We start from the raw sequence: 57,671 nt of genomic DNA, 5'->3' as shown, positions 1-57,671 counted from the left end.
CAGCGCCATAGGCGAAAGCGTAGCGCATGTTGCGTAAGCTACCCGCAGGTGCAAGCAACTCTGGCGCGATTAACGTTTGGTTTGGCAATGTTGAAACTGAGTCTTCACGTAGGTTAGAAGAGCTGCGATTAGGTGATAATTTTGAAGTCATAGATAAAAACCGCTACTAGACGCTTTAAACAAGGCGGCGGATTTTATAAGCCGTAAAATACCTCTACAACTCAAACAAAGCTTGGTGTTGACCAAGATCAAATAATTTGTTGTCGCTCATGCTTTTGAATGTTTAAACGGCAATTGAGCAGAGTCAATGCCAGCTGTTTTCTTCCATATAGTTGCGTTTTTAGTGCATTACCTTCGGTAGGAAAAACCAAGCCTGTTCACAGCTAAATAACAAGCAAAAAGAGCGCATTAAACGATGAACTACCATGGGCAAAACCCACCACATAGGGTAGGCTAGAAATTCACAATAATAAGGACTAACTGCATGCTGCAATTGAACATTTTTCATAGAGCGGCACGACAAGTAAAAGCATCGGGCAAATCGGCCATTGCGATTACGGTATTATTTGTCGTGTCTACGTCTTCCGCATTGGCTGCGCTGCCAAGCATTGGTGAATTCACCAGCAATATGACCAAAAAAGATGGTTTAATTCCTGTTTACTATGACGATGAAAGTGACAAAGTTTACTTGGCGGTGCCAACAGCCCACGCCGAATACCTGTTTCAAAGCAGCTTGCCTTATGGCGTAGGGTCTAACGACATTGGCCTTGATCGCGGCCAGCTAGGCAATACGCGTTTAGTAAGCTTTGAAAAATTTGGAAACAAGGTTTTATTAAAGCAGCACAACACCAAATACCGAGCAGCCCATGGCAGCGACGCTGAGAAACAGAGCATTGATGAAGCCTTTGCTGATTCGGTTATCGCAGGTTTTACGCTGGTAGCAAAAAGCGACAGCGCCAGTCTAATAGATTACACACCGTTCTTATTAAGCGATATCCATGGCATTGGCAATCGCTTAGCGGGAACTAACCAAGGCAGTTTTAGCGTAGATAACATGCGAAGCGGCGTGTATTTACCTAAAACCAAAGGCTTTGAAAAGAATACTGAATTAGAGGCTTTAGTCACCTTTGCAGGTAAGAAGCCAGGCGAATACGTGCAGCAAGTTACGCCCGACCCAGAAAGCTTGTCGGTGCATTTGCATCACTCGTTTGTGGCACTGCCTGACGACAATTACACGCCCAGAGAGTACCACCCGTACTCGGGCTACTGGAAATTCAGTTACTTTGATTATTCAACGCCTATCAGCGAGCCTACTGAACAGCGTTTTATTACCCGCCATCGTTTAAACAAGAAAACCCCGCATGCTGCAATGAGCGAAGCAGTGGAGCCTATTGTGTATTACCTAGATCCTGGTACTCCAGAACCCGTAATGACCGCGCTTAAAGAAGGGGCGAGCTGGTGGAATCAAGCCTATGAAGCCGCAGGCTACAAAGATGCGTTTCAGGTGAAAGTATTGCCCGAAGGTGCCGACCCAATGGACGTGCGCTATAACGTAATCAACTGGGTACATCGCGCAACGCGCGGTTGGTCTTATGGTTCGTCGGTTGTCGACCCGCGCACTGGTGAAATTATCAAAGGTCACGTTACGCTCGGCTCATTGCGTGTAAGACAAGATTATTTAATTGCCCTTGGCCTAACCAGTCCTTTTAAGGACGGCAGCACCGACACCACTGCACAGCAAGAAATGGCTTTAGACCGCATTAGGCAGCTTTCAGCCCACGAAGTAGGGCACACATTGGGTATAGCCCACAACTTTGCGGCAAGTGAAAATAACCGTGCGTCGGTAATGGATTATCCTCATCCCAAAATTAGTATTAAAAACGGCAAAATTAGCTTGGAAGGCGCGTATGATAAAGGCATAGGCGCATGGGATATTCACGCCGTCGCGTATGGCTATCAAGATTTTGCCAGCGACGTAGAGGCAACGGAAGCCTTGGCAAAAATTATCGTAAAAGGCCGTAATGAGGGTTTAAGTTTTAAGTCAGACCCCGATACCCGCAGTAGTCGTCATGCATCAGCAAATGGTCATATGTGGGAAAACGGTAGCAATCCGCTAGATGCTTTCGATGAAATTTCACAAGTGCGCGAACTGGCGTTAGCCAATTTGGGTTTAGACACCTTAAGCCCAAATAGCAGTTTATCCTCGCTTGAAAATGCTTTAGTGCCTATTTACTTACTCCACCGTTATCAGTTAGAAGCCGTTGCAAAGCAAGTCGGCGGTTTAGTGTATGAATACGAGCGCAAAGGTGACTACACCCAAGCACAGGGCCAACAGTTTGTAGCACCTGCGGTGCAGCAGCGCGCAATGCAACAGTTAATTACTGCCACTACTGCTGATTACCTGACTATACCTGAATCGGTACTCGCCCTTATTCCACCTACAGCCTATGGCGACGATATTACTCGCGAGCACTTTAAGGGCAAAATGGGGTTAATGTTAGACCCTGTTTCTGCCGCTGCTTCAGCATCTAACTTTGCGTTTGAATTACTATTGCACCCAGAGCGCTTAAACCGCTTAGAGTGGCAAACAAGAAGTAGTAATGACAGACGCAAAAAAGTAGGCGTTTCTATGCTGGTGAAGCAAATACTTAACGTTCACTGGTATAAAAATAAGTCACAAAGCCCATTAGCAAAACGCTTACAGTTAGTGGCGTTGAATGCAGTGATGAAAGCAGTAACTAACGATAAGTTGGCGCCTGAAGTAAAAATGGAAGCCGAACTTGCTCTGCTTGAATTTAGCGAATGGTTAGACGACAAAGCAGACGACAATCAGTATGAAATACTGAAAGAACAGTTCGATACTTATTGGGCTAGTAAGGCATGGCCAAGTACCTTTGAAGTAGAGCCGCTGCCGCCAGGTTCGCCTATTTAAGGTAGCTGATAATTAATGTTAGAGACAACGCAATTAGAGCAAAACCATAGCCCGAGTAACCAGCAAGTGCCGCAAAGGACTTTTGCGGCCTTGATCGCTCCCTTACTCGCTGTGCTAATTCTGATATTAGTTCCATTAGTGGAAAGTCTTCATGGTGGTGTGCTGTGGGGCTTAAACTACCATTCCCCCAAGTTTATGTCACAGGTCGGCGACGCGTTAGCCTTAGTTAAGCTTATAGCGCTTTGCGCAGGTGTGTACCTGCTTTTCACGCAGCACGGTACATTTAGGTATCTTTTTAAAAGTAAATGGATGTCTATTGTTTTTAGCTGTGTTTTAGCAACAGTGGCGCTCATTCAGATTGCGATAGGTCTATTAGGTGTACTGATTGATGCAACACTAGGAACTAACCGAGATTACTTTCATAAAGAATTTGCAATAGAAAATAACACTATTTACGTGTTTACAGCGGACCCAGGTGCCATGGGTACGGCCTACCATTATTTCTATTTAAAATGTCCACTACCTTTAAACCGTTATGAATTAAAGTTTATTGAAAAAACAAATTGGGTATGGGAGCTTGAGCTTAAAACTTCTGATAATGGTTTTGACGTATTTAATCAGCGTGGTGAGTTTAAATATCGCGTTAGTTTGGGTGAAGTAGGGTGTGATTAGTTACCTTGCAACTCTGCTCAGAGTGAATGAAATCTTGTGTGGTTATCGTTAAGTGATACTATAGTGGTACATTTGAAAGCTGGAACCTGCATCGTGAAAGTAGAATTAGTTACTACATTAAAGAGACAAGCCACAAAAATTCTGCAAGACCTGCACACTTCAAAAGAGCCTGTTTTGATTACTGAGCATGGTCAGCCATCGGCTTACTTAGTTGATGTTGATGATTATGAGATGATGCAAAAGCGTATGTCGATTCTGGAAGGTATTGCAAAAGGTGAGCAGGCAATAAGAAATGATGATGTTTTAGCTAACCTGCATGCCAAAGAGAAAATGGATAAATGGCTGAAATAGTATGGACAGAACCTGCTCTAAATGACTTGGACAAGATTGCTGAATACATAGCGGTATCTAATTTAGTTGCGGCAAAGAAACTGGTTAAAGAAGTCTTCGCCAAAGTAGACATGCTTGAGGAATATCTTAAATCAGGAAAGTCAGTCCCCGAATTACCATCCCTCAATTACCGCGAGCTTTATGTAAAGCCCTGTCGAATTTTTTATAAATTTGAGGACAGCAAAGCCTTTATTTTGCACGTAATGCGGCACGAACAAGATCTTAGGCGCTTTTTATTAGATTAGCGTTGATTCATTTTAAATACATTTGGTGAACACAGCAGTTTTTTCCTTTAATTCCGGCTTGTGCCAGAAGCAGCCGTTCGAGTATTTGTAATTAAACGGCAGAAGAGTACGTAAAGCGGCCTTTGGATCATTGCATTTGTAGTGTCTCAACCAATGAGCAGCGACATGAGCGTATTAGTAAGCGAAGCTAATAAGTTGTCTAAATTGGCTGGTCGCTCCCATATTCAGGAAAGTGATCCAATCGCTCGCTTTTTCTCTTTAGCATTTTATCTAGATTGCCAGCTTTCCTTTATGTAGCAATGTGATAGCTAGTTTGATACTAATAGTAAAAGTATAAAAGTGAGCGATGTGTTGGCAAAAAGACACGCAAATCGCGCTATATTAAATTGTTAGGTTTTCCATGATACATCGTAGTAATTGGTGTAACATTTTCTGGTCACGTCCGCGCGAAACGAAAAAATATGGATATAAATCAAAGAAAAGAGTTGTTGAGTAGGGCTTATGTTAGCGCGATTGCGGCTCAGGTCGGATTTAGGTCAGCCATTCCAGATGTGGATGATGACAGCATTGATCTACTTTTGCGGGGGAGAGGATTTTCCTCGTCAGTCCGAAACCCACAGCTTGATGTTCAGCTAAAGTGTACTTCAAAAAACAGTGGCTGCTCTGAGTTTCTGTCATTTCAACTCCCTTTAAAAAACTATGATGATTTGCGCGGTGAGGATGTTCTCTGTCCACGTTATCTGTTCATATTAGTCGTCCCAAATGACGCTGCTGAATGGCTTTCTCACGATGTTGATCACATGAAACTGAGCCATTGTTGTTATTGGACTTCCCTACGAGGATTTGAAGCATCAACTAACGAAACGTCGGTCACTATTAGAGTTCCAAGGAAAAATGTTTTGACAGCTTCTAGCCTGCATTCTCTGATGGAGATGGCAAGTCAAAAGAGGGTGGCGGCATGAATACCACTAACCTGAATGCTTTATCCGTAAACATGCAACCCTCAACACTACAGAAGTACCTTCTATCAAAAGGCTGGGTAGCAGATGGAGAACTTTTTGGGCAAGCTATTATTTGGCACCGTCCAGAAGGCGATGCCTTCGACTATGAAGTGTTACAGCCCACTTCCGAAGACGTAAAAGGGTACAAGCAACGGATGATGGATGCCATTCATTCCATTGCAGAGTTTGAGGGTAGAGATTTCCGCAGCGTCCTCAATGATCTCGATAACTTCTTATCTGATAGCGTCAAAATTCGAGTGGTACATTCTGATGTTAACGAGGGAACGATCCCAATCGAAGACGGAGTGCTATTAATTGAAAAGTCTCGTGATTTATTGGCTGCGACAACAATGTCTACCTTTAAGAAGAAAGCTTATTTTACTGGGCAAAGGGGGGCAGAGGCTCAAGACTTTATTAAGAATCTTCGCCTCGGACAAACAGAGGTAGGCAGCTTTATTGTCAATTTAATTGCACCTGTTGAACAGTTATCAGATTCTCAGATGGATCAAGATGAAATGTCAGTGACTCGAGCGGTAACTAATAACTTATCTCGTAGTTTAATTGCCTTGGAGCTAGGCTTGCATTCGTACAAAGAAACTGCCAACGTTTTTGAGTTTGAATCCATAATCAAAAATGGCGTAAGTGCCAACCTTTGTGATGCTTTGATTGGTCTCAGTGGTATGGCTAAAAGTAGATCGTTTTCTATTACTATTGGCCGAGCAGGAGTTGAGTTTGATAGGCAGGATTTGCCTAATAAGTTCGATTTTTTACCAGAACAAGTTCCAGCTTTAGAAGTCGCTTCAGCTTTCTACAAAGGTAATTATGTTATTGAGTCGTATGAAGCCTTTGGGTTAGTTAGCAAAATGACTCATTTGGTTGATGACGAGTATGGTGAAATCACTATCCGTTCATTAGTGCGTGGTATAGAAAAAAATGTAGTAATCCAGCTTCCTTTAGAAAATTACTGGCAAGCAGTTCACGCACATGAAAGAGCTGAGTTTGTAAGTTGTAAAGGCACATTAAATGTCACAGCTAAATCAGCCAAATTGATTGACCCTGAGGCCTTTAGGGTTGTGGGTAAAGCAACCTAGAGAAAGGAAAACCTAACAAAACACTATTGTCACTCATTTCGTTCGCTGGGACGCAAACACGGGGCCGCTTCGCGATTATAGCCCCGTGCCTGCGCCCCAAAGCTTAGCGTTACTGAGCGTCTGTTGTTTGGGCATCGAGGTAGACGACGCGTTGGAAATATCCGAATCTATTGAAGTTTAAGCTGTATGAGGCTGCTTGTGCAGCCTCGTTGTACGTAAAACGGACCTTGGGGTAACAATAAATACGTCACCCCAGCACCACTTAATCCAGTGGGCTTCTCACTTCATGAGGCCCCTGTTTTACAACATGCGTGTATATCTGCGTAGTTTGTACAGATGTATGCCCCAGTAACTCCTGAATAGTTCTGATATCGTATCCAGCGCGTAAAAGCTCAGTTGCAAACGTATGGCGAAATGTGTGGCAACCGCCGTGTTTGTGCACTCCGGCAATCTGGATCGCTCTCTTTACCGCCTTTTGTGATGTGCGAGTTGACGTATACCAGCGACGTTCGACGTTAAAGGTTTTGTCCATTCTTACTATGGCTGAAGGGAAGAGGTATTGCCAGCCCAGTGCTTGTTCCGCGGCGGGGTATTTCTTCCTCAATGAATTAGGTAGCTCAACATATCCTTTGCCCAGACTTAAGTCATAGTCGTGCAGAGACTTCCGCCATTGTAATTGCTGAGACAATGGCCTGATAAGCTTCTCAGGAAATAGCGTGACACGGTCTTTCTTTCCTTTAGCGCACTTAACATGAAGAGTTCTCAGGGATAAATCCACGTCTTTCACTCTCAGTTGAACGCACTCACTTATCCGAAGACCTGAGCCGTAGAGTAAGGATGCCATAAGACGTTGTGTTCCGTGCATCGCACGCAGTATTTTCATCGCTTCCTGATGCGTGAACACAACAGGTAGATTTTTTGGTGCCTTGGGGCGATGAATCGGATCAAGCTGGCCCATCTCCCGTTCCAAAACATGCTTAAAGAAAAAGTTAATTGCATTGATGGCTGCATTTACCGACGTGGGTGACTTATTGCGGTTAGATATATGTTGGAGAAAGCGGTTTATATCTTCTGTACAGAGGCCTTGGGCAGGCTTAGTGCGATTGTAGTTCAGAAAATACTTTATCCAGTAGCTGTAGGTTTGCTCTGTCCTTTTGCTGTATCCCAGCCTGTTAACGGCAAAGGAAATACGGTTAAGCAGGTTCTGTCCCGACTCAGCGATTCGTATTTTTTTTGTGGTCCATGTTTTGCGAACTCCTAAGTGTATGACTTGGCGGCGTAAAGCTGTACTATTATGATAGTGATTCATTTATATGCGAACCGTGGTTCGCATATAAATAGGTTCGCAAAATATTAATAGCGATGCCAGCGCAACTACAGCAAGGGATGACGGGAGTTAGCCCAGTATGATAAAAATTATTATGCGGTTCTTAGGGTCCGTATCATTTAAATGTTAGATGCCAGGTTAAACACAGAGGATATTATGAACTCGCCAAAGGAATGCAAAAACATAGATTTTGAACCCGTTGATGGCTTCAAGAATGCTGAATCTATACGACAAGTTTTAAATTCTATAAATTGGATGGAAATAGAGTGGAGTAAGTGTGGAAATCGATCGCCAGAGTTTAATTTATCAGCGCTTCCCTCAAGACTAGTAATCGGTGCATTGCTTTGTGAAATATACCTTAAGACATTATGCAAGCTCACAAATAAACCCGTTAAAGACTCACACCAAATTCTTAAGCTTTTTCAAAGCTTGAATGGTAAAGACCAGAACGCAATAACGAAAAAACACGGTGAGCTACAAGACATTCTTATTGAAAGAATTAAAAACTCACCTGTTCCTAATGTTTTCATTAAGAAAACAGTACACCAAACATTAAAGTCACATAACAATTCATTTATCCACTGGCGCTATACTCACGAAAAGAAAAACAAATGGGAAGATATCGAGGGAAGTTTAGAGCTTGTTGCAGATGCTATCAGGGCTCAAATACTCTCGCACAAACCGGATTGGTCAGGGCTTATGCTACACGATGGTTGGCGCACGAAACTGGGTAATAAAGAAAAGCCATCTTTTCAACAAGAAACCGATTTCTTGTATTTTCCAACGATCTTTCAAAATATGAAACCAAGTGGCATCTAACAACCCAATCAACACACTCACTGCGTTCGCTGGGACGCATACACGCGGGGCGGCTTCGCCATTATGCCCCACATGTCTGCGCCCGTTATTGGAAAGTTATGTTTCAAGTGGATGTCAGATGAAATTCCTCTTTATTCTTGTTCTTTTAGGGAGTGTAGCCTGCACGTCGTTGGGCGCTAAAAAAAATGATGTAGAAAGCAATTTCTTTGTTGGCATCCAAAATGACGTTTTAGTATACGAAGGGTCAATAACTAAGTCTTCGAACTTAACGATTTTTCAAGCATTTGAAAAGTCGAAGGAAAAGCCAAAAAAACTTATTATTTCAAGTTCAGGTGGAGAAATTGGTGCAGGGATGGATCTCGGTGAGTGGATACACAGCAATAAACTAAATATCGAAATAAAAAATCTCTGTTTATCCTCGTGTGCAAACTATGTTTTACCCGCTGGTAATATTAAATACTTGCATAAAGACACAATTTTAATGTGGCACGGAAGTGCTTGGCAGAAACAGTGGGATACCACAGATTCTGACGAATCATTTTATTCTAGCTATTTACCCAAAATGAGAAAAAGAGAAGCTGCTTTTTATCATAGAATAGGAGTAGACAATCTAATTACTGTGTACGGACATAATGAAATGACCATGTGGGATAAATTAAAATCTCTTTTTGGCAAAGATTTAATAGGATGGGATTACAGCTTAGATGATTTAGAGCGATTTGGCATATCGAAAATTATTCTCATAGACAATCATTGGGATTGGCGCGAATATCAGCCTAAAGCTCGCAACGCGATAAAACGAATTACATTAAAAAAGAACTATTCATTTATGCTTCATAGGTTTGAAATATAACAAAAAAATTAAGTTCGCCCGCTACGCGGGCTGGGACGCAAACATGTGGGCTGCTCACTTCGCTCGGATTTTAGCCCACATGTTTACGCCACTTATAGTTGTTCCAAAAAATTCAAAGTTCAGCACTCCAGAACTTCAACAACAAATAACCAATACTTTAGGCTCTATTCCAATTGTCAAACGTGGTAACTTTAAAAACCATAAGTATTCGGGCGAACATATTGGTGTATATCTTCGGGGAAACAATGCCACCTAACAACTCAATAAACTCGCTCACTTCGTTCGCTGGGACGCTAACACGCAGGGCCGCTTCGCTATTATGCCCTACGTGCCAGCGCCCCTTATTTAAAAGTTAGTTGCCAAGGGCCATATGAGAAGCCTTCAATTACTTAGTTTATTATCTTTATTTATATCGGTCTGCTTTTCGTATTGGATCTTAGCTCCAATAGAACCTGACTCAAGCGGGGCATCTGCAGGTGCTGCTGGCCTCTTATTAATGTTTATAGTGCTTCCACTATTTTGTTGCTCAGCTTTGGGCTCTATCACTTCGACAGTTGCGCTACTAAGCCCTAAAATACGAAAGACTTTCAACTTTACAGGTTTGTTTTGGCACTTTATTTGGTTTCTCAACGCCATCATATCTTTAGGCTATATCGCGTTTGGGCTATATGTGACATATGCTAATATTTTCGGCTAGACAACTAACAAAACACTAAAGTCACTCGCTTCGCTCGCTGGGACGCAAACACATGGGCTGCGTCACTTCGTTTCTATTTTAGCCCACGTGTTTTTGCTCGTTATGCGAGTGTTAGGTGCTCAAACACATGTTCAATCTATTGTGTTTTTTCAAAAACGGATTTTAAATGACATCAATTTTCAATCAATTTTACCGTCTATATTTTAGACCCTCACAATTCTTTTCAGATACAAACTTACTTCAAAATCGTTGGCTCATCTTTTTGGCTACGGCTTTTTATAGTGTCATTGTCGTCTTTGAAAGGATAGAGCAAAAAGTAATTCGCTACGATATGGTTAATGTACCAGAATCTAAAGAGGCTCTATTAAACACAATAGTTACTAGCTGGTTTGTATTATGGTCTGTATCTTTGGTTATCGGTCTTCTCTTTGCATGGTTAATATGGTGGATCGGCGGTTGGTTTTATAACTTACGAATAAAGTGGTGTGGTGCTGGTCAGTTCAATCGAGAACTAGGACGCTCTATTTACGTTATTTCTAATATGGTATACGCCTTACCAGTTGCAATAGGAATGCTTATTGTAACTATTTGTTATAAAGATTATTTAAGCTTCTATAGTGAAGATTATATATTTTCACTTGTAGCTATGGTTTTTGTTGTTTGGTCTCTAATCGCAAGTTATAAAGCTGTAGCTACAAATTTTAAAGTTAAAAGATGGTTAGCTATATGGTGGTTTATAGCTGCTCCAATAATAGTAAATATACTTATCTTGTCTTTTTACGTTTTTGTTTCTTTGTACATAAAATAAAATCGCACCTAACAAGAAAATTAAGTCACTCACTTCGTTCGTTGGGACGCATACACGCAGGGCGGCTTCGCCATTATGCCCCACATGCCTGCGCCCCTTATTTAAAAGTTATACGCGCGAGTAACATTATGAATTTGGCAGATGAAATAGGACTCTCTGATTACAAGATCCTCAAGGATGAAGCTGCGTTAAAAGTCGCGCAAAATTGGCTCAGAGTTTTTTGTACCCACCGGACCTCTTTCAAAGGGATTATAGGTGGTAAGTCTTATCTATGGGATGGAATTCATAGCGACAACCAGAATGCGGATGCAACAGCAGAATTCGAGAAACATTTTGCATCTAGCTATTACCTCATGTCGGATAACTTTGGTGAAAATGAAAAAGAAATTTATGTCTCAACTCAAAAGCCTGCCGGAAATGCAGGGCTTAAAGACTTCCATGTTTTTCCTAAAAATTTAGCGTGGTCAATCGCATTCACCCACGAGGATGGATATATTGGCCCTAAGTTTTTCAAACACTCAAATTACGCTAAATTAAACAAAGAAAATGAAAGAGCGTTCAAGGAGTTATCAAAGTGGCGCGTATAACAAAAAAATTAAGTCGCCTGCTAGCGCAGGCTGGAACGCATACACGTGGGCTGCTTCGCATTATAGCCCACATGCCAGCGCCCCTTAGCTTAAAGTTGAATGTCCGCTCCTTGTCTAAAGCAGCACGTCAAATGATTTCTAAACCTACAAATGAGAGTCTCAGATCACAGGTAAGCAACAACAACCCGTATTAATACAATCCATCAATTCATAGACATAAAAACAGGCTAGCAAAATCTACAAGTTCTTTGAAGTTGCCTAGGAAGTACCTCTATCTCTCTTTTCCTTCTGGAACAATTTAAAAGCTAGTTTCTTCCTGTGCGCCTCTCTCTCTTCAGCTAGCTTGTTCTGATACTCATCCTTGGCGCTTTTCTCTTCTACCTCACTAGGTTCTGGGTTCTGTAAAATAATATCTTCTGTAGTTTGCTCAAACTCAGTTTCAACTGTATTCCCGTTACCTTCAAATTCTTCAATTAAGGCGTGTATTAATGTTGATTCATCTCTAAGTGAGTCAACTCTTAACTCAATATACTTACTTTTAGCTGCCTGCTCGTCACCACTAGATTGACTAAAGGCTTTAGCCCATAGCCCTTGCCTTATGTCTCCTTTCGCAATTTCACCTGCCACAATCTCGTAGAGTCGTTCTTCTATCAAACGATTTATAGCCGCTTTTATTCTAAATTTTTGAAACATAAATTGTCCTTAATAACACGAATCATTATTTGCACAAGCTTAATACCGCCCCTTATTTCCCCAAAAATAAAGAGCCAAGCAGTTCCCGTTTCTGGCACAGACAGAGTATAAGAAATACTAACGCTATGTACTACCCAATGTTCCAGCTCAAATTAAGGCTAATTGCACGTGAGTCAAAGGGGACTTTTTAGAAATCAGTAACGCAGTTGATGTCAAAATAGGTAATTGAATTGGTCTTTGGTACTGAAATTTACAATGAGATATTTACAAGCCCCTATCTGATCTTTTGTGTGTTCAAGTGCTCCTGTGTTTTAGTGCTTCACGCGCCAAAATGGAAGTAATGTTGAATGATATAGTCGCTGAAAAGGCCATCTCCTAGCGTTGCTTGAGTTGCCGTTAACAGTGATGATAATGCATAGTGTCGTGCAGTAGGTTCCGTTTCGGAGATTGTGTCATGAAAAATCACCCTCTAATCAAAATGACCGCATTTGACCAATGGCAGAAATCCAGCGCCATGAAACTGACCGTCTGCAAGTCGTCTGAAGCGGTCTCGCGAGTTAGAAATATCCAATGTCTGCTTTACGTTCATTGCAGTCATCGAAGTGCCTTTGTGCGATGGGCAGTTTAAGGCACTCTTCTGCCGTTAAATTTAATGTATTGAACGGCAGGAATTAATTAAAAAAATAAACCAGCAGCTTGTGTGAGCCGTATCTACATACCCTAATCAACCATGTTGTAATAAAGTTTTACTCCATCAACTTGCGTACAAAAATCTACAACTCCTTATAATTCGTAAACACCTTATACAACTGTGTACCACTTAACACCGAAGCCGACGGGAAGTGCAGAATAGGGATCAAATCGCAAGGCGCTTCTAAGGTCCTGCTGCCGTTGTCGGTATCCAGGTCGTCAATATTTAAAATTTGCGCCAGTGGTTCGCCTTTCTTCACCGTTTGGCCTGGTTTCGCCATGTACTCCACCATGCCGCCCCAGTTAGTAAACAGGGTTTTATAGTCTTTTAAATACACGCCTAAACGCTTCATTTCTGTCGGTTTAATATCGCATTCGTGCAATACGCCTTTGGCGTTTAAGTAGCTAAGAATACTGGTGGCGTCTATATTACCTTCGTTAAAGTCGATAACTTCTTGGCTACCCATTTCAAGCGTAAACGCTTCAACGTTAAAGCTTACCTCACGCGCTAAATTAGTTTTTATGCTTTCTTGCAGTGTCCACCATGGGCAGAACGTCGCTTCGTCCAACGCCCCCGCAAATACGTTTGGAATAAAAATACAGTGAGGAATGTTAAATAGCTTGGCGCTGTCTTTGGCGTATTCGGGAATATAAACGTGGCGGGTAGACACCGGGCCGTTGTGGAGATCTAACACGAAATCGGCGTTGACCGCCATTTGCTGTAGCTTTAGGTTTAACTGCTGTGCCAAGCCTAAACCCCATGGTTCAGCCAATTTGTTGTCTATAGCGTTAGACAAGTGAGCACGAAAACGTTGTTTTATGCCTTCAATTGACTCTTCGCGGGTGACTGTTTTGGCGAAATGTTCAACTGCATCTTTATCGAAGAAGTAGCCGCGGTTCCAGTTTGTACCGTTCACAGGATCGAACCGGCCTAATGTGTACTCACCGGCTTTAATGTTAGTACCAATGGGGTTACAGTTGGGCACTAGGATAATTTCGCCGCAAATATCCATGTCTTTTAAGCGCTGAATGAGATGGTAAATAACCACGTTGCCTTGCACTTCAGCGCCGTGAATAGAACTTTGAATATACACGGTGGGGCCAGGGCGCGCGCCCTTCATTCGATAAATTGGCACGTTCATGTTACGTCCAGACGCGTTTTGCGCCACTACCATGTGTTTTTTCACTACTTGGGTTGTCATTTAAATCAACCTATTTTCTGTCTTGTTCTTTGTTTTAGTCTGTTGCTTTTAACCACGTTTTTAGAATTCATGCCGCAAATGCACCTAAACTTAACAAGCACATAGCTCGCAATCTACGCCTTTAGGTAACTTCCAGTTTCGCCACTCGTGCGACAGAGCATCAAACGTCATTAACGTGTTTTTAGGAATATTATCGAAATCCATCAATACTTGCATAGCTAGCATTGCTTGGTAAGTACCAACAATATTTACTACTGGCGAGAATATACCTGCCTCAACACAGCTTAAATCGGATGATTCAAATAGCGTTCGTAAGCATGCATAGCAGCGGCTCTCACCGGGTATAGCAACGAAAAGCTGGCCTTCAAAGCGAATGGCTGCGCCCGATACTAGCGGAGTATTTAGTTTAAAACAAAATAGGTTTATTAAATCTCGTGAGTCTGTATTGTCGGTGCAATCTAGCACAACGTCAGCTCGCTCTATGGCTTGTTTTAATGCTGGTGAAAGCTGAGTAGAGCTGGGCGCCGAAAACGGTTCTGCCATTACGGTAATGTCGCAGTCACTGTTTATTGCAGTAAGCCGCGCTTTAGCCGCCTCTACTTTACTTATTCCTACATCTTGTTCGCTAAACAAGGTTTGCCTTGGCAGGTTGGTGGCCTCAACAGTGTCGTGGTCGATAAGTGTAAGAGAGCCCACGCCACTGGCGCAAAGGTTAGTGGCGGCCGCGGTGCCAAGCCCGCCAATACCAATGATACAAATATTGGCGTTTAGCAGCGCTTCTTGACCGTCTAGGTCCACTTTGGGAAGCACAATGTGGCGGTTATAACGCATAGCCTGCTGATTAGTTAGGCTTTTAGACATAGTTTATGCCAACTTAGTTGTTGAATTCATGGCATGCACCCTTATAAAGTGATTACCAAATAGTATTTTGGCTGGTACTTTATCAAAAACCGCCAAAATGTCGCATATCAAATTAGGATTTCATATGTCAGTTGTCAGCCAACCCCTTAATATTGCCGTACTCACTATTTCAGATACGCGCACCCTCGAAAACGACAAGTCGGGAGACTACTTGAAAGAGGCGCTTACCTCGGTTGGCCATAACCTTTATGATCGCGACTTGGTGAAAGACGATATTTATCAACAGCGCGCCGTGGTGTCGAAGTGGATTGCCGATAAAAACATTCACGCCGTATTAATTACCGGTGGTACAGGTTTCACCCACCGCGACTCAACGCCAGAGGCCATCAGTGTATTGTTCGACAAAGAAGTTGACGGCTTTGGCGAGCTATTTCGCCAAATTAGCTATGAAGAGATTGGTACATCAACCATTCAGTCTCGCGCAGTAGCGGGCTTTGCTAATAATACGGTTATTTTCTGCCTGCCAGGTTCAACAGGCGCGTGTCGTACGGCGTGGGAAAAAATTATTTCTAGCCAACTTGATGCCGACTTTAGACCGTGTAATTTCGTAAAGCATTTGGTAGAAGCATGAGTACCTTTAGCCATTTAAACGCTGGCGGTGAAGCCAATATGGTCGACGTTAGCGACAAAGACGTTACCAAGCGAGAAGCCACAGCAGAAGGTTTTTTATACGTAAGCGAAGACGTTATTCGCCAAATCTCTGAATCAAAAATTGCAAAAGGTGATGTATTTGCAGTTGCCCGTGTAGCGGGTATTCAAGGGGCGAAACGCTGCGCCGATCTTATTCCTCTTTGTCACCCATTGGCATTGTCAAAGGTGGATATAAACTTTGACATTCAGGCCGACCAAAACCGAATTCAAGCCATCTGCTATTGTAAGCTAAGCGGTAAAACCGGCGTTGAAATGGAAGCGCTCACGGGTGTAAATGTGGCGCTATTAACCTTGTTTGATATGTGCAAAGCCATCGACCCTGGCATGCATATGGAAGGGGTGCGGGTACTGGAGAAAAAAGGCGGTAAGACAGGCCACTGGCGGTCCGACACCTAGTTTTCACAAAGGCCAGTGAAAGGCCAGTGAGCTAGACAATGACGTGCATAAAGCGTACACGCACTCAAAAAGCAACGCATTTTAGGCTCAACGTATTTCCGAGGCTTGGAAAGATTAATTAGCGCGCACAAAGCAACCTTAACAACGTAGATAACAGGCAAAGCATGCAGGTAACGGTAAAAACATTCGCACAAACCCGAGAGATTACTGGAGAGGACAATATCGCGCTCCATATAAGCGAGAGCAGCACTATTGAGACCGTGATATCGCAGCTTAAAACGCGTAGTGACAAGTGGGCATTAGCCCTAGAGGGCAGTGTGCTTACTGCCTGTAATCAAGAGCTTTGCGATCTCCAAACAGTACTTAGCGACGGCGATGAGCTGGCGCTATTTCCACCTGTGACAGGGGGCTAGCTATGTTCGCGCTAGTTCAAGTTGAAGATTTCGACCAAGGCGAGCTGTACGCTAGGCTAAAGCAGTCGGCAGATGAGAAGGCCTGCGGCAACACCGGCGCGATTGTTACTTTTACTGGGCTAGTGCGAGACTTTAATAACGCTGGCGATATAGACGGCATCGAATTAGAGCATTACCCGGGCATGACTGAAAAAGCGTTAATGCTTCTGGTTGAACAAGCGAGCGAACGCTTTTCACTTAACAGTGCTGGCGCACTGCACAGAGTAGGGCGCATACACAACAACGAACAAATTGTATGGGTAGGTGCCGCCGCTCCCCACCGCCAGGCGGCGTTTGACGCTGCCTGCTACTTAATGGACATGCTTAAACAGTCGGTACCGCTTTGGAAAAAAGAATTTAAGGGCGATAAATCTGAATGGGTTGCGGCAAAAGCATCTGACGATAAAGCGGCACTTAAGTGGATGCGCAAAAAGTAATGGTTTGTTCTTTAGCAATGCGACTTTCAAGCTTTGTTAACTTGGCCATGCTTATTTTGGTAAGTGCAAGTGTAGCCCTAGGCGTTACAGCTTTTTCAAGTTCTGTGGCACATGCAAGCAGTTTTGAAGCGGCAAATAATAATGTAAATGAAGGGAGCGTTATTAGTGCCGAAAAACAAAACCAGTCAGTAAATTTCAAGCGCGACGAAAAAATTAACGTAGCCGTTGCGGCAAACTTTGCAAAACCGCTAAAGAGTATTGCCGAGCAGTTTACTGAGCTAACCGGCATAGAAGTCGCGGTAACGGTATCTTCTAGCGGTACTTTGTATGCGCAAATTCAACATGGTGCTAGCTTCGACGTTTTTCTATCTGCAGATCGCGCTCGGCCGCAAGCGTTGGTTGATAACAACGTAGTTCACCACGGCAATCTGGTGGATTACGCTAAAGGCAAGCTTGCGTTTGTCTATGCTGGCGACTTATCAAGTGAGGCATCACATGAAACATCCGGTAAAAGGAATTGCGAGCAAATCGCGCGCTCATCTACTGGAGACGTCACTGCACAAATAAACGTTCAGCTTACCGATTGCTTGTCGAAGCAGCTTGTACAATTAATGGAAAATCCACAAAACAAGGTAGCTATCGCAAATCCTAAACTGGCCCCCTATGGTGATGCTGCGCAACAGACGTTGCAAAACTTATCCTTATGGCAACAGTTTTTACCTCACAGAGTGATGGGTAAAAACGTGCTACAAACCTTGCAGTTTTATACCACCGGCAGCGTGAAAGGGGCGTTCGTTGCGTACTCATTGGCCTTAGATTTGCCCGCAGACTTATCCTCTAATTTGCCTTCTAATTTTAACAGTGTTGTGAATACCAAAAGCGCCGATGCTGTTACGGTTATCGTCCCAGTACCTGAAACCTTGTATCAACCCATCATTCAGTCGTTGGTGGTTAATAGTAAAACGGTAGCTACATTATCTCCGAATCTGTTCGAACCACTTCCAATTAAAAATGCGGCAGCGCCAGTTGATGAGCCTATTCACAACGACAACGTTGAGCCAACCAGAGCATTTCGTTTGAGTGACGCTAATGGAGTGTCATCACCCAGCCTGTTCGTACAGTATTTAATGTCGCAAGGGGTGCAGCACAGCTTAATTGAATGGGGCTATGAACCTACCATTGCATCGGGCGTAGGTAACTAAGTATGCTCACAGAATTCTTCGGGGCATCGACACTTGAAGCCATATTACTCACCTTAAAACTGGCCTTTATAACCAGTGGTTTGCTGTTGTTAATCGCATTGCCGCTAGCGTGGTTTTTAGCGAAATGGCAGAGCAAAGCTAAGCCTTTGGTGATGTCGATACTCGCGTTGCCTTTGGTGTTACCGCCAACTGTGCTGGGTTTTTATTTGCTTATTGCTTTTTCGCCGCAAAGTGCGTTGGGGCAGGGATGGCAAAGCCTAACCGGGAGCAATTTAGCATTTAGCTTTGAAGGTTTAGTATTGGGGTCTGTCATCTACTCCCTTCCTTTTGCTCTACAGCCTTTGTACAGCGGCTTTTCGCAATTAGATAATCGTTATTTGGATGTAGCAAAAACGCTGGGTTTTTCGGCCACCGAAGCTTTTATAAAAATAGTACTGCCTTTAAGCAAAGCGCCCATTGTAGTGGCATTAGGCTTAAGCTTTGCCCATACCATAGGCGAGTTTGGCGTAGTACTAATGATAGGAGGCAATATTCCTGGAGAAACTCAGGTGCTGTCTATCGCGCTATATGAACAGGTAGAAGCGTTGGAATATAACAGTGCACACAACCTTGCGTTGGCCCTTCTGGTTTTTTCATTCGTGATGCTCGCGGCGCTCTATCGCTTTAACGGTATCACACAAAGTGATGAGGCGCGTTAACATGCAAATATCTGCGCTACTACCAAATCGCATTAACGCACAAATCTCATTGCAGCCACAAAGCCGATTCATTGGGATTACCGGTCCATCAGGTGCGGGAAAAAGCAGCTTGTTTCGCGCCCTAGCTGGCGTAGAAAAAAGCGCAAGTGTGCAAACGCCGTGGACCTCTCAAAAGGTCGGCATCGTTTTTCAGCAGCCCATGCTATTTCCCCATACCGATGTGCGCGGTAATTTAGCCCTTGCGCAGCGTCACGCAAGCCCTAATGCAATGTCTATCGATGCGTGTTTGCGCGGCTGTTATTGCGAACATTTAATCGATAAGCCAGTTCAAGCGCTTTCTGGTGGTGAAGCGCAGCGGGTCGCGATTGCACGGGCGTTGGTCAATGGGCCAGATGTGTTATTGCTAGATGAATCGTTAAGCGCAATTGATATCTTCACCCGTCGCAAAATTTACCAGTTTTTGAACAATTTGTGTGTGTCGGGGAAGCTCACCTGCCTTGTTATTTCTCACGATTTAGATGACCTTACCTTGTTCAGCGATGAGTTGGTTTTTATTGACCAAGGCCGCACCAAGCTTTGTGGAAAAACGCGCGATGTTTTGACTCAAGTATTCGAAAAAGAAGGATTTGCGACACCGTCTAGCGTACTTGAGGGATTTAAAGTTACTGCGCAAAGCGACGCACACGACAGTAACCAGTCACAAAACGCCGTTGTCAGCTACAAACACGGTAGCCAAACGCAACAAGATCAAAATGTTCTAACCTTACAAGGCAATGAGCAGTGCCAGTCGGAAAACGGCATTGAGCGCGTTGAGGTAGCGGGGCACGAGATATTCGTCACTGCAGAATCAGTGTCCTATTTGCCTCAGCAAAGCGGTGAGCAAGTTTTTGTTCGTTTTGCAGTTAAAGCTTGTGATGTAAGTATCGATACTAATGTTGCTGACTTTGGCAATGCCAGCACAATCAGTATTTTAAATGCGCTGCCATGTGTTATATCTAGCATCGAACCCGTGGCGAATCCACTCAGCCCCTTGAACGAGCCTGAAAATAACGCCGATACAGAACTTACAGATACAAAGCTAACCTCTAAAAAGTTAGCGACCGTAAACAGCGCGAAAGTGCTGTTAAAACTTGATGTATTAAACAGTAACCAAACCCTTTATGCCAGCATTAGCTGTATCTCTCTATCGCGTCTTAAGCTTGATGTAGGGATGCAAGTGATTGCGCGGTTTAAACTGCCCTAGGTTTAAATGGCTTTGGAGTAGCTACTGAGTATTTCACTTGCGTTCAAATAAGCGTCGAAACGGGCACAAATAGCCCGAATGTAAATACGAGCAGGCTCTGGCACTCGAATATACCGAGGTGTCATTTCGATAAGCCCGTCTTCTTTAAGTTCTTCAAGGTTGTTTAAGGCTGAAGCAAAGTATTCATCAAAAGTGATGTGGTGCTTGTCGGCAATTGCTTGCTTGTCTACCGCTAAATTGCACATTAAGCTAGAAATCACGTCTCTGCGAATCAGGTCGTCGGCACTTAATGACAGCCCAACCTTCGCATTGGGCTGGTGGTTGTCTAACCGACTGTAATATTCTTTTAGCTCCTTAGCATTTTGCGCAAAGGCGTTACCTACCGTGCTAATGGCTGATACGCCGAACCCTATAAGGTCGGTGTCGCCACGTAAGGTATACCCTTGAAAGTTACGGTGAAGCTCGCCTTTATTTTTCGCAATGGCTAAGGAGTCTTTGCTTAAGGCAAAATGATCAAGACCAATCATTTCATAACCTATGTTTGTAAAGCTGTTAACGGCAAGCTTGTAAAGCGCCGCTTTTTCTTCACTACTTGGCAGTGTTTCTTCAGCAAATTTACGCTGCGCTGCGAACCTCTCGGGAAGGTGTGCATAGCTAAAAAGCGAAATACGATCTGGCATCATGGCTTTTGTCGCGGCGATGGTTGATGAGAACGTTTCAATTGACTGATTTGGTAAACCATAAATTAGATCTAAGTTAACTGAGGCGAAACCCAGCGACCGAGCCTCGAATACTAAATCGGCAATGTGAGACGTGCTTTGTACACGATTTATGGTTTTCTGAACATTGTAATCAGTATCTTGTAAACCAAAGCTAATGCGTGTGTAGCCGAGACATTTTAAGTTTTGAAGATAGTGTTTATCGATATTTCTGGGATCTAACTCAATTGACAGTTCAGCACCTGCTTCAAAGGTAAAGTGTTTCTTAAGCAGGTACATTAAATAAGTATGCTGAGTCTCGCTCAAAAAACTGGGTGAACCGCCACCCAAGTGCAGAGAAACTGCACGCCTGCCGTCAGTTAAATAACGCTTAGACAGGATTTCTTTTTCTATGTAATCTAAATATTCGTCCGCTTTTTCATTGTGACGCGTCACCATTTTATTGCAGCCACAGTAGTAGCACAGCGTTTTGCAAAATGGAATGTGCATGTAGAGACTTACTGCCGGCGCTTTTGACACTGCAAGTGCTTGTGGAAGTATGTCATCTTGTAGCGGTTCAAATTTAAGTGCAGTAGGGTAAGAGGTATAGCGAGGAGCATTCAACGCATACTTGGTAATGGTTGATACGGGGCGTTGTTGTACGGCAATTATAGTCATATTGGCTCTGCACTTATATGTAGATATCTAGGCGCGAATTCAATTCGATGGTTAAAGCTTAATGAATTGCTTAGGAGGCTGATTTGATCTACTTCAAGGTTTTGGTATTAAACCTGATAATTGTTTTACTTCTTCCAGTCATTTTGCTTCAAGCATTGTGGGTGAGGAAAAAGACAGCTGTACTGCCAGAGCCTGACGGCGAGCGGGTATTAGCCTCAGCCGATAGTAAATTGCTGCTAACTAATAACGTTTTGGTTATAGGCGATTCTGCTGCCGCGGGTGTTGGTGCAACGACGCAAATGGGGGCACTCACAGGTCTGCTGTACTCAAACCTTGTTAAGCATGGGCCAACGCGAGTGACGTTGAATGCTAAAACAGGTTTTAAAAGTGAAGATGTGCTCAAGCTTCTTCATGAAATGCCTGCCGAGCACTTTTCGTCGGTGCTCGTCTCTATTGGTGTTAACGACGTGACCAAATTTGTACCGTTGAAACGGTGGCGACAAAACATCGATGCTATGAGTACGCTACTGTCAGATAAATTTGGGTGCGAAACAATACTGTTTACTGCGCTACCGCCAATTCATTGCTTTCCTGCGCTTCCGCAACCTTTGCGTGCACTATTAGGTTACCGTGCGTGGCTACTAAACCAAGCTTTGGCTGATAGCGTAACAGACCTAGCTAACGCAGACATATTACATGTTAGTGCACTTAATGTGAGCGGAACTATGACGGATATTCAGCAAAGTGGTTTGATGGCAGAAGATGGCTTTCATCCCTCCACGAAAGGCTATGAAATATGGGCACACTCAGCCCTTGAAAAACTTTCCACGCTTTACAGCACCACAATGGGCACGACAAAAAAAGTCACAGCAGAAACTGATGTAACTGCGACGAAATAATCGCAGTTTGGGGTTGAAGTTTCTTTTTGTAACCTTATCTAAGCCCTTATATCTTCATGAATTCAATAAAGCGAGGCCTATCATGGCAGCAAATGAGCAAGGTGTACAAAGTGCGAGCGGTATGCAGAGTGTAACAGTTAATATGGTTTCTGACGTGGTATGTCCATGGTGTATTGTTGGGTACCAGCGTTTGCAAGAAGCCATTAAAACCCTTGATAACATTGAAGTGGATATTAAGTTTCACCCGTTCGAGCTAAACCCCAATATGCCAGAAGAAGGGCAAAACCTTCGCGAGCACATAATGGGAAAGTACGGCATTAGTGAACAGCAAAGCGCGCAGAACAGAGCGCGGTTAGTAGAAGCGGGCGAGCAATTAGGCTTTTCGTTTAACTTTACTGACGACTCTCGCATGCAGAACACGTTTAAGGCCCATCAGCTTATTCACTTTGCTACAGAAAACGGCCTTGAAGAAGAAATGAAGCTGGCCTTATTTAATGCCTACTTCACAGACGGTAAAAACATTAATGATTTAGGTGTTTTAGTAGCGTTGGCACAGGCTGTTGGTCTTGATAAAGCTGATACGGAACAAGCGCTTAAAAGTGAAAAATACGCGCAAGCAGTGCGTGAGGAAGAAACTATTTGGATACAGCGTGGTATTCAGAGTGTGCCTACTTTTGTCATTGGCAATCAGGGCGTAGCCGGGGCACAAGAGCCAGCTACATTGGCAGCATTTATTGCCCAAGCGGCATCACAGCAATAAACAGGTTAAACGGATTTAGAGGTAGTTATGAGTAATCACGTTAACTATTTGTTGGCCCAGTGGCTTCCACTTAAAAACAAGCATAAGTGGGTGTTAGGTTTTATTTTTAAAACCGAAGGCTCATGCTACCGCAAAGCAGGCGCCATGATGTTGTTTAGTGATGCAGGGCATCAGCTAGGTATATTAAGCGGCGGCTGCTTAGAAAGTGACATCGTTAAAAAAGCCCAGCGAGTAATGACCGACGGCGTTAGTCGTACCGCGGTTTACGATGACGAAGATGAAGAAGACATCGCGTTTAAACTTGGTGTTGGATGCGGCGGTGTGGTGCACTTAGCACTTGTACCAGTTAACGAGAGTAACCAGTATTTATCGTTGGATGTGGTTAGCAAAAGCTTATCAAACGGAAAAGCGTGTGAGTGGCGCTGCGCTGTAGACGGTACTTTGGGTGATTGCACGGAATTGGAAGACCATTCTGCTAAACCTAGAAAAGCTGTGCTAGACACCGTTGATGGCAAGCGCATGTTGTCGGTTTTGATGCTGCCGCCTATCCACCTACTTGTTGTTGGAGGTGGGTACGACGCTACCTTTATGACCAAGCTTGCTAGTTTGCAGGGCTATTTAGTAAGTCTTTGGGATCCAAGGCCTGCACAAGCAAGACTTGAACATTTTCCCGAGGTAAATTACTTGATTGAAGACCCGTCTACTGAAGGCTTACGTCTTCACATGGGCGAACATAACATTCAAGCGGCGGTGCTTATGTCCCATCATCGAGAAATTGATGCAAAGGCGCTGCAGGTGCTTAGCAAGCAATCGTTAACCTATACGGCAATGCTCGGGCCACTGCACCGTAAGCAGGAAATTATGGATTTAGCCGGGCTTGGCGATACCAACTTTACTCAGTATTTTGCAAGCCCCGCTGGTTTCGACATTGGTGGTGAGCTACCAGAGCATATAGCGCTGTCTGTTATTACTCAGTGCCATGCGGTGTTTCATACCAAACCTACGCATTTAAAGCGTTAGAAAGACTTTCTGAAGGTAACGCCAAAGCTTCTAGGCGCGCCTGGGTAGGCCATGATCTTTCCGGTTTGTACGGGTACATCAAAGCCACTTCGTGCAACGTACTCTTCATCGAAAACGTTGCGCGACCACGCAATAATTTCGCTATCCCATTGTGGGATAGTGAAACTTACGCGAACGTTAAATAATGAAAAGTCGTCAGCGTACTTGTACGGGTCGTTCGCATCATCAAGAAATACGTCGCCCGTGTATTGGTAGTCAATACTGGCGGAGGCAGGATAATTCCCAACTTCGAAATAGTGATTCAGCATAAGAGACAGTGAGTTCTGAGGCTCGAAGCCTACGCGGTCACCGTCTCTTGAACAGAACGGGTCGGTTGGCTCCACACGGCCCGGGTCGTCAATGCCGGTGTGCCACGTGTACGCTACCCAACAGGTACCGCGTTTAAACTCATCAAAATTCGCCAATGTGCGCGACGCAACTGCATGTAATTCGGTGCTTTCTGTCATTAGCCATGTGGCTTCAAGCTCTATGCCTTTTACTATGATATCGCCCGCATTTTGCAGGTTGAACCCCGTTCCGGTAAAGGTCGTCGCCTGAAAGTCGCTAATTTGTGTATAGTGCGCCGCAGCATTTACGCGCACGCCGTATTCTTCAAAATCGTGTTTTACACCTATTTCAGCACTTCGCGATTTTTCAGCATCAAAAAGCGGGCTAAGCGAAGGTAAAATTCTGTCGGTATTCGTACCGCCCGCTTTGTAACCAGTCGCAAAACTGGCGTACGTTAGCGTGTTGTCATTAGGGTGATAAGCCAGTTTTACCGTGCCGGTTAACTGTGAATCATCAAGCTCTTCGTTTAAGTCAGGTCGCGGCATAACCGCTGCAGATCCCAAGAAAAAATACCCCCAACCCGCTTGTTGAAATGGTGCGATAGCGTTAAGGGACTGTGCTGTAGGGGCTTGTCCCGCCGCTAACGCAGCAGCGATGTTTTGTAACCCAACTACAGCACGACCTACATTAGGCCATTGCGCTGGGTCTTGAGTTAGTCCGTCAATACCAGGCCCTTGCTCATCGTAGGCTCCGACAATCGACTTTTCTTCGCGAGTATAGCGTAAGCCCGTTGTTAAGGTGAAATCACTGTTTAACAGCCAATCCAGCTGAGAGAATAAAGCAATACTGTCTTGCTCTTGATAGGCGCTGTGCGCGAAAGCAGTACCGGAAGGCGCGGGTGCTGCAGCAGGCGCAATAAAGCCTGATGTAACTGCAGATAGCTCGTTGATGGCGTTAGCCAAAGGCAGCAGATCGGGCGCGGCGGCATTAAAGAACGCACTAAAATCATCTTGCGTGGTAGTATCAAAGGTTAGATCTAAGTTTTGGCTGTAATAGTAAACACCTATTAAACCGCGCACATCTTCACTGGTGTAATGTAATCTAATTTCTTGAGAAAACGACTGCTGCTTGGCGTCGTTAGTGGCAGTAAGAAGGTCCGCATCAGAAAAGTCGGTATCTACCGTATCTAAGCTGTCAAACGCGCGGTACGCGCTTATGCTCACTAAATCCCATGCTTTGTTTAAAGCCACATCTACTTGAACTGATAGTCCTTTGTCTTTCATTTTTGAAAGGGGAGTTTGCGACAGCGAGGTTTTATAGTCATAAAAGTTATCGCGCCCGTAAATAGTTGCATTAAACGGCGGTTCTAGCAGCAGCGCATCAGTACCCAATTTACCCGCTATGTCATTAGCCTGAATATTGTTTTGAAAAGTTAGTGCGCCGCAGCACCGTTCGTCTAGCTCGCCGTAATCAGCGATAAGCCGTACGCTAATGTCAGCTGTTGGAGTGTAAAGCAGCTGTGCTTTTATCGCAGAACGGTTACGGTTATTTAGGGTTTGTCCGCTGCGCTCGTCGGTAATGAAACCGTCACTGTGAGAACTAAAGCCAGATACTCGCATGGCAAGTACATCGTCGATAAGCGAAAACGACGAGCCAGCGCTTAAACGAACCAAGTTATCATTGCCGATGATGGCTTCGGCAAAGCCGTCGCGCTCGTCGTGTGAAGGTGCGACCGTCGTTAACGTCATTGCGCCAGCGGCGGTATTCTTTCCGAATAGTGTGCCCTGTGGCCCACGCAACACTTCAATAGATTCAATATCGACTAAGTCGTTAATTAACGCGTTTTGTCGTGCACGGTACACACCATCTACGTATAAACCCACCGAAGACTCGAAGCCGAAGTTTTGTGAAGACGTGCCAATGCCGCGTATTGAAAACCCTGAATTTGTTACGCTTTGATTTTGAAACGCGCCAAAAGCAGGTACGTAGTTTTGCAGGTCAAACACATCTCGGCTTACGGTTTCAACTAGGTCTTGACCTGAAAGCGCAGTGACCGCAACAGGCACATCTTGCAAGTTTTGACTGGTCTTTTGCGCCTGTACAACAATGTGTTCCAGCGCCTTTTTGTTATGCGGAGTAGATAGAGCATTCTCATCGGCGTGAGCGTGGGGAGCCAAAGCAAGTGTCGACGAGACAATAGAGGCAATAAACGGCGAACTACATTGGCAACGGGTAATGACGTTTTGGGGTGTAGATATGCTTAAGCTATTACAAGACAAAGCGTGTGTAAGTGACTTCATTTTGGTTCTTTTTATTTTTCAAAAGCGGGGGCTTTAAACAAAATTAATCACGACAAGGTCGCGTCCAAATGCGTACAGTCCTTTACATTTTAAATACGCCAACTTCCCTATGACGTCGTGTAGTGCTTTTTCACTATACAATCTAATGAACATATATTGCACGCATTTGAAGCTATCATGTCAAATTTTGTTCGCAACGTGCAAAAAGCGACCAGATAATTGGCAGTGAATAGTTTCACATGATGCATACTCATTCAAAATATCAATTAAACTTATATCGCTGTTTTCCTTAGTATGTTGGTTGAAAGTTAACATATTAATAACATCAGGCAGCGGTATGACAGACATCTATTTAGTGCGACATGGTCAAGCGTCTTTTGGCAAAGCGAACTATGACAAACTTAGTGAACTGGGTGGGCAACAGGCCATTTGGCTTGGTGACTATTTCAAGCATCGCAATGTTGAATTTGATGCAGTTTTCTCTGGCGACATGGTTAGGCATCACGAAACCAAAGAAGGTATTGCCTCGGGTATTGCTACTGAAGACTATACGCTACCTGAAGTTACGGTGAATAGCGCCCTGAATGAGTTCAATTTTCAGGCAGTGGCTACCGCCTATTTAACACGCTACCCAGAAGCAAAAGTACCTGAAGGTGCTTCGCCTTCTGAATATTACCGATTGCTAAAAAAAGCAATGCTTGCCTGGTCGCAAGACGAATTGGCGCATGAACTCCTTGATGAAACATGGGGTCAGTTCGAAGACAGAGTTCACAGTATGCTCACGCATCTTCAAAGTATAGATGCGAAGCGCGTACTTGTTGTGAGCTCGGGCGGCGCAATTGCCATGATGCTTAAACACATTCTTGGCTACGATGCGGCCACCGTTGTCAATATGAATTTGCAGATCCGTAATGCCAGTTTTTCTCAATGCTTTGCCAATGCGCGAGGCGTTCACCTTAATAACTTCAACAGCGTACCTCACCTGGATGTGATTGACAGGTTACACGCCATTACCTACAGCTAAATGGGGCAGTTATGAACTTTGAATATAATGAAAAGACCCAAGCACTTTTAGAAAAACTAAAAGCGTTTATGAAAGAAGAAGTGTATCCAATTGAAAAGGAATACATTCACGCCGTAGAAAATGGCTCTGCCAACAATGGCGAAGGTCGTTGGAAAACGCCTGAAATGATGCATACATTGAAAAAGCGTGCAAAAGAAGCGGGTCTTTGGAATCTATTTTTACCTGAAGAATATAAGCCATATGGCGCGGGCTTGACTAACGCAGAGTATGCACCACTTTGTGAAGAAATGGGCAGAGTTTTGTTTAGCTCTGAAATCTTCAACTGTAGTGCGCCAGATACCGGCAATATGGAAGTGCTTGCGAAATACGGTAACGAGAGTCAGAAAAAGCAGTGGTTAGAGCCTCTCTTAAACGGGGAAATACGCTCAGCCTTTGCTATGACAGAGCCTGCAGTGGCATCAAGTGACGCGACTAACATCGAAACTTCCATCAAGCGCGATGGTGATGAATACGTTATCAACGGCCGTAAGTGGTACACCAGCGGTGCTATGAATGAAAACTGTAAGATTATGGTGGTAATGGGCAAAACTGATTTCGATGCGCCTCGTCACCAGCAGCAGTCTCAAATCTTAGTTCCTATGGACACCAAGGGTGTAACTATTGTTCGCCCAATGGCAGCAATGGGCTATTACGACGAGCCTATTGGTCATGCTGAAGTCTTGTTTGAAAACGTACGTGTACCGTCAGAAAACTTACTGCTTGGTGAAGGGCGTGGTTTTGAAATTGCACAAGGGCGCTTAGGCCCGGGCCGTATTCACCATTGTATGCGCCTTATTGGCTGTGCACAGCGCGCGCTCGATATGGCCTGTGAACGAGTTGAAAGCCGAGTGGCGTTTGGCAAACCGTTGTCAAAACAGCAATCGGTTAGAGAAAGCATTGCGCAGATGCACTGTGATATTGAACAGGCGCGTCTGCTTACGTTGAAAGCGGCTGATAAGATGGATCGCTATGGCAACAAAGTATCGCGCGACCTTATCGCTGCTATCAAGATAGTTGCACCTACTATGGCCTGTAACGTTATCGACCAAGCCATTCAGATGCACGGCGCTGCAGGTACAAGCCAAGATTTCGTATTGTCTGCCATGTACGCTTATGCGCGTACTATCAAGCTGGCAGATGGCCCTGATCAGGTTCACATGATGCAGTTAGGTCGTAATCTTATTGCTGAAAAAGCAGTCGCTGAATAAGTCAGTGTTGTAAATAAACAATACAAAAAATTACGGGTAAGGAGTGAATGTGTCTAAAGACAATGCGAAAGCCCCACATGTCATAGATTTAGCAGTGCTGAATTCGTATTTATCTTCTGCGTGCCCCAGTATTGGGCACGTCAAAAGTGCTGAGAAATTTGCGGGTGGGCAATCGAACCCGACGTTCAAGCTTACTACGGATAACGGCGTCTACGTGTTACGCCGTCAACCTCCGGGTAAGTTACTGAAATCGGCCCATGCAGTTGACCGAGAATTTCGCGTTATTAATGCGTTGCAGGGCTCAGAAGTGCCTGTGCCCAAAGCGTACCATTTATGTGAAGATGCCAGCATAATCGGTAGCATGTTTTACATTATGGCCTATGTTGAAGGTGACATTTTTTGGAATAGTGCACTGCCTGAAATAGCGTCTTCTGCTACTCGCGGTGCCATGTATGATGAAATGAACCGGGTGCTTGCAGCGCTTCACAGTGTAGATATTGAAAGCGCAGGCTTACGCGATTATGGAAAGCCTGGCAGCTACTTTGAACGTCAGCTAAGCAGGTGGACAAAACAGTATCGTGCATCTGAACTTGAGCATGTTGAAGAAATTGAAAGTCTTATTCAGTATCTTGAGGCCAACCTGCCAAAAGATGATGGTCAAGTCTCGTTGGTCCATGGCGATTTTCGTTTAGACAACATGATGTTTGATATGTCTGACCCTAAAAAACCAAGAGTAGTCGCAGTACTTGATTGGGAATTATCAACGTTGGGGCATCCGTATGCCGATTTGGCTTACCAATGTATGCAGTTGCGCCTTCCCTCTGACATTGCGCACGCAGCTGGGTTAGGTGGTTTAGACAGAGAGCAGTTAGGCATTCCAAGTGAACAAGAATATATCAATGCGTATTGCGAGCGAAGAGGTATTGATGCCATTAGCAATTGGACGTTTTACCTCGCATTTAGTTTTTTCCGTTTAGCCGCTATTTTACAAGGCGTGGTAAAACGCGCACACGATGGCAATGCGTCAAGCGAGAAGGCTATGCAATTAGGCGCAATGGTGCGACCTCTGGCGCAAATTGCGAACCAAACCATTCACCAAAGCGAATAAACGCCATATAACCTATTTAATGACAGGTCATGCTATCAATAGCGTGCTCGTCGAACAAAGCAACTGGAGACAGTATGAAAGCAATTGTATGCGAATCTTTTGGACCACTTGAAGAACTTCAATTTAAAGACGTTGCAGACCCGCAAGTAAAAAAAGGGCATGTAGTCGTAAATGTTGAAGCCGCAGGGGTGAACTTTCCAGACGGACTATTGGTGCAAGGTCTGTATCAAATGCAGCCAGACTTCCCGTTTATTCCTGGCAATGAAGTGGCAGGCACCATATCTGAAGTAGGTGAGGGCGTAAGCCATTTAAAAGAAGGGCAACGAGTTATTGCGTTGTCTAACTTAGGTGGTTACGCAGAAAAAGCGCTGATCCCTGCCACTCATGTTATGCCGTTACCTGATCCCATCCATGTTAATGAGGGGGCTGCTCTTGTAACTGCGCATGCGACAGCACATCACGCGTTAAAGCAGCGCGCAAAACTGCAGCCAGGCGAAACACTGGTTGTAACCGGCGCAGCGGGTGGTACTGGCTTAGCAGCAGTGCAAATAGGCAAGATTATGGGCGCTAAAGTTATTGCAGTTTGCTCAACAGAAGAAAAGCTGGCGCTTGCTAAAGAGTATGGCGCAGACGTTTTAATTAACTACAAAGAAAAAGATCTCAAAGAAACGCTGAAAGAAGTCACAGGCGGCAAAGGTGTCGATGTAGTTTATGAATGCGTTGGCGGTGACACATTCCACGCTTGCAGCCGCAGTATGGCATGGGAAGGTCGTTTACTTGTGGTTGGCTTTGCTGGCGGTGAGATCCCGAAATTCCCGGTTAATTTAGCGTTGGTAAAAGGCTATTCGGTTATGGGCGTATTTTGGGGCTCGTTTACTCAGCACGATCCAAAAGGCTTTGCGGAAAATATGCAAGAGCTTTTAACTTGGTATGTGCAAGGTAAGGTGAAGGTGGTCGTAGATGAAGCATTACCCTTAGAACAAGCAACGAAAGCCATGGCCAAGGTAATGAACCGGGAAGTGAAAGGTAAGATGGTGCTTGTGCCCTGATCCTACAAGCCTGACACGTGGGTAACTTAACAATAAAGCCTGAACAATCGATGTTCAGGCTTTTCTTGTTAACAGTGGGTTATTCCATAAGCCACATTCGGGCGCTTCTTCCTGGTACATAGAACTTGTGCCACTGAGTTGTAATATATTGCACATCATTACTTAACGTATCGCGGTAATTTCTATACCACCACAAATTGTCCGTAGATGTATCTACCCATATATCTTGGCCGTCTGCGCATTTATTAATACCCACAACGCCTTGATGGTCACGTTTGAAGAAAATAACGCAGTCATTATGACTTACCACTTGCATGCCACTGCCCTGAACTCCGTTATGGAATTTAACCATACCCTTGATGTCATCACGCTTGTACAAATCTACCCAACGATTATCACCACTTTCATTGTTATCTGAGTACAGTAATGGAACACCACCGTCACGGCCTAGTACATAGGCATTTGCCAAATGTTCGTCGGTAGGGTCAAGTAACTGGTAGCGGAAGCCGTCGTTTAGCGGGATGTCGTGGGTAATACTAAATGTGATGGCCTTGTCGCCTGATAAAGCCTGACCGTACGCACCTGGGTCAACTAAGGCATTCATCGAACCACCGAAGCTAAATGCACTACGTATTTGCGCGAAAAGCGGGAAGTCGTAGGCCGAGTGACCTGTTGCTGATAAATAAGGTGCAAGGAAGTTATCATACTCACTAGAGCCTGCACCGCCCGTGGTAATTATTTCTCCGAAAACATGCACGCCGTTTTTTATATTGCTGTCGAACACCGCGTTGATATGATAGTTGGTCATGTGCTTTGCAGCATCAACGCGGAAACCGGTTACACCCATGTCTTTTAACGCCTGAAGATACGCTTTTTGCTGGGCTACTACCCAATTATTGGGGTCTAGGTCGGGCAAGCCAGGATCTGGCGCGGCGCCGCATAATCTATTGTACTGAACATCGCCCACGTCGCTGTAGTTACTAATGCACTTAGGACCACCTTGATCATACGTACCGTGGAAGTCACCACCGCCAAAAAGGCCGCTACTTACATCACCAAATAATGTGATGCCATTGTAGTATCCCTGATTTGATGAGTATTGCTGTAGTACTTCACTTCCGGGGTAGTTTAAGTCTGAACGTTTCCATGCTTCGTTCGCCATATGATTAAAGACAATATCCGCATAGGTCTCTACACCTTTGGCATTTAATGCATTAACCATCACTTGAAAGTCAGCAGTGTCACCAAGTGGGTTATCAATAACTCGATAGTCCTGTGGTTGATATCGCGCCCACCACTGGTCACCTGTCGATTTATAAGCAGGTGAAACAAGTACTTTGGTGTAACCAAGATCCGCAATTTCCTGGGCTTTTGCGGCTACGTCGTCGTAGGTCCAGTTAAATGCGTGTAGTATAACGTCGGCATAGCTTTGATAACTTAATGTACTCAGTGCTGCGCCTATTAAAACGCCTGCCGCATGTTTCTTCATCTTCATAGTGTGTCCTATTTTATGTGGGAGCGAGATAAAAGATGAAAATAATGCTTACATTTTGTTTACAAATAATAAACATCATGCATACGTATTCTATTCACCTTTAATTTTAAATTAAAGGAAAGGTGAACAATCAAGATACGCAGGGAAGGGAGTACAGTTAGTTATTGCAATTGGGTTAGCGGCTCTTAGTTGCGCAGCACTGTTTGAATTTTTTGTTGCTACCGCAAACACAAGGTAGGTTTCTCCCGTATTTAATTTTGCCGCAGTCGTCGTGTAATACGCCGTCGTGATAACGCCACTTACCGTCTTCAACACTAAAATTCGACGTTTCGTGAAGCTGATACATACTTTTATTTTCAAAATAGTAAGCAGTGAATTCAACAATGGCATTATTGGGTTTGGTGATGGGTTTGGTGATGGGTTTGGTGATGGGTTTGGAGATGGACTTTAAATTAGTCTTAGAGATTGGCTCGGCGTTGGTTACTGCTTCGACTTTAGCGTCGGCATGTACAGTACTGTCTATCGAACTATCTTCAGTACTACTGACCAAGTTACCTACCAAGCTATCTACGGAGCTAGCCGCTAGAGTGGGGTGTACTTTAAGTGCGAACCATGTCGCACCTTGTGCGCTTTGCGCCAAATCCTCTACAGAGAGACCCTGCTGCTTTTCTTTGGTGTAGGTTTCAAGAATATATTGATAATGTGCTGTGGCGTAGGCTGAAAACCGGGAGCGCATAAGTTGCTCTGCAGAACTAGGGTGTTTATCACCCTTAATAAAAGGCTCGCAGCATTCGTCGAAGGATTTTGATGAGCAACAGTAACAGCGCATAAGACAACTCGCAGTTTAAGAGTAAAACAAAGCGCTACAGTATAAGTATAAGTTGCGTGAGCCCCAACTTTTTTAAACGTAAATGTTGCCGATATTCAAAGATTCCTTGGCGGTCCATGCCAAAGGGTACATGTCAGAGATTCCACGCCAAAGAGTTGTATGAAAATAAATATTTAGGTTTTGTTTACGCACCGCTACTCAGGCAAACGTAAGATGTAAGCATAAACAGGCTTTGTATTACCAAGGACCTAATGCTACGTTTTGTTCGTCATTAATGCTGTTAACACGTACATTCACCAGGCTGACAGAGTAAAGCTCACACAGCTTTCTGATCATTTCACTATCGGTTGGTTGAAGGTCTAAATCAATGTTTTCCACATACAGTGTTTTACACTGGCCACCTGTAATCAGCTTACTGATCCATTCGGGCATTTTTTCTTTTTCAGGTTTCTGAATACGGATAGCGTGATCTACAGATTTAGAAAACGACACCGTATTTGAAAGCAGATAATTCCAACCTTTGTCGTTAGTTCCTTTTCCATTACCTTGTTTTTCGCCTGGAAACCCTTCTATCGGCAAAGGTAGTTGAACAACATTTGAAACCGAAGCGCGTAAAGCATTGAATCGTGAAACTGAAGATGTGTTCATAGTAAAACCCTTTATGCATTTGCCCTTAAGTTCATAAATCGAACTTCAGGAATATTGTTATTAATTGATACTGGTTATTTATACAGTGTGAATGTGTATACAGTATTCATAAAAGAGGGATTTGGCAAGTATTTAGTTGTACTTTTTTCACACAAATTGGTGCTTTGTCAGTAACTATATAAAAGATAATGGTTTTTTTGTGCTTTCGAATTCTGAAGGAAGTATTCATACTCCGATTAAGGTAAGATGCGCGAGAATCTTACATAGAAAACTACTGTATAAAGCTGGAGGAGCGTTGAGCGCATTAATACATTTAGGCTACTTGGGGATGTTCTTATCGGCATTTTTGGCTGCCACTATATTGCCTTTTAGTTCTGAAATTGTGCTTAGTGCTTTATACAGTAGTGGGTTGAGCTGGTTGTTGTTGCTTGTTGTTGCTTCGTTAGGAAATGTACTCGGCTCGGTGGTTAATTATGCATTGGGCTTCAAGTTCGGAAAAGAAATTGCGACCGATAAGTTAAAAGTGAGCGAAGCGGCGTTTAACCGTGCAAGTTACACCTTTACAAAGTGGGGGAAGTGGAGCTTGTTTTTATGCTGGGTACCTATTATTGGCGACCCTATTACTTTAGTAGCAGGTGTACTTAGAAGCCCGTTTTGGTTTTTTATTCTCGCGGTAACGCTTAGTAAAACAGCGCGTTATGCTGCGCTGCTTTACGTACTTGTTTAAAAGGTTTTCGACTTTAGTTTTCTCACGCCACTGCGTTTTTGTCTCTCGACTTCTTTTGACTTTTCTTCTGATACGTCACATACCACAGCTTCATTCTTGGGCTCATTAATATCAGTCCAATCATCCAATACCAAACGGGCTCTTGCCAAAACGTCTTCTGCGACCAGCTGAAATGAAGTAGTGCAAGGGGCAAGATCAGGTAAATGCTGTTGTGAAGCTTCTGCCACTTTTTTCCCATGTTGCGCTGGATACGCTTGAACGACGTAGCGGTGAGAGCAAAAAGAAGAAGTAACGCTGCCATGCCAACAATGATGTAAGGCCTGCTTACTATCTCGCTAGCCACTAGTGCCATATCAAGCTGGAGTTCAAACACAATGTAAGTGAGCAGGTGTGCGAAGGCGTACACAAAGGTGTATACGCCAATCATACGTCTGAATTGCATCGGTTCTGGGCTTGGTAGCCATTTAGCAAGTGGGCTAAGAGTAAGCGTTAGTAAAAGAAAGTGAATTGCCCAGGTTCCAGTCTCATTGATGAGCGTGTTTACAGGGTCTGGACCAAGCTGATCGGTTACCCCTGCAAAAAACAACCAGGCGAGATAGCCCAATGCGAAAAGGTGAATAAGACCTTTTAGGCTGCGGCGTTGCCAAACAGAGAGTCGAAATGGTTTTTTTCTTAACGGCATTAAATGAACAACTTAATAATAATGTTTAATAGCTTCGGTCATGAGATATTGGTTAGAAGGGCTAGCTATTTGCTCGTAGCCCTATAAAACGTACCAGCTAGTAATAACGGGATAAGTCCATATCTTTGTATAGCGGCGCGACTTCGCTGTAACCGTTGAACATTTGGGTGTCGATGCGATTTCTGGCGAGTAGCCCACCTGTGGTTATTCTACGCTCGCTGGCCTGGCTCCACCTTGGGTGCGACACGTTTGGATTCACGTTGGCGTAAAAGCCATACTCGTTGGCGGCCAGTCGATTCCATGTGGTAGGCGGTTTCTTATCGGTAAGGCGAATTCTGACAATAGACTTAATGCTCTTAAAACCATACTTCCACGGTACAACAAGCCTGATAGGCGCACCGTTTTGAGGTGGCAAGGTCTTCCCGTAAAGACCAACCGACATGAGCGTTAACGGGTGCATGGCTTCGTCAAGACGCAAACCCTCTACGTAAGGGTAATCAATACCACCACCGGTAAAGCGGCTTCGTTGACCGGGCATTTGCTCAGGGTCGTATAGGGTTTCAAACGCCACGTACTTGGCTGACATTAATGGCTCGGCTTGTTTTAACAACGCCCCCAACTCAAACCCAATCCAAGGCACCACCATCGACCATGCTTCCACACAGCGCAAGCGGTAAATGCGTTCTTCAAGGGGAAAACGCTTTGTTAAGGCATCGTGATCAAGCTCAATGGGGTTTTTAACCATCCCGTCAACTTTTAACGTCCATGGATTAGTTTGAAATTCAGTCGCATTTTTGGCTGGTGCATCTTTAGATGTGCCAAACTCATAGAAGTTGTTGTAGCTGGTCACTTTATCTTCAGGCGTTTGGGTTTCCGTTATTTGAAACTTAGGGGGCTGACTAAACTCCAGCGCCTTTCCCTTAAACGCTGCCTTCTCTTCTTCATCTTCCCAAAACCAACCGGCAGCGCCTGCCGACTTCGCCAACAGCGTAGACGCTCCCACAAAGCCCATAGATTTGAGCAATGAACGGCGATTCATATAAACGCCTTCATTGGTTACGTCGTTATCAGTTAATTTTACTGAGGGTTTAAATGGTTTTGGCATTACGTCACCTAAATTATGATAAGACTATGAGAAATGGTCGTCACTTCGCCCAGTACATTTAGCTACGTTAATGTAACGAGTAAGTTCAACATAATAAAAAAGACCGAGAGTACGGTCTTTTCATTTCAATTAATTTGGAAAAACAAAACAATCTACATATGCAGACTATCTTGAATACCGCCTTGTTTAGGTGAAAAGATATTACTGTATAGGCGAGATGCGAATTCATCGGTCATACCCGATATATAGTCGGCGAGAACGCGCATACCATTGCCGCTCTCACAGGCCTTACGCCAGCGAACTTGGGTGTTTTCGGGAAGTAAGCGGTCAGGATCTGATGCAAAGGCTTCAAAAAGCTCCATAACCACCAGCTGTCCTTTGTATTCAAGAAGCTGCACATCGGGGCGGCGTATTACTTTGTTAAACACAAAGCGTTTGAAAAGCTCCAAGGCTTGTGCAAAATGTTCAGGCATTACGGCGTTGAACGCCAGTAACGGGTGAGCGAAACCCTCAACGCCTTTTATTTCAATAGCTGTAATAAAGCTATTTACCAGCGCGCCTATGGCATTTTTCCTTTCGTGATGTGCAGCGCTAAATAGCTTATTGGTTAGCACTTCTATATTGTCTGACAGCCACGGTACATCTAGCGCTTTTAGCGGGGTGGTTACATCCTCGACAAAATGATGCTTGTCGACCATATCCATTACAATGGCATCTTCTAAGTCGTGAATGCCATAGGCGATATCGTCAGACAGTTCCATAATTGAGCAGTCGAACGATTTAAATTGCGTTTTACTGTGTGCATTCAGTTTTGCAGTAAACTGCATAAACCCATCTTTATCTTCATTGCTAAATGGCGCAAGTAGCCAGTCGAATAGGGGCTCATCGCAGCGAAACAGACCTTTTGGCGGATGCCAGTCGTGGGCCTTTACCTGACGAAGTGAAACAGGGCGCTCTGGCGTAGGTCCTTTACTATGAAGGGCATCGATAAAGTTTGGATATTTAACCAAGCCTAACACGCTTCTTCTGCATAAATTCATGCCGTGTTCGGCGGTATAGGGCTCTAGCTGAGTGATGATCCTAAAAGTTTGTCCGTTTCCTTCAAACCCGCCGTATTGGTGCATCATGTAATTAAGCGCAATTTCACCACCATGGCCGAATGGGGGATGACCAATATCGTGAGCCAAGCAGAGGGTTTCGATTAACGTAGGATCAAGCGCTAACGTCGTGGCGATATCTGGAAATTTCACCCAAAGTTGGGCAGTAATACCGGTGCCAATTTGGGCGGCTTCTAGAGAGTGGGTTAATCGAGTGCGATAGAAGTCGCTCAGCCCCACACCGAGCACTTGCGTTTTTGCCTGTAATCTACGAAAGGCGGCGCTATGAAGAACGCGTGCTTTATCACGTTGATACGGATTGCGGTGATCGCCGTCTCTTGTTTCACTGCGGGGTAAACGACGCTCGTGTAATGCTAATTCCCAATCGCTTGTTGCCAAAAAAACCTCGCTGCCTTGCTGTGTATGCTACTTCTATTCGTCAGTATAGTGATTTAAGCGCTGTTAATCGCCTTGCTCACATATCGTCTTGCGTAATTTCATCAAGACTTAAAGAAAAGCTTGGTACGTAACGCGTTAAGAAGTAGTCTACTTCTTCAGAATGATACTCTTTAAGGGTTTTATCTAATCGTTTTTTAGCCAGCTTAAACTCTTGGTTACCAGCAGCTAATTCTTCAAGCGTTTTTAGATAAGCGCAAAGTACGTCTGCTGCTTTCACAATAAAAGCTTCTTCTTCACTATGGTAGTGATGATCAATAAGCGCCGCATAGTCTTCTCGAAATGCCTCTGGTGCCATTTCAATTAGCTTGTTCTCTGCAATTTTTTCGATCTTTTTATATTCTTCTTTAATCGCAGGGTTAAAGTATTTCACTGGGGTAGGGAGGTCTCCGGTGAGTACCTCCGACACGTCGTGAAATATTGCCATGGTAGCAATACGATCAGGGTTTAGTGTGCCGCCAAAAAACTTATTTTTTATTAAAGCAAGTGCGTGGGCAACCATGGCCACCTGCAAACTGTGCTCCTGCACATTTTCTGTGCGCACGTTGTGCATTAGCGGCCAGCGATTAATAAGCTTTAAGCGCGCCAGGTGCGCAAAAAAGTGACTTTTATCAGACACATTACGCCCCTTGCTTATACGTTCTAAAGAAGTTGCCAATACGATGCAGAGCAGGCACCAATACATCGCTGTGCGGTAAAAATACTAATCGAAAGTACGTGCCTTCGGTCAGGTTAAACGCGCGACCGTGTACCAGCAGAATTTTTTCAGAGCTTAATAAGTCCAGCACCATTTGTTCATCATTTTGAATGTTGAATTTCTTTTCATCTACTTTGGCGAAACAATACATGGCACCTTTAGGTTTAACGCACGAAATACCGTCAATGCCGTTTAGCATATCTGTAGTGACGTCGCGCTGAATGCGAAGGCGCCCGTTTTCTTTCACCAAGTCGTCAATGCTTTGATAGCCGCCTAATGCAGTTTGAATAGCACTTTGACACGGTACGTTAGCGCACATCCGCATGGAAGATAGGATATTAAGCCCTTCAATATAGTCCGACGCCAGGCGCTTATTGCCGCTGACAACTAGCCAACCTGAACGAAAGCCCGCCACACGGTAGTTTTTGCTTAAACCGCCAAAGGTAACAAAAAAAACATCGTCAGCCAGTGAAGCAATACTGGTGTGTTTTGCTTCATCGTAAAGAATTTTGTCGTAAATCTCGTCGCTAAATACAACAAGTCCGTGTTCGCGGGCGACTTCAACCACATCTTGTAAAAGGGCTTTGTCGTAAACTGCGCCGGTTGGGTTGTTAGGGTTGATCAGTACGATCGCGCGAGTTTTACTGGTGATTTTACTTTTTATGTCGTCAATATCTGGGAACCAGCCTGCTTGCTCGTCGCAGCGATAATGAACGGGTGAACCTGACGAGAGGCTAACTGCTGCTGTCCAAAGCGGGTAGTCAGGGCTTGGAATAAGCACTTCATCGCCATGATTAAGTAGCGCCTGCATTGCCATCATAATTAACTCAGATACGCCGTTACCAATATAAACGTCGTCTACACGGATGTCTTTAATGTTGCGCTGCTGGTAGTACTGCATCACGGCCACACGGGCAGCATAAATTCCTGTCGAGTCTGAATATCCTTGAGACGTAGGCAGGTTATGAATAACGTCTTTTACGATATCGTCAGGGGCTTCAAATCCAAATGGGGCAGGGTTACCGATATTCAGCTTTAATATGCGGTGTCCTTCGTCTTCCATTTTGCGTGCTTGCGCAGCGATTGGGCCTCTAATGTCGTAACAAACGTTATCTAATTTATGTGAGCGAGATACAGTTTTCATGGTCTATCTGGTTGATTTACATACCCTGAGATTATCGCAATACAAAGCCATATGCGATGGCCTTTTTGCAGTATTTCTGCTTTAAGCACTACTTTTTTCACCAAGTGGCTATTTATTGACCACATAACGAGATGAATGATCCGCTTGTCACTTAAGTATAAAATTTATGTTAATAGCTTGTGAACTTTTCATTCAGCGCCTATCGTAGTAGTAAGGCGTGTATAAAAAACGCGTTAGTAACAAACAGGCTAACAAGCAGAGGTGATAAGAATATGTCGCACCATTTCAAAGAAACACCAGAGAATGCAATCACGCAAAGTGGTATAGCACGCGTTATTCCCTGTAAAGAATTAGACGTTGGCGACCCTATAAAATGGTTGTCATTGGCATTACGAGACGCTATGCGCGCACCAGGTCTCACATTGTTTTATGGCGTTCTCTTCGCGGTTATTCCTTGGTTTATTATGTACTTGGTTGAAATGACAGGTTGGCACTTGGTCATTCTACCGGCCATTGTTTGCTTTATGTTGGTAGGTCCATTTTTGGCTGCTGGTCTTTATGATGTGAGCTGGGAAATGGAGAAAGGCCATAAGCCCACGTTACGCCATTCTTTGCGTGCAATGCGCAGAAATGCGTTTAACGAGTGGGGCTTTGCCATTTTACTTATGGTGATGATGATATTCTGGTTGCGTGTTGCATCGCTAATCCATGCACTTTATCCGCCTTATATCGAAAACGATTTAGAAAGCTTATTACCATTTTTGGCGCTAGGCACAATTGTTGGTGCGGGTTTTACATTGGCCATGCTTTTCATTACGGCGTTTACCCAACCAATTTTGATGGAACGCAAAGTTGACCTTGCCACCGCTGTATTAACCAGTGTTAACGCAGTGTGGCTTAATAAGGTGCCCATGCTTATTTGGGGGGCGATCATCTTTACCACCGTTGCGATTGGTTACGTAACCGGGTTTATTGGTTTTATCGTGTTAATGCCTATTATCGGCTACGCTTCATGGCATGCTTATATTGATGCCATTGAAACTAAGCGCGAACGCAAATATGAGTAATCGCCCACGTTTTCTGTAATTTAATTACGGAAATGGTGAGGTTTTCTGTACATTAGATGCGCTTTACCATTATATATTTTGTTAAAATTACAGTTTTAAGGCCCCAAAAGGGGCCTTTTTATACTTAAGTCTTATATTTCTTTCATCCTACAAGTTCCATCGCTAGATATATTAGTAATATGTAATCTAAATTAATCTCGATAAAACAGTGATTTAGCCTAGTAACAATGGTGTAACAAACTGATTTACCACACATTTACCCCCATTACACAATCATTCAACAGAAAAGTTTTAATTCTTGATGCATAAATAAAGGGCGTTGAGCGAATTGTTGATTGTTCAGCTTTGTTCAACCAAAAACTAAGAGTTTGCCACAAACTTGATTAAAGCCTTTATCTACACATTGAGGAATTAAACATGAAACCAGTTAAATCGAAACTAGCCAACGCGGTAAAAGTGCTAGCTGTAACTGCAACCGCAGCATTTAGCGTTAACGCAACTGCCGCAGCACCGCAAAAAGACATACGCTTTGTAGGCGAAACCCAATTTGCAGGGTTTTGTAAAGCTGTGATAAATGATGATGTTAGAGTACTTCGCTCTAGTCTTTCACGTAACGTAGGTCGCATTGGTGCTAGTCAGCGTGAAGTGTTGCGTATGGTAACGTCTGAAGAAGGATTAACGTGCAATGGCAGTAGCCTAATTGAGTTTTCAGTTGAGCGTCACGCTGATGCCGTACATGAATACTTAACGTCGCGTAGCTAAGGCGTGGTAGCGGTTACGATAAATCCAGAAAAAGCGGGCTAGCTTGCACTCATCGTCAATCACGTTGACGTAAATGGTGAAAACTAGACCCGCTTTTTGTCTTACTTTTTGCTTTAAAATGCGCCTTAATTAGCGATTTTAATATACGTGGCTACACGCGCTTTACTGGTTTTAAACAAACGTTGCGTTTTAAACCTAAGCTTTAGTAGCAACACGTAAGCAAGTGGTACTAAGAACAAGCTGGTTAGTGTTGAGAACACCAGCCCACCAATGATTGCAATGGCCATTGGCGAATAGGGAGGGCCGTCGCCGCCAATTCGAGTACTCCCCATCGCAAGTGGAATAAGCCCTAGAACTGTAGTGGCTACTGTCATCAGAATAGGCCTGATACGTGTCATACACCCTTCAATTACTGCGTCATACAGCGACAGACCTTCATTGATGAGCTGATTAATTCTGTCTACCAATACGATGCCATTGTTAACCACAATACCCATCAGAATCAGCATGCCAATCATCCCCATGATAGACATAGATGTGCCTGTAACCATGAATGCCCAAAAAACACCTGTAAAGGAAAACAGTAGTGACGTAATTACAGATGTTGGAAGAATTAGCGATTCAAACAGCGCGGCCATCACAACGTATATCATGCAAAGCGCTAATAGCATATTCATTTGCATTACGGCATTGGCTTCATCCTGGCGAGAGAAGCTGCCGTCTAGCGTCCACTTATAGCCTGTCGGCAATTCGATATTAGCTAATGCTTTTTCTATGCGTTCACGAGCTTGTTCGGTGGTGGTTTCACCCTCTAGATTTGCACCAATAGCTAGCGCTGTTTGACGATAGTTGCGGTTAATTTGCGAAAGCTGTGGCACCACAGAGAAATCTGCAATCATGTTCAGCGTTACCGATTGACCCTGTGTAAACCCAATATTGATGTTCTTAAGTTCGCTTAGCGAGGCTTGAATATCGCTGCCAAACTTAAGCTGCACCGCCACTTCTCCGGCGTCACCATAGCGGAATGTACGTAAATTACTGCCGCGTAGTGCCGTAGAGATAAGTTTAGCCACATCGTTTACTTGTATGCCAAAGCGGTTTGCTTTCTCTCTGTCTATGCGTATTTGAACCTCATCGCGGGTAGATCCCGTGTCGGCTTTTACATCTTCCAACCCATCTATGGTGGAAAGAATAGGAATGATTTGCTCTGAAATAGTGAGCAAGGTTTCTGAAGATTCCCCCAACAGCGTTACTCTTACGCCACCACCGTTGCCGCTATCCCACTGGAAAGAGGGGCGAGCACGCACAAATGAAGGCATGTTTTCACGAATATCCTCCTTAATTTTACCCACACTTACGGGCAATTCATCATTAAGCGTGATACCACTTACCGCATGGCCAGCAGTAAAATAGGTATATACCTGCTTAATGTGAAAGCGTTCTTGGTTTTCATAAAGATAAGCTTCCATTTTATTTACGGTTTTTTCCACTTCATCCAAGGTGAAGTTTTGCGTCACATGGTAATTAAGCCAAATGCGCTCTTGATTGTCGTTACCCTCATCGTCAGACGTAACCACCTGCATAGGCACAAAGGTCGACGCGAGAATAAGCAGAGCAATAACACAAGTTACGCCCTGGTGTTTCAACATCCAGTTAAGCGCACGACCATAGCCTTTTATGTAGGACGGTGTTTTAGGCGTTTTTACAACAGGGATCTTTACCTTAGTTGTCAGCAAGGGAATAAGTGTTTTAGCAATGAAAAGCGACGCGAACAGAGATATACAGATAGCCACAGCAACGTGCTCTAGGAAAATAGTCACGTCTATTTTTACCCCAATAATATTAGGTAAAAACACTATTGCCGTGGTTGCAGTTCCGGCAATGACTGCAAGACTGACTTTGTTTACACCAATCTGGGTGGCTCGCTTAATGTCTCCCTCTTGTTGGCGTTCTTGAAATACGCTTTCAGTGATCACAACGGCGTTGTCTACCAGCATACCTACCGCTAGCATGAGGCCCATTAACGATAAGATGTTGAGTGTATAACCTAATAGATACATCACACCTAAGGTAATACAAATTGAGAATGGTACAGAAAGCACCACGATTAAGGTGGTGGTAAGCTGGCGCAAGAATAAGTACAGCACAATAACTGAAAGTAACGCACCTAAAAGGCCAGCGTTTAGCAAATCGCTCAGCGACGAAGTTACGCTTTTCGCGGTGTCGTCCATTACAAATAAACTAATGCCTGTAAACTCAGGGTCTTCCTTGGCTTTTTCGATAACTTTCATTACCGCGTCGGAAACTTCTACAAGATTGCTGCCCGATTCGCGAAATACGTTAAAGCCTACCGCAAAGGTGCGATCTAAATGACGTCCTTCGTTGCGTTGAGGAAGCTCGTAAGTCACGCTGGCAATATCAGACAAGCGAACGCTGCGAGTAACCCACATATTTTTAAAATCGTTTACATCGGTAAATTCGCCAGTTGGGTTAACCAGAATTTTTTCACCGTTATTGTACATGTAGCCCGCGGTTAGCGAGAAGTTTGCGTTTAGAAGCTGCTGCTCTAAGCGTGTACCGTCTATTTGGTAGGCCGCCATTTTCTTAGGATCTAAGCGAATAGTAATTTGACGCTTCATGGTGCCGTATAGCTCGACTTTCGATACACCCGGAACGCGCTCTAGAGGACGCTTAAGGTTACGCTCAAGCAAGTCGTAAGCATTCGATAAGTCGCGGTCGCTCGATACACGCAGCTGGAATATAGGCATATCGTTGGTGTTAAATTTATACACCATGATCCGCTCTATATCGTCAGGAAGCTCGTGGCGAATAGCGTCAATCTTTTCCCGCGCTTCAATACTTTTGGCTTTAAGGTTTTCATCCCAGTCGAACTCTACAATGACCTCAGCCATATTGTCGTACGACCGCGCCCTTAATCGCTTTATCCCCGACATGGTAGCAACAGCTTCTTCAACCGGACGGGTTATCATCGTTTCAATCTCTACAGGCGTTGCATCAGGGTAGGGGATCTGCACTACCATTTCTGGAATATCAATCCCAGGGAACTTTTCAAGGGGTAATAAGCGGCCAGATACAATACCGAACAGCAACATAGACAAAAACAGCATTCCGATGGTAACGGGCTTATTTAACGCAAAGCGTGCAAGTCCAGCGCCTATACCTGCAATTTTTGAAAGGTACGGCTGTGAAGCTATGTCTGTCTCGCGTTGACTCGGGTCACGTGTTTGGCGCTTGTCAGTATTGGTTTCAGAACTGTTATTAGCGTCGTGAGAAGGTGTACTCATAATACACCTCCTTTCGACATTGCTTCCTTGTCACCAAAGCCTACGTTTTCACGAGAATTATCTTTCACAGGCGCTTTCTTCTTAACGTCGAACAGGCTATAAAGCACTGGAAGTAAAATGAGGGTGAGCAAGCTTGCAAACAGAAGGCCGTAAATAACGGTGATGGCCATTGGCGTGCGAATTTCAGCACCTTCACCAAAACCAAACGCCATAGGCAATAAACCCAGTACCGTAGTAAGTGTGGTCATCACAATAGGGCGCAGGCGGGTCTTTGCAGCATCTAGAATAGCGGTGTCTTTATCTACTCCTTGACGGCGTAACTGATTTATACGGTCAACTAATACAATAGCGTTATTCACTACAATACCGCACAGCATAATTAAACCGATAAATACCACCACGTTTAGCGGCGTATTGGTAAGCCACAATCCATACACAGAACCCGCGCCAGCAAGCGGCACAGCGAATAAAATAAGCAGTGGGTGCAGTAACGACTCAAACTGAGACGCCATAACCAAATACACCATGAACACCGCAAGTGCTAGGGCAAACTGTAGCGAACGGAAGCTGCTTTGCATGTCTTCACTTTGTCCAGTTACTGTTGCACTTAAAGATAGAGGAAGTTGGGTTTCATCAATGACTTTATTAGCAACGGCAACCGCTTCATCAAGCTTACCTTTGGCTAAATTCGCAGATACCAGCGCTACACGCTGCTGTCCAACGCGGGTGATTTCGCTAGGACCTACACTCATGTATACGTCTGCAACGGCACTTAATGGAATAGGTTGTGCAGAGCCTGGGTTAACAACAATGGCGCGCACGCTGGCGATGTCATCTCGCTGGTTTTCTTGGGTTCTTACTAGCACATCTACCTTTCTGTCTTCAACACTATACTGTGTAGCGACACGGCCACCTACTTTGGCCGCAATAAGCTGAGAAACGGTTGATGCATCAAGCTCAAGGCGAGCAAGTTTGGCGTGATGGAAGGCTATTTTAAGCTCTGGGTTTCCGTCACGAATGCTGGTCGTTACGTCTGCAAAATTATTAAAACTGGCTAGTTTGGTAGCAATGGCGTCGCCATACTGCTGTAATTGATTGAGGTCGTAACCCGCAATTTCAATTTGAATAGGCGATGCAAAGCTAAAAAGCTCAGGCTCTGAAAACGTTGCCTGAACCTGAGGTTTAAAGGCTAGGTAATCACGAAGGGCACGCTTTACCGCGTCCATATCGGCAGCTGTCGCCGAAGGCTGCATGACAATGTTTAAGCGGCCCCAATGATCGCCACCCTGATTAGGCGCGGCGCTTATAAGGCTACCCGTACCAGACATGGCATAGGTGCGAAGCACCTTGGTTTCGCCGCCATCATTGTTATTTACTGCAACCGCAGCAAGCTCGCTGATAATAGCGTCGGTACGCGCCAGTGGCGAGCCCGCAGGAAGGGTCACCTCTACCGAAAATTCTCCTTGTGACAGGGTAGGAATAAGTTCCATACCTAGTTTTGGTACAAGCATTATCGCGCCAGCAGCAAGAATAAAGGCAGTAGCTAACACCAGCGCTTTGGCTTTAAGACTTACGCGCAGCAGTTTTTCATAAGCAGAAGCGAGAAGGTCAAACGCTTTGTTAAATACCCAGATAAGTGGTTTAAACGCAACGCTTAATAATTTGCTGACGATATGCCATGCGCCAATCACCAAGGTGACCAAAGCTGCAGGTAAAAATACAAAGATAAGTCTGAATACCCAACGAACTGGCAGGGTAACGTAATACATAACTTTGCCAAACGTCGACGTAGGAGGGGTAGGCGCTGGTGTAGTAAACACATCTTCGTGGTCTAGCTGTTGCTTTTTCTTCTTATGTGCCATCGCAGGGATAAGTGTGAGCGCAACAACAAGCGATGCTGCCAAAGCGAACGACACGGTTAACGCTTGATCTTTAAACAGCTGACCTGCAATACCTTCTACAAATATTAGCGGCACAAACACGGCCATAGTGGTCAGTGTCGAAGCCACAATTGCGCCAGAGACTTCTTTTGTGCCTTCACTGGCGGCAGATGCCTCAGTGTCTGTGGCTTCTGCCGTCGTTTTTTCATTAGCTGTAGCGTTATCACTCCCAGCCACTTTTAATTTTTTATGGCGATCGATATTTTCAAGCACAACAATGCTGTTATCTACTAATAATCCAACAGCCAGCGCGATACCACCTAAGCTCATCATGTTTAAGCTTATATCGTTGGCATACATTAGATTAAAGGTAGCAATTACTGATACCGGAATAGAAACCGAGATAATAACGGTAGCCCAGAAGTCTTTAAGAAAAAGATACAGCACTAACATGGCTAAAATACCGCCCATCACTGCCGCTGATTTTACGTTATCTATAGCTTGCTTAATGAACACGCTTTGGTCATAAATTTCGCTAAGCGTGTAGTTTGAAGGCAAGTTGTTGTTGACCTCATTTAACCGGCTAGCCACTTTTTGCGCAACGTTAACCGCATTAGCATCGCCTTCTTTATAAATGGCAATTTCAATGCCTTCATTGCCGTTAAAGCGCGTTACCACATCACGATCTTTATAAGCACTCTCAACCGTTGCCACGTCTTTAAGTTGAATGTTTCTGCCTTCAAAACGCCCAATGAAAAGGTTTTCGATATCGCTCAGTGTTTCAAACTGATTCAGGGTTCTGACCAAAAACGCCTGAGCTGCGTTATCAATTCGACCGCCGGCCGCGTTAATGTTTTCAGCACTGACCCGGTCAATAATACGGGTAATAGGAATAGACAGCTGACTGGCTTTCTGCTGGTCGATAAGAATGTGTATCTCGTTTTCTAAACCACCGCCAACGCGCACGGCTGCCACACCTTCTACCGACTCTAAAGCTCGTTTTACCTGTTGTTCGGCATATAAACGTAATCGCTTCATTTGCGCTACGCTTAAACTTGACGTATCGCTTTGTGCCGTCAGCCCCAGTTTAATTACCGGGTCTAGACTTGGGTTAAAACGAAGGAGTCTTGGCTTTTCTATATCAAGGGGAAGTTGTAAAACATCGAGTTTTTCGCGCACTTCTAAGCTCGCGAAATCCATGTCAGTACCCCATGCAAATGAAAGCACTACGTCAGACTGGCCTGCGCGCGATGTGGACGTAACTTTACGTACGCCTTTTACTACGCCAATGGCTTCTTCAATGGGCTTTGAAACCAGTTGTTCGACTTCGCCTGGCGCTGCACCGTCGTAGTCAGTACGAATGGTGAGAGTAGGGTAAGATAAGTCAGGCAGTAGGTTAACCGACAGTCTGCCTAACGACACCATACCAAATAGCAATACCGCAAAAGTGAACATACTAACGGCAACAGGGCGCTTTACAGCAATATCTACAATACGCATTGTGTGAGTTCCTTGTTGGGCCGAATTAGCTGTTAACTACTTCAACAGGGGCGCTGTCTTTCAAGTTTTGGTGGCCTGCGGTAACCACTTCTTCATTACCGTTTAAACCATTAATAACTTCAACGACTTCGTTGTTTTCAAAACCTGTAGAAATATCAACTTTTTTAACTTTGCCGTTGTCGACAACGAATACACTATGATTATTATCGATGGTAACTAGCGCTCTACGAGGCAACAACGTGGCGTTAGCATGTGTTGCGTACTCAAGTGACACATCGGTAAACATGCCGGCTTTAAGTTTGTTATCTTCGTTAGGTACTTTTAAGGTTACTTTGAACGTGCCTGTGGTCGCATCGATGACCGGGCTTATACGTTCAACACTCGCGGTGATACTCCTGTCGCCTAAAGCCGCCACGGTAAGCATTGCACCTTGTCCAATCACTACGTTAGGTAGCTCATTTTCAGGCAGATACACAATGCCTTGAAGATTACGTTGCTGAACGATATGGAACATTCTCTCCCGTTGGAACGATTCGGTTAAGTTACCTACTTTTGCGTTTCGCTCTGCAATGTATCCATCAATTGGGGCTGTGATCGTTGCTTCTTTCAAATCAAGTTCAGCCAAGCGTACAGATGCTTTTGCTGATTCAAATTGCGAAGTGAGCTTGTCGTAAGTGTCATCGCTGATAAGCTTTTTGGAATAGACTTTGTTGACCTTTTCTAGTTCGCTTTCAATACCAGCTAAATCAGCCAAAGCTTTTGATAAGTTCAGCTCGTAGCGGCGTTTATCAAGCTGTGCCAGTACCTGGCCTTTTTCAACATAATCACCTTCTTCTACGAAGATTTCTTCGATAATTCCAGATGCTCGCGCAACCACAAATGCTTCTTCACGGGCTTCTAAAATAGCGGTTGTGTCGTAAGTGGACGTAATGTCGCCAGTAACAATGGTTTGGGTTTCAACGGGAATAGCAAAAACGGTTTCTTCAACTTCGGTGGCGTTGGCTTGGTCATTAATGGCATCAGCATCAGAACATGCTGTCATCGAGAGAGAGAGGGCAACAATACCGCTTCCAACAAGTAATTTGAGTGATGTTGGCGAAAACGGTAATAAAGAATGTGATGGTGAAAAAGAGGTGTTGCTGTGCGTTGTAGTTTCCATGGTCAATAACCCTAACGTAGTTGTCGTTATATAATAATGACCATATACAGCAGCTAATATGCCAAAGATGTTAACTAATGTTAATTGTTAATAATATCAATCACTTATGAGTGTAGCAAACAGTTTCAACGAAAAAGCCAACCCAAGTGGTTGGCCTTTTCTACTAATGCTTAGCGAGAATCGCTAAAAAGAGGCTGGTTCTACTATAGTTTATTAAACCAAAGTATAGCTTGTAGTGATCTCAACATTACCCGTTAGCATTAGCATGACGGAACAGTATTTTTCTGCAGAAAGCTGCACAGCGCGAGCAAGGGCCTTTTCACTAATGCCTTCACCTGACACTGTGTAATGCGCGTGAATTTTAGTAAATACACGAGGCGGCTCTTCAGCGCGTTCAGCTTCTAATTCACAGTTACAGGCTTCAATGTTAAAGCGCCCTTTTTTAAGAATATCTACCACGTCAATACTTGAACATGCACCAACTGCCAACAGCACTGATTCCATCGGAGATACAGCCTTACCGCTGCCGTCCATCACCGTTTTGTAACCGCTGTCTGTAGTTCCTGTAAAAGTTAAATCTTGATCCCAAGAAACACGTGCTTTCATTGTTTGTCCTAATGTCATAAAAATAAAAAAGGAAGCTGCAAGACAGGCCAGTTTAGCGCTTCAATGCAGCTGTGACATGTGCGTTTATTTGTTAAGGCGAACAGCATCTGGGCTAAGCGTGATTTTCTTTTGCTTATATAACGCCCCTAACGCTTTTTTATACGCGGCTTTACTCACGTTAAAATGAGAGTAAATGGCTTCTGGCGCACTTTTATCTGTTAGCGTAGAAATGCCACCGTGGGCTTCTAAGTCATCCAAAATGGCTTGTTGAAGTGCATCACGGCCACCTTTGTCTACGCGCTGAAGGGCTACATCCACCTTGCCATCGTCACGAATTGTTTTAATTACCCCTTCAGTAGCTTGCCCGACTTTAAGTGGCTTAAATGCATCGCTATGGAAAATAAGACCTAAGCTTTTTTCATTGATAACGACCTTAAAACCTAAATCAGTTTTGGCATAAACCAAGCATTGCACTGTGTCGCCCTCGTTGAGATAGGCACTACTTTCCTTTAGAAAATAGTGAAGCTTGGTAGCACCTAAAATACGCTGGGTTTTATCATCAAAAAAGGTGTGAACAACATAGTACATACCTGGATTAACAGGTTGGGCTTGGTAGTCGTTGGGCATTAAAAGGTCATTGTCTAAACCCCAGTCGAAAAATGCACCAAAGTTTGTGGCAGACACCGCTTTAAGTACCTTAGTTTCACCAACTTGAATCAAAGGTTTCTTCATGGTGGCATAGAGATCGCCGCGCTGATCTGTGGCTACAAATACGTCTATCTGTTGTCCTTCTGCGAGGGAAGTTTCTACTTCGTCAATCGCAAGGGTCACAGTTTGCAGCTCTTCAGCATCATCTATTTCTATTACGCAGTCGTTTTCGTCGTTGTTTTCGACAAGTGGCGCTAAAGCGTAGCCAAAAGGGTATTGGGCTACCACGCGTAATGTATTAATTTTTCCAATATTTATCATCAGCACTGACTTTTTAAAAAGAACAGGTAACATGATACTGGAATGAACGTAAGAGCTAAACCATTATGAAGTTAAATTGCGATTTAGGTGAGAGTTTTGGCGCATGGTCTATGCCGGTGGACGTGGCCATTATGGCAGAAATTGATCAGGCCAACATTGCATGTGGTTTTCATGCGGGTGATCCGTTAGTCATGAAGCAGGCTATTCTGTCAGCTAAACAACATGACGTGGTCATAGGTGCCCATCCAGCCTATCCAGACTTACAGGGATTTGGTCGCAGAAGTATGGCGATCGCTGCTGATGAACTCAGCGCTATGATCCAATATCAAGTGAGTGCATTGAGTGGAATGGCAAAGGCTTGCGGGGCCAACGTTAGCTATGTGAAACCTCATGGTGCGCTTTACAATGATATGATGAAAGATACAGCTGTCATGCGCACAGTAATGCAAAGCATAGCTGAAATAAATATGCAGTCGTTAGATTCGCCCCTTGCGCTAATGGTACAGGCTACGTCGCAAAATACAGCGCTTAAAGAAGCTGCGCAAGAGTGGGGGCTGCCGTTGTATTTTGAAGCGTTTTCAGACAGGCGTTATACCGATGAAGGTTTACTGCAATCTCGCTTGATCAAAGGTGCCGTGTTAAGCGAGAGCGACGCATTGCTTCAAGCTAAACAACTTATATCATCGGGAACAGTAACGACATCCTCGGGAGCAACACTTGCAATAGAAGCGGATTCTCTGTGTGTTCATGGTGATACTAAAGGGGCGGTGAATATTGCAAAGAAAATCAGAACATTTCTATAAACCTGCCTCATAAAAAACACATTTTACAAGAACAATACAAGAGGCTATTACCCATTGTTGTGCTGAGAGTTGTATATCTAAAACCAAGTACTCAGAACCAAGCAATGACAGCCGTTTAAATAACAAGGACAGTAGATGCAAGCTTTCGGTCGCATTAAGCGAATAGTTACAGCAAGTGCAGACGCCATTATTTTGTACTTTGATGGCGCAAACCTGGACGACGCGAATAATGCCTGTCATCACATGCTGGCAGCGATAGATAGCAAAAAGGGAAGCGATTCGTGGGCTTGGCTGCGTGAGTGTGTGCCTTCCTATGACAGCCTGTTGATTATTTTTGATATGGCATTAATTGATAGCCACGGTGTATACCGTGCCATAAGTAATCTAAGCGCTGAAGACATGAGCCTGCAATCATTCTCTTTGCAAGCAAAAGAGAATGAAAGTAGCGCCGTGATTGAAATTCCTGTTTGGTACGGTGCGCCTAATGCAAGTGATTTAAGTGTAGTGAGTAAGAAAACGTCACTGTCTATTGAAGAGATTATCGAATTGCACACTAGCACGACTTATAAAGTATACGCAGTGGGTTTTTCTCCGGGCTTTGCCTATATGGGTGATATTCCAGAAGCGCTCAAATGTGCGCGACTAGGCACACCGCGCAAACGCGTACCTAAAGGTGCGGTTGCAATCGCTGACAGGCAAACTGCTGTCTACCCCAGTGAATCACCTGGAGGATGGAATTTATTGGGGCTTACAGCATTCGACATGCTCATTCATAAAAATGAGCAAAGTGAAGCGCGGTTAAAAGCAGGTGATGTGGTTAGGTTTGTTTCAGTTACTGAACAGGAATATAGAGCAGGATTGCAGGTTGAGCGATGAGAATTGAAGTACTCAGTAAAGGATTGTTTAGCCTTATCATAGATAACGGACGGGTAGGGCGACAACGGGATGGATTTTGTGAATCAGGCCCTATGGATAGTAACGCCTATGATTGGGCCAATTTTCTAGCCTTCAATTTAGACGGTACGCCATGCTTCGAAGCGATTGGTGAAATGCGATTACGGGTTGATGAAGATTGTATTATTGCTGTGACTGGCAGGGAACCGTCACTCGACGTAGATGGAAACGTTAAAGCAACATACCAGAGCCAACATGTACCGGCAGGTGCAACTATTACGTTTGGCAGCGCTCTACTTGGTAGCAAAGCCTATTTGGCAATAGGTGGAAATTGGCATGTGCCAAAAGCGGTAGGGAGTGCATGTACGGTAGTACGCGAACAACTTGGTGGGTTGGATGGTAAGGGATGCGCGTTAAAAGATGGCGATTGCATCGACATTTCAGCTAACAGCAGAATTAAAAGCACCGCTAGAATGCGCACTCTCTCGCGGCAGCACATAGACAACTATGGTTTTTTAGAGTCTATTCGGGTTATTCCCGGGTATCAGTTTTCGAGTTTTAGCGCTGTTGCTTTACGCACGTTTGAAACAAGCAGCTATACGGTTTCATCGGCTATCGATCGCATGGGCTTTAGGTTGACCGGTGAATCAGTTACAGCCGATATAGAAAACATGCGCTCAGAGGCAATTCATTTAGGTGCAATTCAAGTTCCCGGCGACGGGCAGCCTATTGTAATGATGCGCGACAGACAAACATTAGGGGGTTATCCAAAACTTGGCTGTGTAAGCCCCTGTGATATAAGTCGCTTGGCCCAAGCCGTGCCAGGCGAAAAAGTGAATTTTGTTTTTCAACATGAAGAAGAAGCAAGGGCAGACTGGCTACTGATGACAAGTAGGCGTCGCCGACTACAAGGAGAAATATTGTGACGATTGCGTTTTTAAACGGTGAGTATATGCCTCTTTCTGAGGCTAAAATTTCTCCGATGGACAGAGGCTTCCTTTTTGGTGATGGTATTTATGAAGTCATTCCAACGTATTCTGGTAGCGCAGTAGGCTTCAAGGGGCACACTTCGCGTATGGCGCAAGGCCTTAAAGCTATTGAAATCGCTAACCCTTATTCAGCAGAAGAATGGCAAGACATTTTGACCAGCTTGGTCGAAAAAAACAAAGCATTTATAGAAAGCGGAAACATTGGTGTTTATTTCCACGTAAGCCGTGGCACCGATACAAAACGTTTTCATGCATACCCTAAGAATATAGCACCTACGGTGTTCGGGTTTGCTTTTGAAATAGCGCCACCACAGCCCACAGCAAAATCTGAAGCAAGGCCTTTCAAAGTTGCGCTTCAACAGGATAAAAGGTGGCAACGCTGCCATATCAAATCCACATCCTTGTTAGGCAATGTAATGCACTATCAAGCAGGTGTTGACGCAGGCGTTAACGAAACTATTTTGTACAACAGCGAAGGTATGATAACCGAGGCAAGTTCATGCAACGTGTTTATGGTGAAAGACGGATGTATATCTACGCCCCCCTTAAACCATGAACTTCTTCCCGGTATTACTCGCGCCATTGCAATTGAAGCATTTAAACAGGCAGGCCTGGTTGTTACAGAAACTTGGTTTAGCAAAGATGAGTTGCTGGAGGCAGATGAAGTATGGTTAACCTCTTCAAGCAAAGAAGTTGCCCCGGTAGTTGAAGTAGACGGAAAACCTATTGGCACAGGGGAAGTGGGTGACGTGTGGGAGAAAGCAATTAAGGCTTACCACGCATATAAGTTTAAAGCGTAACGAAAAAAGGCCCGCTTAAAGCGGGCCTTTTGCTAGAATAAAACTGTTACTTATTCAGGTAAGTTGTCGCAGTTACCGTCTGTACACTCACCGTATAAGTATAGGCTGTGATGCGTTAGCTTCATCTTGTGTTGCTTTGCGATCATCTCTTGGCGTTCTTCGATAATGTCATCTTCAAACTCAATGACCTTGCCACACTTCAGACACACAAGGTGGTCGTGGTGATCTTTGTGACTGATTTCAAATACAGATTTTCCACCTTCGAAATGGTGGCGATTGAGAATGCCTGCATCATCAAATTGGTTTAACACGCGGTACACGGTAGCAAGACCAATTTCTTCACCCTGTTCGATAAGGATTTTGTAAACGTCTTCAGCGCTGATGTGTTGGTTTTCTGGCTCTTGCAGAATTTGTAAAATTTTAAGGCGAGGCAGAGTGACTTTTAGCCCTGCTTTTTTCAATTCTTTATTTTGATCCATTACAACCTACTAAGAACGAGTGAATAAGTATTTGGTGGTTATTATAGGTAAGTTGAAACAATTTAAAAGCAAAACCGTGGAAACTTTGTTTTCTCGCTGAAAATTTATCCATTGCACTGGTGCGATAAAAATTGTTACTTCGATACAGCCCGCATGGTGTCTGGCCTGACCAGATTGTAAGTGCAAGATTTATCTAACAAATGTGCAAAATAAATAAAACTTTTGATGCATTGAATTAACATCCTGTTAAACTAAACTTAAAAAGGCGATACAACCCTTTTTATTTTTTGGCATGTTTTTTTGGTGGAAGTGCCCATGCAGTTAACAATTATAAATAAAATCACGTTAGGCTTTGGCTTATTCGGCTGCTTATTATTACTTACCAGTATTCTTTCCTATTTTGGTCTTAGCGGAATAAAAGATTCTGCACAAGACGTTGTAGAGCAAAAGATGCCAGTTCAGACCAGCATGGTAAAAGTAAAGACTGAGATCCTCTCTTTATCAGTGATTACTGCCAACGGATATCATGTCGAAAATAGAGAAGAGCTGGTCGCAAACAAAGAGACGTTTGATACTTTATCTTCCGCATTCTCTGACGACTTGTCTCGTTTAAACTCACTTATGCCAAATAACGCGGTAGCCAGTAACGCTGTCGACGTTAGTCTAGCCTACGTTAATAGTAGTAACGACATGTATACCGCTATCAACGAGCGAATGAATATCGAGAAGGCTCTTGCTGCACAGCTTGAAAAAGTCTTAATGACGGCCGATGAGGCTAGTGCGTTAATGCTAGATCTTTCCTATTTAGAGGGAAATAACCCCAGTATTGAAACGCTAATTGGTGCGGGTACTGCAATAGACAACAAATTGCTCACAATGAATGATTCATTCATTGAACTGGCTGAAACCGATAACGCTACGCAAAGTGCGAGTATTATTGAAGATTTAGAATACCAATTGAGTAATTTGCAGGTAGATAAAGACTATGTAAATCGTTTGGCCACAGGGGTAGATGATGGCGGTACGATAGCTTCTTTTAACGAACAGTATGATTTACTGATGGAAGCGGTAAACGGCACAAATGGATTAATTGCTTTGCAGCGACAAAAACTTTCTGAAGTAGACAAAGCGGCGAAAGCTCAGAAGGAAGCAAAAGAAGCGTTAGAAACCGCACTTGCCGACATTAATACTTTGTTTGACGCTGTCCAGAAGCAATCTCTTGATGGGCAGAACGCCATTCTTGAATCTGTTCAGGCCAACCTTGTGCGCAATATCATTGTCGCGGCACTGGGCTTGGTTGCTGCAATATTTTTAGCGGTTATTGTAACCCGTAGTATTTCCAAGCCCCTTGGCCGTATCAATAAAGGCTTAAGTCAGCTAAGTAAAGGGGATTTAAGCACCAAATTGCCTCAAGAGGGCAATGACGAGTTTTCTGCCCTTTCCGCAAAAGTGAACAGCCTAACCGATAGTTTACGAGAGCTAGTGGGCAATATATTAGAGCAAGAAAAACGCCTTATAGACATTACAAAAGAAAGCGTAGAGCTGGGTAATAAGAGCTTATCTGAGGTAGACAAGCAACGTGAGCAAGTAACGGTAACGTCTACGAATACAAAACATGTACAGGAAAAAAGCCGCAGCAACCTCGCCCAAATTAATGAAGCAATGGACGCCCTACGCGATATAACAAAGCAAAGTACAGATATTGGTCAATTGGTACAAAAAAGCAGTCAGCAGGTGGGTAATCAAGCCAAACAGGCGGAGTCTTCGGCGCAGATCATTAATCGTTTGGACGACAACTCTCGCAATATTGGCAGTATCTTAGACGTGATTAAAACGATTGCAGAGCAAACCAACTTGTTAGCATTGAATGCAGCCATTGAAGCTGCAAGAGCTGGTGAACAAGGTAGAGGCTTTGCGGTTGTTGCGGATGAAGTGCGAACGCTAGCTAACCGCACCCATGACTCTACGGAAGAAATTGAACAGATGATTGGGAACTTACAAAAAGATGCTGCGCAGGCAGTAAAAGCTATTAATGCAGGGCGCGAACAAGCGCAAGAAGGGGTGGAAATTACCCAGCAAGTATCTCAACAAGTAGAGAGTATTAGAGAAATCATTGAGCGGTTAAGCGATATTAATGAACACATTGTGGCTGATACCGAACAACAAGATGTTTTACTTGGTGATGTTGCGAAAAGTTTGAACCGCATAGTTGCTTTAGCCGACTCCAGTGCGCAAAGCACGCGCCAGTCGAACGAGTCGACAATGTTGTTGGATGCGCAAACTGAGAGCTTGAGAAAAGCAGTAGAGCGGTTTCACCTGTAATCGCTGAATTAGCGTAACTGACAGCAGGCGCAGCTAATTAATTATCAAAAAAAACCGCTCATTGAAGTGACCCCATTAAGTTGGACTCATTTCTAAGCGGCAACCAAGGTCTGATTTCGATATTGTATCGGACTCAGGC

At 44.2% G+C, this 57,671-nt stretch carries 55 protein-coding genes (1 of these 55 running past the window's edge); 33 read left to right on the top strand and 22 right to left on the bottom strand.

Annotation, left to right across the window (positions count from 1 at the left end; translation table 11 throughout):
• Positions 1–151 carry the 5' portion of a tRNA 5-hydroxyuridine modification protein YegQ gene (gene yegQ, locus QME20_RS12685; RefSeq protein WP_281716023.1) on the bottom strand. 1,346 nt of this gene lie to the left of the window's left edge, so only the first 151 of its 1,497 coding nucleotides appear in the window; it begins with the start codon at positions 149–151; its stop codon lies beyond the left edge, outside the window.
• Positions 152–484: 333 nt separating this feature from the next.
• On the opposite strand from yegQ, the gene QME20_RS12680 reads away from it, so the two are divergent.
• The 7 genes from QME20_RS12680 (at position 485) to QME20_RS12650 (ending at position 6,331) form a co-directional block, all read left to right on the top strand.
• Positions 485–2,932, top strand: coding sequence for a zinc-dependent metalloprotease (locus QME20_RS12680; protein WP_281716022.1), 2,448 nt, complete (start codon positions 485–487; stop codon positions 2,930–2,932).
• 15 nt (positions 2,933–2,947) lie between these two features.
• Positions 2,948–3,604, top strand: a complete 657-nt coding sequence (locus QME20_RS12675; protein WP_278343488.1) for a hypothetical protein — start codon at positions 2,948–2,950, stop codon at positions 3,602–3,604.
• A gap of 93 nt (positions 3,605–3,697) precedes the next feature.
• A complete protein-coding gene (locus tag QME20_RS12670; RefSeq protein ID WP_239259912.1) occupies positions 3,698–3,955 on the top strand; it encodes a type II toxin-antitoxin system Phd/YefM family antitoxin in 258 nt (85 codons plus the stop codon).
• Positions 3,943–4,239: a type II toxin-antitoxin system RelE/ParE family toxin gene (locus QME20_RS12665; protein ID WP_239259910.1), complete on the top strand. Its 297-nt coding sequence runs from the start codon at positions 3,943–3,945 to the stop codon at positions 4,237–4,239. The genes QME20_RS12670 and QME20_RS12665 overlap by 13 nt, the downstream gene beginning before the upstream one ends.
• Positions 4,240–4,404: 165 nt before the next feature.
• Positions 4,405–4,536, top strand: coding sequence for a hypothetical protein (locus QME20_RS12660; RefSeq protein WP_281716021.1), 132 nt, complete (start codon positions 4,405–4,407; stop codon positions 4,534–4,536).
• Positions 4,537–4,700: 164 nt separating this feature from the next.
• Positions 4,701–5,201 (top strand): DUF4365 domain-containing protein, encoded by a 501-nt coding sequence (locus QME20_RS12655; RefSeq protein ID WP_168534384.1) that lies wholly within the window; start codon positions 4,701–4,703, stop codon positions 5,199–5,201.
• On the top strand, positions 5,198–6,331 hold the full coding sequence (locus tag QME20_RS12650) for a hypothetical protein (protein WP_281716020.1): 1,134 nt from the start codon (positions 5,198–5,200) through the stop codon (positions 6,329–6,331). Before QME20_RS12655 ends, QME20_RS12650 begins: the two co-directional genes overlap by 4 nt.
• A 262-nt stretch (positions 6,332–6,593) precedes the next feature.
• On the opposite strand, the gene QME20_RS12645 is transcribed toward QME20_RS12650, so the two are convergent.
• Entirely contained in the window at positions 6,594–7,640 is a 1,047-nt protein-coding gene (locus tag QME20_RS12645; RefSeq protein ID WP_281716019.1) for an integron integrase, read from the bottom strand.
• Between the two features lie 174 nt (positions 7,641–7,814).
• Here QME20_RS12645 and QME20_RS12640 point away from each other — a divergent pair, with 174 nt between their 5' ends.
• The 4 genes from QME20_RS12640 to QME20_RS12625 all read left to right on the top strand — a co-directional run bounded on the left by QME20_RS12640 (position 7,815) and on the right by QME20_RS12625 (position 11,422).
• The gene (locus QME20_RS12640) at positions 7,815–8,477 is read left to right on the top strand and encodes a hypothetical protein (protein ID WP_281716018.1); all 663 of its coding nucleotides are present in this window, start codon (positions 7,815–7,817) and stop codon (positions 8,475–8,477) included.
• Between the two features lie 118 nt (positions 8,478–8,595).
• Positions 8,596–9,330 (top strand): hypothetical protein, encoded by a 735-nt coding sequence (locus QME20_RS12635; protein WP_281716017.1) that lies wholly within the window; start codon positions 8,596–8,598, stop codon positions 9,328–9,330.
• A gap of 863 nt (positions 9,331–10,193) precedes the next feature.
• A complete protein-coding gene (locus QME20_RS12630) occupies positions 10,194–10,835 on the top strand; it encodes a YIP1 family protein (protein ID WP_168534036.1) in 642 nt (213 codons plus the stop codon).
• Between the two features lie 128 nt (positions 10,836–10,963).
• Positions 10,964–11,422, top strand: a complete 459-nt coding sequence (locus tag QME20_RS12625) for a hypothetical protein (RefSeq protein WP_168534038.1) — start codon at positions 10,964–10,966, stop codon at positions 11,420–11,422.
• Between the two features lie 258 nt (positions 11,423–11,680).
• Here QME20_RS12625 and QME20_RS12620 read toward each other — a convergent pair whose 3' ends face one another.
• The 4 genes from QME20_RS12620 to QME20_RS12605 form a co-directional block, all read right to left on the bottom strand.
• Positions 11,681–12,115 carry a hypothetical protein gene (locus QME20_RS12620; RefSeq protein WP_278343490.1) on the bottom strand — a complete coding sequence of 145 codons (435 nt, stop codon included), beginning with the start codon at positions 12,113–12,115 and terminating at the stop codon, positions 11,681–11,683.
• Between the two features lie 469 nt (positions 12,116–12,584).
• Positions 12,585–12,713, bottom strand: a complete 129-nt coding sequence (locus QME20_RS12615; protein WP_275445538.1) for a hypothetical protein — start codon at positions 12,711–12,713, stop codon at positions 12,585–12,587.
• A 175-nt stretch (positions 12,714–12,888) separates the two neighbouring features.
• Positions 12,889–14,007, bottom strand: coding sequence for a succinylglutamate desuccinylase/aspartoacylase family protein (locus QME20_RS12610; RefSeq protein ID WP_014949777.1), 1,119 nt, complete (start codon positions 14,005–14,007; stop codon positions 12,889–12,891).
• Positions 14,008–14,097: 90 nt separating this feature from the next.
• On the bottom strand, positions 14,098–14,868 hold the full coding sequence (locus tag QME20_RS12605; RefSeq protein WP_281716016.1) for a HesA/MoeB/ThiF family protein: 771 nt from the start codon (positions 14,866–14,868) through the stop codon (positions 14,098–14,100).
• Between the two features lie 124 nt (positions 14,869–14,992).
• Between QME20_RS12605 and moaB the strand changes: the two genes are divergently transcribed.
• From moaB to QME20_RS12570, 7 genes are all read left to right on the top strand, one after another.
• Complete coding sequence (gene moaB / locus QME20_RS12600) at positions 14,993–15,499, top strand: molybdenum cofactor biosynthesis protein B (protein WP_014949775.1); 507 nt, start codon at positions 14,993–14,995, stop codon at positions 15,497–15,499.
• Positions 15,496–15,975, top strand: a complete 480-nt coding sequence (gene moaC / locus QME20_RS12595; protein WP_187446785.1) for a cyclic pyranopterin monophosphate synthase MoaC — start codon at positions 15,496–15,498, stop codon at positions 15,973–15,975. Before moaB ends, moaC begins: the two co-directional genes overlap by 4 nt.
• A gap of 164 nt (positions 15,976–16,139) precedes the next feature.
• On the top strand, positions 16,140–16,388 hold the full coding sequence (locus QME20_RS12590) for a MoaD family protein (protein ID WP_061095255.1): 249 nt from the start codon (positions 16,140–16,142) through the stop codon (positions 16,386–16,388).
• Positions 16,389–16,390: 2 nt separating this feature from the next.
• A complete protein-coding gene (locus QME20_RS12585) occupies positions 16,391–16,864 on the top strand; it encodes a molybdenum cofactor biosynthesis protein MoaE (protein WP_014949772.1) in 474 nt (157 codons plus the stop codon).
• Positions 16,846–18,066, top strand: coding sequence for a molybdate ABC transporter substrate-binding protein (gene modA, locus QME20_RS12580; protein ID WP_187446786.1), 1,221 nt, complete (start codon positions 16,846–16,848; stop codon positions 18,064–18,066). The genes QME20_RS12585 and modA overlap by 19 nt, the downstream gene beginning before the upstream one ends.
• A 2-nt stretch (positions 18,067–18,068) precedes the next feature.
• Positions 18,069–18,764, top strand: coding sequence for a molybdate ABC transporter permease subunit (gene modB / locus QME20_RS12575; RefSeq protein ID WP_187446787.1), 696 nt, complete (start codon positions 18,069–18,071; stop codon positions 18,762–18,764).
• Position 18,765: 1 nt separating this feature from the next.
• Positions 18,766–20,007, top strand: a complete 1,242-nt coding sequence (locus tag QME20_RS12570) for an ATP-binding cassette domain-containing protein (protein WP_281716015.1) — start codon at positions 18,766–18,768, stop codon at positions 20,005–20,007.
• Positions 20,008–20,009: 2 nt separating this feature from the next.
• Here the strand turns inward: QME20_RS12570 and hemN are convergent, their stop codons facing one another.
• On the bottom strand, positions 20,010–21,383 hold the full coding sequence (hemN, locus tag QME20_RS12565; protein WP_281716014.1) for an oxygen-independent coproporphyrinogen III oxidase: 1,374 nt from the start codon (positions 21,381–21,383) through the stop codon (positions 20,010–20,012).
• 83 nt (positions 21,384–21,466) lie between these two features.
• On the opposite strand from hemN, the gene QME20_RS12560 reads away from it, so the two are divergent.
• The 3 genes from QME20_RS12560 to QME20_RS12550 all read left to right on the top strand — a co-directional run bounded on the left by QME20_RS12560 (position 21,467) and on the right by QME20_RS12550 (position 24,062).
• Complete coding sequence (locus tag QME20_RS12560) at positions 21,467–22,282, top strand: SGNH/GDSL hydrolase family protein (protein WP_281716013.1); 816 nt, start codon at positions 21,467–21,469, stop codon at positions 22,280–22,282.
• Between the two features lie 82 nt (positions 22,283–22,364).
• Positions 22,365–23,042 carry a DsbA family oxidoreductase gene (locus tag QME20_RS12555; RefSeq protein WP_281716012.1) on the top strand — a complete coding sequence of 226 codons (678 nt, stop codon included), beginning with the start codon at positions 22,365–22,367 and terminating at the stop codon, positions 23,040–23,042.
• Positions 23,043–23,069: 27 nt separating this feature from the next.
• The gene (locus tag QME20_RS12550) at positions 23,070–24,062 is read left to right on the top strand and encodes an XdhC/CoxI family protein (RefSeq protein ID WP_281716011.1); all 993 of its coding nucleotides are present in this window, start codon (positions 23,070–23,072) and stop codon (positions 24,060–24,062) included.
• Here the strand turns inward: QME20_RS12550 and QME20_RS12545 are convergent.
• Positions 24,059–26,689, bottom strand: a complete 2,631-nt coding sequence (locus QME20_RS12545) for a TonB-dependent receptor (protein WP_281716010.1) — start codon at positions 26,687–26,689, stop codon at positions 24,059–24,061. The two genes, QME20_RS12550 and QME20_RS12545, sit on opposite strands and share 4 nt — an antisense overlap.
• A gap of 337 nt (positions 26,690–27,026) precedes the next feature.
• Here QME20_RS12545 and QME20_RS12540 point away from each other — a divergent pair, with 337 nt between their 5' ends.
• The 4 genes from QME20_RS12540 to QME20_RS12525 all read left to right on the top strand — a co-directional run bounded on the left by QME20_RS12540 (position 27,027) and on the right by QME20_RS12525 (position 31,117).
• The gene (locus QME20_RS12540) at positions 27,027–27,713 is read left to right on the top strand and encodes a histidine phosphatase family protein (protein ID WP_039216471.1); all 687 of its coding nucleotides are present in this window, start codon (positions 27,027–27,029) and stop codon (positions 27,711–27,713) included.
• A gap of 11 nt (positions 27,714–27,724) precedes the next feature.
• A complete protein-coding gene (locus QME20_RS12535; RefSeq protein ID WP_281716009.1) occupies positions 27,725–28,960 on the top strand; it encodes an acyl-CoA dehydrogenase family protein in 1,236 nt (411 codons plus the stop codon).
• Positions 28,961–29,009: 49 nt separating this feature from the next.
• Complete coding sequence (locus tag QME20_RS12530; RefSeq protein WP_061486005.1) at positions 29,010–30,068, top strand: phosphotransferase family protein; 1,059 nt, start codon at positions 29,010–29,012, stop codon at positions 30,066–30,068.
• Between the two features lie 74 nt (positions 30,069–30,142).
• A complete protein-coding gene (locus tag QME20_RS12525; protein ID WP_061486004.1) occupies positions 30,143–31,117 on the top strand; it encodes an NADPH:quinone oxidoreductase family protein in 975 nt (324 codons plus the stop codon).
• A 79-nt stretch (positions 31,118–31,196) separates the two neighbouring features.
• Here the strand turns inward: QME20_RS12525 and QME20_RS12520 are convergent, their stop codons facing one another.
• The 3 genes from QME20_RS12520 to QME20_RS12510 all read right to left on the bottom strand — a co-directional run bounded on the left by QME20_RS12520 (position 31,197) and on the right by QME20_RS12510 (position 34,089).
• Entirely contained in the window at positions 31,197–32,612 is a 1,416-nt protein-coding gene (locus QME20_RS12520; protein ID WP_281716008.1) for an alpha-amylase family protein, read from the bottom strand.
• Positions 32,613–32,787: 175 nt separating this feature from the next.
• Positions 32,788–33,441, bottom strand: a complete 654-nt coding sequence (locus QME20_RS12515) for a YchJ family metal-binding protein (RefSeq protein WP_061486003.1) — start codon at positions 33,439–33,441, stop codon at positions 32,788–32,790.
• A gap of 237 nt (positions 33,442–33,678) precedes the next feature.
• Positions 33,679–34,089, bottom strand: a complete 411-nt coding sequence (locus tag QME20_RS12510) for a hypothetical protein (RefSeq protein ID WP_049587264.1) — start codon at positions 34,087–34,089, stop codon at positions 33,679–33,681.
• Between the two features lie 328 nt (positions 34,090–34,417).
• On the opposite strand from QME20_RS12510, the gene QME20_RS12505 reads away from it, so the two are divergent.
• The gene (locus QME20_RS12505; RefSeq protein ID WP_239240664.1) at positions 34,418–34,816 is read left to right on the top strand and encodes a YqaA family protein; all 399 of its coding nucleotides are present in this window, start codon (positions 34,418–34,420) and stop codon (positions 34,814–34,816) included.
• Positions 34,817–34,838: 22 nt separating this feature from the next.
• Here the strand turns inward: QME20_RS12505 and QME20_RS12500 are convergent, their stop codons facing one another.
• From QME20_RS12500 to QME20_RS12480, 5 genes are all read right to left on the bottom strand, one after another.
• The gene (locus QME20_RS12500) at positions 34,839–35,498 is read right to left on the bottom strand and encodes a protein-methionine-sulfoxide reductase heme-binding subunit MsrQ (protein ID WP_239240644.1); all 660 of its coding nucleotides are present in this window, start codon (positions 35,496–35,498) and stop codon (positions 34,839–34,841) included.
• Positions 35,499–35,595: 97 nt separating this feature from the next.
• Positions 35,596–36,603, bottom strand: coding sequence for a protein-methionine-sulfoxide reductase catalytic subunit MsrP (gene msrP / locus QME20_RS12495; RefSeq protein WP_239240647.1), 1,008 nt, complete (start codon positions 36,601–36,603; stop codon positions 35,596–35,598).
• Positions 36,604–36,755: 152 nt separating this feature from the next.
• Positions 36,756–38,099 carry an anti-phage deoxyguanosine triphosphatase gene (locus QME20_RS12490; RefSeq protein WP_187446797.1) on the bottom strand — a complete coding sequence of 448 codons (1,344 nt, stop codon included), beginning with the start codon at positions 38,097–38,099 and terminating at the stop codon, positions 36,756–36,758.
• A gap of 76 nt (positions 38,100–38,175) precedes the next feature.
• A complete protein-coding gene (gene yfbR, locus QME20_RS12485) occupies positions 38,176–38,775 on the bottom strand; it encodes a 5'-deoxynucleotidase (RefSeq protein WP_012519109.1) in 600 nt (199 codons plus the stop codon).
• 1 nt (position 38,776) lies between these two features.
• On the bottom strand, positions 38,777–39,997 hold the full coding sequence (locus QME20_RS12480) for a pyridoxal phosphate-dependent aminotransferase (RefSeq protein ID WP_014976750.1): 1,221 nt from the start codon (positions 39,995–39,997) through the stop codon (positions 38,777–38,779).
• Between the two features lie 272 nt (positions 39,998–40,269).
• Here QME20_RS12480 and QME20_RS12475 point away from each other — a divergent pair, with 272 nt between their 5' ends.
• Positions 40,270–41,064 carry a DUF2189 domain-containing protein gene (locus QME20_RS12475; protein WP_014949751.1) on the top strand — a complete coding sequence of 265 codons (795 nt, stop codon included), beginning with the start codon at positions 40,270–40,272 and terminating at the stop codon, positions 41,062–41,064.
• A 417-nt stretch (positions 41,065–41,481) separates the two neighbouring features.
• Entirely contained in the window at positions 41,482–41,826 is a 345-nt protein-coding gene (locus QME20_RS12470) for a DUF3718 domain-containing protein (protein WP_014949750.1), read from the top strand.
• Between the two features lie 125 nt (positions 41,827–41,951).
• Here the strand turns inward: QME20_RS12470 and QME20_RS12465 are convergent, their stop codons facing one another.
• The 5 genes from QME20_RS12465 to QME20_RS12445 form a co-directional block, all read right to left on the bottom strand.
• Positions 41,952–45,131: an efflux RND transporter permease subunit gene (locus tag QME20_RS12465; protein WP_281716007.1), complete on the bottom strand. Its 3,180-nt coding sequence runs from the start codon at positions 45,129–45,131 to the stop codon at positions 41,952–41,954.
• Positions 45,128–48,511, bottom strand: a complete 3,384-nt coding sequence (locus QME20_RS12460; RefSeq protein WP_281716006.1) for an efflux RND transporter permease subunit — start codon at positions 48,509–48,511, stop codon at positions 45,128–45,130. Before QME20_RS12460 ends, QME20_RS12465 begins: the two co-directional genes overlap by 4 nt.
• Positions 48,512–48,536: 25 nt before the next feature.
• Positions 48,537–49,670, bottom strand: coding sequence for an efflux RND transporter periplasmic adaptor subunit (locus QME20_RS12455; RefSeq protein ID WP_039225481.1), 1,134 nt, complete (start codon positions 49,668–49,670; stop codon positions 48,537–48,539).
• Between the two features lie 213 nt (positions 49,671–49,883).
• Positions 49,884–50,276: an OsmC family protein gene (locus QME20_RS12450; RefSeq protein WP_014949747.1), complete on the bottom strand. Its 393-nt coding sequence runs from the start codon at positions 50,274–50,276 to the stop codon at positions 49,884–49,886.
• Positions 50,277–50,360: 84 nt separating this feature from the next.
• Positions 50,361–51,245, bottom strand: a complete 885-nt coding sequence (locus QME20_RS12445) for a S1-like domain-containing RNA-binding protein (protein ID WP_014949746.1) — start codon at positions 51,243–51,245, stop codon at positions 50,361–50,363.
• A 65-nt stretch (positions 51,246–51,310) separates the two neighbouring features.
• Between QME20_RS12445 and QME20_RS12440 the strand changes: the two genes are divergently transcribed.
• The 4 genes from QME20_RS12440 (at position 51,311) to QME20_RS12425 (ending at position 54,731) form a co-directional block, all read left to right on the top strand.
• Entirely contained in the window at positions 51,311–52,048 is a 738-nt protein-coding gene (locus QME20_RS12440; RefSeq protein ID WP_281716005.1) for a 5-oxoprolinase subunit PxpA, read from the top strand.
• 135 nt (positions 52,049–52,183) lie between these two features.
• A complete protein-coding gene (pxpB, locus tag QME20_RS12435; RefSeq protein WP_014949744.1) occupies positions 52,184–52,924 on the top strand; it encodes a 5-oxoprolinase subunit PxpB in 741 nt (246 codons plus the stop codon).
• Positions 52,921–53,868, top strand: coding sequence for a biotin-dependent carboxyltransferase family protein (locus QME20_RS12430; RefSeq protein ID WP_039225493.1), 948 nt, complete (start codon positions 52,921–52,923; stop codon positions 53,866–53,868). The genes pxpB and QME20_RS12430 overlap by 4 nt, the downstream gene beginning before the upstream one ends.
• Positions 53,865–54,731: a D-amino acid aminotransferase gene (locus QME20_RS12425; protein ID WP_014949742.1), complete on the top strand. Its 867-nt coding sequence runs from the start codon at positions 53,865–53,867 to the stop codon at positions 54,729–54,731. Before QME20_RS12430 ends, QME20_RS12425 begins: the two co-directional genes overlap by 4 nt.
• A gap of 50 nt (positions 54,732–54,781) precedes the next feature.
• Here QME20_RS12425 and fur read toward each other — a convergent pair whose 3' ends face one another.
• A complete protein-coding gene (fur, locus tag QME20_RS12420) occupies positions 54,782–55,210 on the bottom strand; it encodes a ferric iron uptake transcriptional regulator (RefSeq protein ID WP_014949741.1) in 429 nt (142 codons plus the stop codon).
• A 315-nt stretch (positions 55,211–55,525) separates the two neighbouring features.
• On the opposite strand from fur, the gene QME20_RS12415 reads away from it, so the two are divergent.
• Positions 55,526–57,532: a methyl-accepting chemotaxis protein gene (locus QME20_RS12415; protein WP_014949740.1), complete on the top strand. Its 2,007-nt coding sequence runs from the start codon at positions 55,526–55,528 to the stop codon at positions 57,530–57,532.
• Positions 57,533–57,671 lie beyond the last annotated feature (139 nt).

The organism is Alteromonas sp. CyTr2, assembly GCF_947311905.1.
GTDB classification, from domain to species: domain Bacteria; phylum Pseudomonadota; class Gammaproteobacteria; order Enterobacterales; family Alteromonadaceae; genus Alteromonas; species Alteromonas macleodii.
The sequence above is the reverse complement of the archived record's forward strand: the minus strand, read 5'-3'. Positions and strand labels throughout refer to the sequence as shown.

Bases quoted from the DNA above. Each gene is read 5' to 3' on its own strand.
- QME20_RS12450 (WP_014949747.1), bottom strand. From the start codon at position 50,276: ATGAAAGCACGTGTTTCTTGGGATCAAGATTTAACTTTTACAGGAACT.
- QME20_RS12465 (WP_281716007.1), bottom strand. From the start codon at position 45,131: ATGAGTACACCTTCTCACGACGCTAATAACAGTTCTGAAACCAATACT.
- QME20_RS12545 (WP_281716010.1), bottom strand. From the start codon at position 26,689: ATGAAGTCACTTACACACGCTTTGTCTTGTAATAGCTTAAGCATATCT.
- QME20_RS12550 (WP_281716011.1), top strand. From the start codon at position 23,070: ATGAGTAATCACGTTAACTATTTGTTGGCCCAGTGGCTTCCACTTAAA.
- QME20_RS12610 (WP_014949777.1), bottom strand. From the start codon at position 14,007: ATGACAACCCAAGTAGTGAAAAAACACATGGTAGTGGCGCAAAACGCG.
- QME20_RS12605 (WP_281716016.1), bottom strand. From the start codon at position 14,868: ATGTCTAAAAGCCTAACTAATCAGCAGGCTATGCGTTATAACCGCCAC.
- QME20_RS12635 (WP_281716017.1), top strand. From the start codon at position 8,596: ATGAAATTCCTCTTTATTCTTGTTCTTTTAGGGAGTGTAGCCTGCACG.
- QME20_RS12415 (WP_014949740.1), top strand. From the start codon at position 55,526: ATGCAGTTAACAATTATAAATAAAATCACGTTAGGCTTTGGCTTATTC.
- QME20_RS12620 (WP_278343490.1), bottom strand. From the start codon at position 12,115: ATGTTTCAAAAATTTAGAATAAAAGCGGCTATAAATCGTTTGATAGAA.
- moaC (WP_187446785.1), top strand. From the start codon at position 15,496: ATGAGTACCTTTAGCCATTTAAACGCTGGCGGTGAAGCCAATATGGTC.
- QME20_RS12525 (WP_061486004.1), top strand. From the start codon at position 30,143: ATGAAAGCAATTGTATGCGAATCTTTTGGACCACTTGAAGAACTTCAA.
- QME20_RS12540 (WP_039216471.1), top strand. From the start codon at position 27,027: ATGACAGACATCTATTTAGTGCGACATGGTCAAGCGTCTTTTGGCAAA.
- QME20_RS12470 (WP_014949750.1), top strand. From the start codon at position 41,482: ATGAAACCAGTTAAATCGAAACTAGCCAACGCGGTAAAAGTGCTAGCT.
- QME20_RS12570 (WP_281716015.1), top strand. From the start codon at position 18,766: ATGCAAATATCTGCGCTACTACCAAATCGCATTAACGCACAAATCTCA.
- QME20_RS12665 (WP_239259910.1), top strand. From the start codon at position 3,943: ATGGCTGAAATAGTATGGACAGAACCTGCTCTAAATGACTTGGACAAG.
- QME20_RS12660 (WP_281716021.1), top strand. From the start codon at position 4,405: ATGAGCGTATTAGTAAGCGAAGCTAATAAGTTGTCTAAATTGGCTGGT.
- moaB (WP_014949775.1), top strand. From the start codon at position 14,993: ATGTCAGTTGTCAGCCAACCCCTTAATATTGCCGTACTCACTATTTCA.
- QME20_RS12615 (WP_275445538.1), bottom strand. From the start codon at position 12,713: ATGACTGCAATGAACGTAAAGCAGACATTGGATATTTCTAACTCGCGA.
- QME20_RS12515 (WP_061486003.1), bottom strand. From the start codon at position 33,441: ATGCGCTGTTACTGTTGCTCATCAAAATCCTTCGACGAATGCTGCGAG.
- QME20_RS12505 (WP_239240664.1), top strand. From the start codon at position 34,418: ATGTTCTTATCGGCATTTTTGGCTGCCACTATATTGCCTTTTAGTTCT.
- msrP (WP_239240647.1), bottom strand. From the start codon at position 36,603: ATGCCAAAACCATTTAAACCCTCAGTAAAATTAACTGATAACGACGTA.
- QME20_RS12625 (WP_168534038.1), top strand. From the start codon at position 10,964: ATGAATTTGGCAGATGAAATAGGACTCTCTGATTACAAGATCCTCAAG.
- QME20_RS12445 (WP_014949746.1), bottom strand. From the start codon at position 51,245: ATGATAAATATTGGAAAAATTAATACATTACGCGTGGTAGCCCAATAC.
- QME20_RS12680 (WP_281716022.1), top strand. From the start codon at position 485: ATGCTGCAATTGAACATTTTTCATAGAGCGGCACGACAAGTAAAAGCA.
- QME20_RS12520 (WP_281716008.1), bottom strand. From the start codon at position 32,612: ATGAAGATGAAGAAACATGCGGCAGGCGTTTTAATAGGCGCAGCACTG.
- QME20_RS12590 (WP_061095255.1), top strand. From the start codon at position 16,140: ATGCAGGTAACGGTAAAAACATTCGCACAAACCCGAGAGATTACTGGA.
- hemN (WP_281716014.1), bottom strand. From the start codon at position 21,383: ATGACTATAATTGCCGTACAACAACGCCCCGTATCAACCATTACCAAG.
- QME20_RS12645 (WP_281716019.1), bottom strand. From the start codon at position 7,640: ATGAATCACTATCATAATAGTACAGCTTTACGCCGCCAAGTCATACAC.
- QME20_RS12535 (WP_281716009.1), top strand. From the start codon at position 27,725: ATGAACTTTGAATATAATGAAAAGACCCAAGCACTTTTAGAAAAACTA.
- QME20_RS12585 (WP_014949772.1), top strand. From the start codon at position 16,391: ATGTTCGCGCTAGTTCAAGTTGAAGATTTCGACCAAGGCGAGCTGTAC.
- QME20_RS12640 (WP_281716018.1), top strand. From the start codon at position 7,815: ATGAACTCGCCAAAGGAATGCAAAAACATAGATTTTGAACCCGTTGAT.
- QME20_RS12675 (WP_278343488.1), top strand. From the start codon at position 2,948: ATGTTAGAGACAACGCAATTAGAGCAAAACCATAGCCCGAGTAACCAG.
- QME20_RS12455 (WP_039225481.1), bottom strand. From the start codon at position 49,670: ATGGAAACTACAACGCACAGCAACACCTCTTTTTCACCATCACATTCT.
- QME20_RS12510 (WP_049587264.1), bottom strand. From the start codon at position 34,089: ATGAACACATCTTCAGTTTCACGATTCAATGCTTTACGCGCTTCGGTT.
- QME20_RS12440 (WP_281716005.1), top strand. From the start codon at position 51,311: ATGAAGTTAAATTGCGATTTAGGTGAGAGTTTTGGCGCATGGTCTATG.
- QME20_RS12655 (WP_168534384.1), top strand. From the start codon at position 4,701: ATGGATATAAATCAAAGAAAAGAGTTGTTGAGTAGGGCTTATGTTAGC.
- QME20_RS12650 (WP_281716020.1), top strand. From the start codon at position 5,198: ATGAATACCACTAACCTGAATGCTTTATCCGTAAACATGCAACCCTCA.
- QME20_RS12500 (WP_239240644.1), bottom strand. From the start codon at position 35,498: ATGCCGTTAAGAAAAAAACCATTTCGACTCTCTGTTTGGCAACGCCGC.
- pxpB (WP_014949744.1), top strand. From the start codon at position 52,184: ATGCAAGCTTTCGGTCGCATTAAGCGAATAGTTACAGCAAGTGCAGAC.
- modB (WP_187446787.1), top strand. From the start codon at position 18,069: ATGCTCACAGAATTCTTCGGGGCATCGACACTTGAAGCCATATTACTC.
- QME20_RS12460 (WP_281716006.1), bottom strand. From the start codon at position 48,511: ATGCGTATTGTAGATATTGCTGTAAAGCGCCCTGTTGCCGTTAGTATG.
- QME20_RS12555 (WP_281716012.1), top strand. From the start codon at position 22,365: ATGGCAGCAAATGAGCAAGGTGTACAAAGTGCGAGCGGTATGCAGAGT.
- QME20_RS12475 (WP_014949751.1), top strand. From the start codon at position 40,270: ATGTCGCACCATTTCAAAGAAACACCAGAGAATGCAATCACGCAAAGT.
- QME20_RS12630 (WP_168534036.1), top strand. From the start codon at position 10,194: ATGACATCAATTTTCAATCAATTTTACCGTCTATATTTTAGACCCTCA.
- QME20_RS12430 (WP_039225493.1), top strand. From the start codon at position 52,921: ATGAGAATTGAAGTACTCAGTAAAGGATTGTTTAGCCTTATCATAGAT.
- QME20_RS12480 (WP_014976750.1), bottom strand. From the start codon at position 39,997: ATGAAAACTGTATCTCGCTCACATAAATTAGATAACGTTTGTTACGAC.
- fur (WP_014949741.1), bottom strand. From the start codon at position 55,210: ATGGATCAAAATAAAGAATTGAAAAAAGCAGGGCTAAAAGTCACTCTG.